The sequence below is a fragment of the Psychrobacter sp. Arc9 genome (assembly GCF_041431295.1).
Taxonomy (GTDB): Bacteria; Pseudomonadota; Gammaproteobacteria; order Pseudomonadales; family Moraxellaceae; genus Psychrobacter.
In genome coordinates this window covers 1-52562 of record NZ_JASMRK010000018.1, presented here as the reverse complement: position 1 = coordinate 52562, position 52562 = coordinate 1, and the positions used below count along the sequence as shown (strand labels likewise).

The following is a 52562-nucleotide window of genomic DNA, read 5'->3' as shown; positions in this document are numbered from 1 at the left end:
GACTTTGAGTTTAAAGTCTAGATTGTAACGCATAAAAATACCCCAAAAGTTGTGTCCAACTTATGGGGTTCAGTTCAGATTGGGGCTTTTTTGTTTGATTACTTACGCAAAAACAGACGTTTTTACTGCTCTATACGTTGCAAAAATGCCTGCGTACGAGGATGTTTTGAGTCCTCAAACAGCTGCTTGGCACTGCCTTCTTCAACCACATGACCATCTTCAATCAGTACAACATGATCGGCAACGTCGCGGGCAAAGTTGATTTCGTGAGTCACTACGACCATCGTCCAACCTTCGGAGGCGAGCTGCTTCATTGTCTCTAGCACATCTTGTACCAACTCTGGATCAAGCGCAGAGGTTGGCTCATCAAACAGTAATAGCGACGGCTCAATAGCAAGCGCACGAGCAATACCAATACGCTGCTGTTGACCACCAGATAGCTGAAACGGATAGAGATCTGCTTTGTCCGACAGTCCAACTTTCTCCAGTAGTACCAATGCCTGCTCACGGGCTTGCGCTTTGCTCTGCCCTTGTACCACTGTAGGCCCAAGCATCAAGTTTTCAATGGCTGTCTTATGTGGAAACAAATTATAAGACTGAAACACCATACCTGATTTACGCTGTAAAGCTAGTAGCGTCTTTTTGCTTGGCTTAGTCGCAAAGTCGACGCTCAAGCTATCATCATCAAAAGCAATCACACCTTGATCAGGAATCTCTAGCGCATTTAAACAACGCAAAAAGGTGGTTTTACCCGATCCTGAAGGTCCTAATATTACGACTACTTTGCCTTTATTAATGGTCAAGTCGATGCCTTTTAGCACCTGATTGCCACCGAAGGCTTTATGAATATTAGTGACTTTGATCATAAAAATTCCTGTTGGGCTAGTCTATATTTGCGAGTGTCTATTGAGCCATAACTTATTTTACTACGTAGCTTATTTTGCCACATAACGATCTAGCCTAGTTTCAAGCTTGCCTTGGATAAAGGTCAAGAACAGACAGATACCCCAGTAGATAATTGCGGCTTCGGTATAGACCAGCATAAACTCATAGTTACGAGCTGTGATAATCTGCGCTTGTTTGAACAGCTCAGTGACCAGTACCAATGAAGCAAGTGAGGTATCTTTTACCAGACTGATAAAGGTATTAGACAACGGCGGCACCGACACTCTAAGCGCCTGCGGTAAAATCACATGACGAAACGTCTGTAGATACGTCAAACCAACCGTCGAGCCTGCTTCCCACTGCCCTTTTGGTATCGACAAAATCGAAGCACGCACTGTCTCAGATGCATAAGCACCGATGTTCAGTGAAAACGCGATAATCGCTGAGGGAAAGGGATCGAGCTTCACCCCGACACTTGGCAGACCATAGAAAATAATAAACAGCTGAACCAGCATCGGTGTACCGCGAATGGCGGACACATAGACACGAGCGAGCCGATAAATGATTTCATGGAACCAAGTGGCACGCGGAATGATACGAATCAATGCCACTGTCAGTGCAATGGCCATACCGATCGCAAATGAGATCAACGCCAGCGGTATCGAATAATAGATACCGCCTTTGAGCATTGGCCAAAACGACGAGATGACAATCTGCGCTCGATCAGGACTCATAAATGGCAATACTGCCAATAAGTCCGCGAACCATGATGTAGACATTACAGAAGCTGACATGATAGAAACTGACATTATTTTTGTTGACTTATATCAGCACCAAAGAACTGTTCACTAAGCTTAGTTAGCGTGCCTTCAGCCGCCAATTCAGCCATCGCTTCATCCAGTTTCGCTACAACTTCATCATCACCTTTGATAAGCACTAGGCCTGAACCACGTAACTCACTAGCAGGTGCAGTCAGTTTAATCTCAAGATCAGAATCTGGGAATTTCTTTAGATAATCCAATACCGCCAGATTGTCATTCATCGTAAAGTCAGCACGATCTTGCTTTACTAATTGAATCGCTTGCGCCATACCATCGACAGGAACGATCTCTGCACCGTAACGCTCTGCAAGCTCACCGTAGTTACTGCTAAGTGATTGCGCAGTACGTAGACCTTTTAGACCTTCCCACGAGCTATAACGGTTGTCATCAGTAGGTGCCAATACAACCGCACCTGACCAGCTATAAGCCATTGCTTTGTCATACTTTGCTTTACGCTCAGGCGTGGTCAAACTAACTTGGTTGGCGACCATATCAAAACGTTTTGAGTCTAGACCTGCCAGCATCGCATCCCACTGAGTTTCTTTAAACTCAACATCAACGCCTAGTTTATCAGCAACGGCACGCGTCACTTCGACGTCATAACCCGTCAACTGACCGCTCTCATTATGATAAGTGAATGGCGGATAGGTGCCTTCGGTACCGACGTTAATCGTGCCGCCATTATTGATACGTTGTAGCAAATCTGAACCACCAGTCGCAGCACTATCTGTCGCATTGGTGTCGGCTTCATTGGTGCTAGACTGACCACAAGCGGCAAGCAATACAGTACTGGCGGCAAGGGCTAAAAGGTTACGACGTTTCATAAGACGTCCTTATAAGAGTGAATGAATAAAGTAAAAATGCATAATGTTAATAAGACACACAGCACTAATAAAATATACGGTGCTAATAAATAGAGCAAGCCGACACAGAAGAACAATATAAGCTCCTCTATGATATTCGGCTTTGGTTGCCCGATTTGAGGCTATTTGGGCTATTTTTCAATACTGTTTCTATATTATATTTTAATTTTTAACGATTGTTCAAATATTCTGACGAGTTTAATTAGCGCCAATTGCCATCTTATTAAATAGCAGCTTATGGATATAGTATCTCACTTTAGACAGAAACACGTACACAATCAGTGAGCATACGTAAGCTATAGTCAGTTCAATATAATTTCGATACAAGGAAACCGAGTGCAAGTTATACATTAGTATGCTTAGCGAGGATGACGATGTAGCGGATTTATATAGGCTTGACTATATCTGCTACAACTCGCCTGAGAACTGATAGCGATCTCCTGCATGCCACATTTTTACAAAGGTAACGACTTGGCCAGCCGAATAGGTCTGCCGACGCAATACAAGCGTTGGTGACTGCGGCGCAATTTGCAAAAACTTAGCAATCTCATCAGGGGCTGCCAATGCTCGGATGGTATAGCTGCCACTCTCTAGAGGGCTTTTGGCAATTAAGTAATCACTGGTATTGACCACACTAAAATCCTGATCGATGAATTTCGGCACTTTTTTAGCATCGACCCAACGCTCTTCAAACTGTATAGGCTGACCATCGGCAAAGTGAATAATTTTTACTTCATATAGGACAGCTTCATCACTAGCGTTTGTATCCACGCTTGCGTTAACAGATACAGACTCCTCATCGATCACTGCCCCTTCATTAATACCAAACTTACGACGCAGCTCATTATCGAGCATAGCAGCAGTAACAGCACGCTTGCTGACGACCTTTGCCTCATAATCACGATTGGCAGACTTTAAATCCTCAGCGATGTTGCGTACCTCAACAAACGTATGATTGAACTGCTGCTGTGCGACAAACGTGCCCGACCCTTGCCGACGCTCTAACACCCGCTCCTCGCTCAGCTCTTTTAGCGCACGGTTGACTGTCATCCTTGACACACCAAACTCTTCAGCCAGTGCCATTTCTGTCGAAATTGCGTTGCCCGCTTGCCACTTACCAGAATGGATGTTGTCTAGTATGGCGTTTTTTATGCGTTGATACGCCGGAATCGTCTTTGTCATATCCGCCTTTGACCGTCAGTTTTGCTAATAGGAATGACCACATAATATCACGAGACCACCGTGCAAGCCTTAGTCAAAATGTCTGAGCGTTCAGTGTTGACTAGGGCGTTTTTCAACTCACTCGGTGTTATCTAAATCGACTGAGTAAATAACAAAAATAATCAGCTCATGAAAAAAAACCTTGCATGAAAAAAGTATCTTTGATAATTTGTATATACAAATATACAGCAGTGCTAGAAAATTTGCTTTATCGATTCGATATTTTTATGAATTTAGATGAATACTTAGTCAATGAATATCTAGGCTGACTGTAAGACACTTACTTTGATGACTTTATCGCCCTATTCGCTATCACAAGGATATGATCATGACTACTGACAATGGAACCAACAAAGAGACTAAGCTGACTCGCCGTGATGAGAGCCGTAATATTGCTGCGCCTACTGGTAGCACGCTACATTGCAAAAGCTGGCTGACCGAAGCACCTTATCGTATGCTGCAAAACAACCTGCATCCTGATGTGGCAGAAAACCCAAAAAGCCTGGTCGTCTACGGTGGTATCGGACGCGCAGCCCGTAACTGGGAAAGCTATGATCAAATCTTAGAATCACTAAAAGAATTAGAAGATGATGAGACGTTGCTAGTGCAATCTGGTAAACCAGTCGGCGTATTTCAAACACATGAGAATGCACCGCGTGTCTTAATTGCTAACTCCAACCTTGTACCGCGTTGGGCAACGTGGGAGCACTTCAACGAGCTCGATCGCAAAGACCTGTTTATGTACGGTCAGATGACTGCTGGTAGCTGGATTTATATCGGCACGCAAGGCATCGTCCAAGGGACGTATGAGACTTTTGTGGAAGCAGGTCGTCAGCATTATGATGGTAGCTGGGCGGGTCGTTGGATTTTAACCGCTGGTCTGGGCGGTATGGGCGGCGCGCAGCCACTAGCTGCAACTTTTGCGGGTGCAACGTCATTGAACATCGAATGTCAGCAGTCTAGTATCGATTTCCGTTTGCGCACGGGTTATGTCGACAAGCAAGCAGACGATCTTGACCATGCTTATGAGTTAATCAAACAACATACGGACGCGGGCGAAGCCGTCTCTATTGCTCTACTTGGTAATGCCGCAGATATCTTGCCTGAGATGGTCAAGCGTGCTAATGCTGGCGGTATGAAGCCTGACTTGGTCACCGATCAAACCTCAGCGCATGACTTGATCAATGGCTATCTACCAAGCGGCTGGACGGTAGAGGAATGGAAAGCCGCCCAAGAAGATTCAGAGCAACATGCAGCACTGATCAAAGCCGCTGCTCAATCTTGTGCGGTACATGTACAAGCGATTTTAGACTTGCAAGCGATGGACATTCCAGCGACTGATTACGGTAATAATATCCGTCAGGTCGCTTTCGATGAAGGGGTCAAAGATGCCTTCAACTTCCCAGGTTTTGTCCCTGCGTATATTCGTCCGCTATTTTGCCAAGGTAAAGGCCCTTTCCGCTGGGTAGCGCTATCGGGTGATCCAGAAGATATCTATAAGACTGATCAAAAAATCAAAGAGCTATTCCCTGAAAATAAACATATTCATCGCTGGTTAGATATGGCAAAAGAGCGTATTCAATTCCAAGGCTTGCCTGCTCGTATCTGCTGGTTAGGGCTTGGTGAGCGAGATAAAGCGGGCTTAGCATTTAATGAAATGGTCAAAAACGGCGAGCTAAAGGGCCCAATCGTCATTGGTCGTGATCACTTAGACACGGGTTCTGTCGCTAGTCCAAACCGCGAAACAGAGAGTATGAAAGACGGCTCAGATGCGGTATCTGATTGGGCGCTATTGAACGGTATGCTAAATGTGGCTGGCGGCGCAACTTGGGTATCACTACATCATGGCGGCGGTGTCGGCATGGGCTATTCGCAGCATTCAGGTATGGTCATCGTAGCGGATGGCACGGACGCCGCGGCCAAACGCTTATCGCGAGTACTTGTCAATGATTGCGGCTCAGGCGTTATGCGTCACGCCGATGCAGGTTATGAGTTGGCGATTAAGACAGCGAAAGATTATGGTCTAAATCTGCCAATGATCAAATAGTTTGTCCCTTGTCTTTATACGCCGTAGCTGGGTATAAGGACATAATCGGCGTTTTATCAAGGAGGATAATATGATTGAACAAAATACAGCATCTGATCTGAACGATGAAAATGCAACGACATCGTCAAAAAAACTGCTATCAACCCCTATTGCTTTAATACAGCTGATCGTATTCAGTACGATCGGTTTAGTGATGTTTTTTGTGCCATTTACCATTGGTGAAAAAAGCACGATTTTGTTCGATCATGGCGCAACCTATCTAGTCACTCAGCAGCATACCTTGTCCGTGACGCTATTATTTTTACTCATCCTCTATGGAGTGAGTAAGCCATTTATCGATGGCTCATGGCGCAAAAATATCACCCATATGATTATGACGACTTTCAAGATCATCGGTCTGATGTTGGCAGTGATGTATGTGGCTGACATAGCGCCTACCTTTATGATGGAAAAGGACATGCTGCCGTTTCTGTTTGAAAAACTGGCCTTACCAGTCGGCATGATTGTACCGCTTGGGGCACTAATATTGGCCTTCTTGGTTGGCTTTGGCTTATTAGAAATGGTTGGTGTGCTCATGCAGCCGATTATGAAACCTATTTGGAAAACCCCAGGTTCATCAGCGATTGATGCTGTAGCTTCCTTTGTCGGTAGCTACTCCATTGGCTTACTCATCACCAATCGTGTGTACTTGCAAAAGCAATATTCAGCGCGTGAAGCCATTATCATTGCGACCGGGTTTTCGACTGTATCAGCGGCGTTTATGGTTATTGTTGCCAAAACGCTTGATCTGATGGAATTTTGGAATATGTTCTTTTGGTCTACGCTAGTGATTACCTTTATTGTTACTGCGATTACTGCTCGTATTCCGCCTATCAGGCTCTTTGATGATAGCGTTGAACGTCCCGCTTTAGACCATAAAGGTGGTACACGGCTAGCAGCTGCGTTTGATTTAGGTTTATCCACTTCGCGCCGTGCCACTGACCTCAAACAAATCTTGTGGTCTAACTTTCATGACGGTCTAACGATGGCAGCCGCTATTGTGCCTTCTATCATAGCTGTTGGCTTAACAGGATTACTGTTAGCAAAATATACACCCGTTTTCGATGCCTTGGGCTTGCTTCTCTATCCATTTACATGGCTTGGCGGCCTACCAGAACCACTTGTCGCTGCCAAAGGAATGTCGGCAGGATTGGCTGAAATGTTCTTACCAGCATTATTACTGAGCAATGCTGACATATTGACGCGCTATGTGGCAGGTGTCATCTCCATTAGCAGTGTGCTGTTCTTCTCAGCCATGATTCCATGCGTGCTTGCGACCGAGATTCCAATCTCTGTTGGTAAAATGGTCATCATTTGGTTCGAGCGCGTGGTACTCAGTATTTTATTGGCTGCAGCTTTCGGACATCTGGCTATGTACCTCAATTGGATTGGCTAAAAAACTCAAACTCAATAATAAATATTGCGTTGATTAAAAACCTTTCAACAACTTCATTTTAATAAAGATACTAGGGCGTGTCCTCAATTCAAACGAGTGTCCTCTAAATGGGCTAAAAACAGCTAAATTTTGCCAAACATCGTCAAACAGTTGGTCAATATCTCGATATTATCTGCACTATTTTTCTTGTTTAACGGCAATTTATCTCATTTTTATCACCATTTTTAAAATGAGGACACGCCCTAAACAAAAATAATATAACCCATATAGTCGATGCAATTTAAAAGTAGTACAAGGCAACCGAGTGCAGATGTATGTGTGATACTTCAAGCGAGGTTAACGCTGTAATATTTTTATAGTGGAATGACTATATGACTTACAACACTAGGATGACCCCTATGAACAATATCAAACAACTAACCCTACATCCTCGCCAGCTTAGCTTTGAGATGCTACGTGATATCTACGAGCAGCCTGTCGTATTGACACTGCCTGAGAGTGCTTATGAAGCGATAGATGCATCGCACGAAGATGTACGTACCATCATTGCACGAGACAAAAGCGCTTATGGTATCAATACTGGTTTTGGCCTACTTGCTAAGACACGTATCAGTGATGATCAGCTTGAGCTACTTCAGCGTAACCTAATCGTTTCTCACTCAGTGGGCACTGGTGAAGCGTTGCCAGACGGTGTAGTTCGATTAATTATGGTCATGAAAGTCGCCAGTCTGGCGCAAGGTGTCTCTGGTGTACGCCGCGAGGTAGTTGATAGTTTACTTGCCTTAATCAACAATCAAATCACACCCAATATCCCAGCCAAAGGTTCAGTTGGCGCATCTGGTGACTTAGCGCCATTATCACATATGACGCTGGCGATGATGGGTGAAGGTGATGTCTATGTTGACGGTAAAAAAGTACCTGCGGCTGACGCTCTAGCACAGCATGGACTTGAGCCTATTACTCTTGCAGCTAAAGAAGGCCTTGCACTGATCAACGGTACGCAAGTCTCAACCGCGCTAGCATTACGTGGTTATTTCTTGGCGCGTGATTTACTTGAGACTGCGACCATCGTCGGCTCGATGTCGATTGATGCGGCAAAAGGCTCGGACTCACCATTTGATGCTCGTATTCATGAAGTACGTGGTCATCATGGTCAAATAGAAATCGCCAAAGCACATCGTCAGCTAATCAAAGGAAGTGCTATTCGTGCCTCACACGATGGCGAGCAAGACGATAGAGTGCAAGACCCTTACTGCCTACGCTGTCAGCCTCAGGTCATGGGTGCCTGCCTTGATATCATCAACCAAGCAGGGAAAACTCTGCTAATAGAATCTAATGCAGTAACTGACAACCCACTTATTTTCAATAACGAAGATGGGCCAGTTGCTATATCAGGTGGTAACTTCCATGCTGAGCCTGTCGCCTTTGCCGCCGATATTTTGGCCTTGGCTATCGCTGAGATTGGCTCGATGTCTGAGCGCCGTGTGGCCTTGCTAATCGATGCGACGCTATCAGGTGGCTTACCGCCATTCTTGGTTGATAACGCTGGGGTAAACTCAGGATTTATGATTGCTCATGTGACCGCCGCAGCACTGGCTTCAGAAAACAAATCTATCGCCCACCCTGGTAGCGTCGATAGTATCCCGACCTCTGCCAACCAAGAAGACCATGTCTCAATGGCAACTTATTGCGCACGTCGCCTATACGAGATGGCGCAAAACACTGCCACCATTATTGGTATTGAACTTCTGGCTGCTGGTCAAGGCATCGACTTCCATCGCGGACTAGATACGTCAGAGCCGCTGACTGTGGCACATCAGAAACTACGTGAAAAAGTGACTTTCTATGACAAAGATCGCTATCTAGCCCCTGATATCGAAGCAGCTAAGCAGTTGGTATTAGATGGTACGCTTGCTGAACATTGGCAGTCACTACGCAGCGATTGGTATGAGTCTAAATAAATATTGATGTGCGGAGAGCAGCGATGACAATAGTGAGAACAGCAGCAACGACTACAAGCATCAGCCATACACCTGCTGATATAACCCAGTGGACAGGACGTGCAGAGCCATTTGAGACTGCACGTGCCCGCTATTGGTATCAGCTTGCTCAGCCTTACGAGGATCAAAGTATTGGGCTAATTGGCTTTGCCTGTGATCAAGGCGTCAGACGCAATCAAGGCCGCGTAGGTGCTAGAGCTGCCCCGCCATTGATTCGTCGAGCTTTTGCTACGTTGCCAGTCATCGCTGATTTACAACAACGCTTTGATGGTCAATTATCAACCTTATTGGGTGATGCTGGTGACATTCATTGTGATGATAATGACGGCTTTGCCGAGAGCACCCTTGAGCAAGCTCAGCTCAAATATGCTGATGCAGTGAGTACTATTGTCAAGCAAGGTGGTTTGCCCATCGGACTTGGTGGCGGTCATGCCATCGCTTATGGTAGCTTTTTAGGATTATGGCAGGCTCTAGAAAGTCAAAAAAATGCAGATGTCACGCCTACTATCGGGATTATTAATTTTGATGCTCATCTTGATATTCGTCAGTCTGATGTAGCGACTTCTGGGACACCATTTCGCCAGATTGCCGAGCATCTTGACTCATACGATCAGCCTTTTCACTATTGCTGTATTGGCGTCAGTCGATTCTCTAATACGGCGGCGCTTTTCGATCGTGCCGAGCAATTGGGCGTACAGGTCATCAGTGATGAAGAGTGTCATTATCAGCCTTGGGATACACTTGCTGAGCGGGTCAAAAGCTTTATCAATCAGGTTGATATCATATATTTAACCATCGATATGGACTGCTTGCCATCTAGTGTCGTGCCGGGTGTAAGCGCACCTGCCGCTTACGGCATTGAACTAGGTTTTGTTGAGCGCATGGTCAAAACCATCATGGCATCAGGCAAAGTAAAAATGGCAGACATTGCTGAGATTAACCCTACCTTTGATATTGACAGTCGTAGCTGCAAAGTCGCTGCTCGCTTACTAGCGACTATTGTAGAGCAGTACTTACTTAGCGCTTAGATCTTTAATAAAGGTCTCTGACTCCACAATAATTAGGAGCATATTATGAATGAATTAAAGAACTCCGTATCGAAAAATCCTATAGAACAAACGCTAGATGCATCTACTATGACATCATTTGATCATATTATTATCAATGCCAATATTGCTACTTTTTCAGAGCAGCATGGTTTTGGCATTGAGACAAGTGATAATGTCGATAATCAAGCTGATAGTAACCCATATGGTCAGCTACTTCACGCGGCTATCGGTATCAAAAATGGCAAAATCGCTTGGGTTGGCACACAGGATCAAATCACTGCTCATTTGCCTAAATATCAAGCTAGCCAAATCACAGACGTGGATGGTAAATGGATAACCCCAGGGCTTATCGATTGTCACACGCATATCGTCTATGGTGGCAACCGCAGCAATGAGTTCGAAGCGCGATTGCAGGGCGTTAGTTATCAAGATATTGCAGCACAAGGCGGCGGTATTGTCGCGACGGTCAGTGCTACCCGCGCTGCCAGTATTGAATCGCTATTTGCCCAAAGTGAAAAACGTTTAGTCGCGCTCATGAAAGAAGGCGTTACCAGTATCGAAATCAAGTCAGGTTATGGTCTCGACTTAGACACGGAGCGCAAAATGCTCACGGTCGCTCGTCAACTGGGAGAAAAATACGACATTCATGTAAGTACCACGTATTTGGCGGCTCATGCCTTGTCACCTGAGTATAAAAATCGTGCAGATGACTATATTGAGCAAGTCTGCGAGTGGCTGCTAATTCTGCATTCAGAAGGCTTGGTTGATGCAGTAGATGGATTTTGTGAAAATATCGCCTTTAGTACAGAGCAAATCAGACGTGTCTTTGAGGTCGCGCGCTCATTAGATCTACCAGTCAAACTGCACTCTGAGCAGCTGTCCGATATAGGTGGTAGTGCCTTAGTTGCTGAATATAAAGGACTATCGAGCGATCATCTAGAGCATTTGTCAGAAGAAGACATCAAAAAAATGGCCGCTAGCAATACGGTTGCCGTGATATTGCCAGGGGCGTTTTATACGTTACGTGACACTAAGTTGCCACCGATTGAGGCATTACGCAAACATCAAGTTCCTATAGCAATTTCAACTGACTGTAACCCTGGCACCTCACCGTTAACGTCGCTGTTATTGACGATGAATATGGGTTGTACGTTGTTTTACCTCACACCTGAAGAAGTGCTGGCAGGCTCGACAGTATATGCAGCACAGGCGTTAGGACTATCTAACAAAGGCAGAATAGAAGTGGGCTGCGATGCTGATTTAGCGCTATGGGATATTGCTCGTCCTGCTGACTTGGCCTATCAAATGGGGTTAAACCCTATCCAAGGTATCATGGTTCAAGGAAAATGGCGCGACACAATATAATCAACCTACCTTTGTTTATCTCAATTAAAAAGCCCCAACCATTCAATGATTGGGGCTTTGCTATTTGTCCATATTAACCAACCACTAAGGCTTGTTTACCACTTATAAGTAAGACTAGTTCAAAATACCAAAAGCGACCAACGCATCAGCCACACGTTTGAAGCCAACCATATTGGCACCAGCCATATAATCGATATACCCATTGTCAGTTTGACCATATTGTTCTGAAGCATTCGCAGCACTGTCGTGGATATCTTTCATAATACCTTTTAGACGCTCATCGACTTGCTCAAAGGTTTGATATTGACGGACAGAGTTTTGCGACATTTCAAGCGCAGATACTGCTACCCCGCCCGCATTAGCAGCTTTACCAGGTGCATAATGAACACGGTGCAAACGGATATAATCAATTGCTTCCGCAGTGAGCGGCATATTAGCGCCTTCCACCACATACTTCACGCCATTTTCGACCAATAATTTGGCATCAGCTTCATTGACTTCATTTTGAGTAGCGCATGGAATCGCAATATCAGCTTCAAACTGCCATGGTTTTTGTTTAGCAAGCCACTCGCCACCATAAACATCAATATACTCTGCTAAAGGCTTGTTTTGCTGCTTTTGTTTTTTGAGCCAATCAATTTTTTCTTGATTGAGACCCTTTTCATCATGCAACGTCCCTTGTGAATCAGAGACAGTTATTGCCATACCACCTAGCGCATTCACTTTTTCGGCAGCATGTAATGAGACATTACCTGCCCCTGATATCAGCACCCTTTTGCCTTGAAGCGTATCGTTCTGAGCGATGAGCATGTTTTCTAAGAAGTAGACTGCACCATAGCCAGTCGCCTCTGTACGCATCAAGCTGCCACCGAAGCCCACACCTTTGCCAGTGATAACCCCTGTTGATTCACGCGTTAAATTCTTATACATCGCAAACATATAGCTAACTTCTCGACCACCGACGCCGATGTCACCAGCAGGCACATCCATGTCTTTGCTCACGTAATGATGTAGCTCACGCATAAAGGCATAGCAAAAACGACGAATCTCGCTGTCCGTTTTGCCTTTAGGATCAAAATCTGACCCACCTTTACCGCCGCCAATCGGTAAGCCAGTTAAGGCATTTTTAAAAATCTGCTCGAAGCCTAAGAACTTCAATACGGATTGATTGACGGTAGGATGGAATCTAAGACCGCCTTTGTAAGGGCCTAGAGCATTGCAAAACTGCACACGCCAACCACGATTGACTTGTACCACGCCTTGATCATCTTCCCAATTGATACGAAAGCCAAATACCCGATCAGGCTCTACCAAACGCTCGAATACCTTTAACGTACTATATTCAGGATGCGCATCATATAAAGGTTGAATCGTAATTGCCACCTCTTTTACTGCTTGAATAAATTCGGGCTGATGGGCATAACGTGCTTCGACTTTTTGGATGGCTTCACTGATGCTCATGTATTTCTTCCTTAGGATAAAACTGGTGATAGTAATTATTTACATCGACGCTACAACATATTGAGTAAACGAAAGGGCTATAAACGTTGATGTAAGACTGAAATCGCCCCTATACAAGATTATGTATAGAGACTGATAGGATCAAAAAAGCTGACTCAATTTGTATCTTTATAACGCATTTAGAAGTGTCAACATTTATCCCCTCATGACTGTATATCATTTTTGAGACTTATAAGTCTAGTAAATATCTTCATCATAAGAATCTATAAGTGATTTTTATTAGCTAAATTTCAGCGGCTCCGTTTGATAGCAATGGTGGACATTAATCTATAGTTACAAAAAATATCTCTATTGAAAAAAATACCAAGGATCTTGCTAGGTCTTCAACCGCTCATCGATTAGACATAATAAAAAACCATCATTTTCCTCGAAAAAATAAAGATAAAGGGTAATGATTTGATGACAAAAGGCATAAAAGTCCAAAAAATTTACTTTTAATTGGGCAAATGTATATCAATATTATTAGTAAGGATTTATAACACCTTTCTTTAAACAAGGATATTTTTGACTAACTTCATTAGTTCATAAATAAAAAACCAATCACCAGTACAGAGAAAGCGATATGCGTACAGATTCATTTCAGCAGATATTGGAAGACTTAAACAGTTCATCAGCAGATGTTGAAGCATCTGCCCTAATCTCTAACGATGGTCTTATGATTGCTTCAGCTCTACCAACCGGCGTGGATGAAGATCGTGTGGGTGCTATGTCAGCAGCATTATTATCATTGGGTGATCGAGCAGGTCGCGAGTTGGCACGCGGTAGTATCGATCGCATTATGATTCAAGGCGAGAAAGGCTATGTCATCATGACCTCATCAGGCGATGAAGCCGTACTTACCATCATGGCAAAACCCAATGCCAAGCTTGGCTTGATATTCCTAGATATTAAGCGTGCCTCAGAAGCGTTGGCAAAGCTCATTTGATTGGCGACTGCTTATCGAATTTATTAGCTTTTAATTACTATAAACATAGTCGGTTCAATATAATTTGAATATAAGAAAACCGAGTGAAAGTACTACAAGTAGTAGGCTAAGCAAGGCTGACACCGTATCCAATTTATAGAGGATTGACGACATAACGATCAACGAAGGAGATGACCATGGGTTCTCCAATCCCTGATGCACACAAACCCGATATGCCTGCTGAGCAAATCACGATGACTTATCATGATGGCACGTCACGGACTGTCTATGATACTGGTATAGAGCGCCCCTACCCAGATGGCAAACTGATTGTCTCGCGTACCAATCTCGACGGTATCATCACTCACGTCAACGACGCCTTTGTCGAAATCAGTGGCTATCATGTAGATGAATTGATTGGCCAACAGCACTATATTTTGCGTCATCCTGATATGCCAAAAGCTGCCTATAAAGACTTATGGAGTACTGCCGAGTCTGGACAAAAATGGCATGGCTATGTCAAAAACTTATGCAAAGACGGCAGTCATTATTGGGTCTATGCCACTGTGGTGCCTAACGTGCGTCGCGGTGAAACCGTCGGCTACACCTCGGTACGACGCAAACCATCACGCAGCAAAATTGAAGCGGCGATGACTCAATATGCCCAAATGAAACAAGATGAGGAAGGCTAACTCATGACGACACACAATATGTTAATCGCCCCTGATTTTTCGCCTGATCGCTTTGCAGGCTGGCACATGTTCAACACCTTGATTCAAAAACGTGCCAACTTAAATATGCATCTCAATATTCCTGCCTCTCACGCTGAGCAAGAGCAGGTCATTGATGCTGGTGACATTCAAATCATTTATGCCAACCCTTTTGATGCAGCCACTCTCATCCGCGAGCAAGGCTATCGAGCCATTGCCCGACCTATCGGTAAATCTGACGAGATGATCATTGCAGCCGCTGCCAATAGCACTATCAGCCGTTTGGAAGACATTCAAGCAGGGGCTACTGTCGCGATGGCCGACAACCGAGATGTCAAACTGATTGGCTTGCGATTGCTAGAAGCCGTCGATATAGAAGCCTCTGATCTCAACTGGGATGTGACCGAGACCTATCAAGCGGCTGCCCGAAAAGTCATCAAAGGTGAAGCCCAAGTCGCGTTTTTCTTGGCAGAGATATTTCATAGCTTTTCACGCTTGACCAAAACTCAGCTATCGGTACTTATCGAAAGTGACTTGGCTGATATCAGTCATGTACTCCTTGTTAAAGAAGACTTTCCTGACGCGCAAATCTTCCTAGAAGCCATCCTCAATTTACACAACGATGCAGATGGTAAAGAAGCCTTGGCTGAGCTCGGCATGCCTCAAGGGTTTGAGCCAATGAGCGAAGAAGATGCCGAGTTTATGATTGATTTAATGCAGACGTTATTGGATTAGTCGCTCAACCATTGTATTGATATCAAGCGCTATTTCTCTGGATTACATCATCGCTTGTTATATGGAGTCATCACCACTGAAGCAAGCACCGTCGTAATAATAGCGATGACAGGAGGGTATTATTATGTCTGATTCAGACCTGATCAAAGAAAATGAAAGAGTCGCGCACCGAGTATTTCGGTTTTACTCTCGTAAAGTATTTTTAGCTCCTAACAACCGTCACTTTCATGAGCAGCGTATCAATGCAGCGTTACTGTTGACGGAGAAAGAGCCGTTACAAGGCGCTGTAGCGGACTTTTTTTATGGGTGCTGGTTTGATATCCCATATGATGTAAACAACCTATTTACTCGTATCAAAGATCGTTTGTATCCTCATGTCCAGCAAGGCTTTCGCGATTGCATTGATAAGAAAAGATACATCCAGCGCAATAGTATGTTGGCCACTCGTTGGAGTGTGCTGATATCCCCTTCTCTCAATGAGCAAAAGCAACGGCTGCGTATCAGCAGCGACGATGCCCGAGAAATCGCTAAAGATATCACCACTGAGCTGATGCAAGCGCGTGAGGACGAAGACTGGGGTACGATTGAGCAAATCGAAAATGAGTTTTTTGCCCATTGTACTGCGCGCAATGATCGTCTCGCATTTTCGCTGGTATGGTTTCGCTTGGGTAGAAGTGATTGGCAGTTCGATGCACGTTGGGACAACTGCCAACAACATCTCGATCAAACTACAGTCAAATCCATATAAATCCGCTACATCGTCATCCTCGCTAAGCATACTAATGTATAACTTACGCTCGGTTTCCTTGTATCGAAATTATTTGAACTCAACGATATGAAAGCCTAATTTGTCACCTATTAATCACTTTTATCATAATGGTAGTTACTATGTCCTCTTACTTAAATGCTGATAAAACCTATCTTACCCTGACGCCAGCTGGTATTTTTGAGGCGTTTTCACAGAACGAACCAACTGATGAGCAGTTGGCATTACAGGATTTGCTGTCTTATGATCAGACACTGCTCGCTGCTGACTGGCTTCAGCGTTATTCTGAACAATGGCTACAAGGCTTTATCGAACAAGGTTGGATTGAAAAGCTGTCGCTGTTTTTACCAGCGCCTAACTTGCCATTGGACCAGTTTTTGCCTTATGTCGTGGCGAGCTTATCTGGTAAACGCCGTGCCGCGATCGGCTCTGATGAAGGGTTTTGTTTGGCACGAGTTGGCTATAGTCAAGAAGAAGCGGACATGCTCAGTGTCGCCGCCGCTGATTTTTCAGGCTTTATGCTCCGCCAAAAGCAACGTGGGTGGGCAGTAGAGAGTCAGGCAATCTCGTTTTTTCAACAGGTCGACCTACTCATTCCTGAGACCAGCTTTGTATTTTTATGGATAGATAATGCAGGCTACGTTCTCATCATCGATGGCGAACCTCTGACCAACAGTCGTGCCTTTGTAGAGTTAGTATGGGCCCTTAAAACGTCTGGATTGAGATTTCTTAACTGATTTAACTCGCTTAATTCATTCCACTATATCGACTGATTTGATGCTCAAGCTCAATCTTTTACGCGAGCATAAGCAGTGCGCTTAGCTAAAATCAAACGCACTGCTTATGCTCATGCAAATCTTTTCGTACCATTCTTATCTATATCACTCTTTGATATCAGCCAATTCTACGCAGCAATAACAATAGTCTCAGAATTAACAATAACTTGTCAGAATTTAGGTCATACTCTCATCACACATTTAAGTATTTTCTTGCCACGACTTAAGTTGCCACAAATCTCTAATCATTCAAACATCTATACAGCTTCCAACATTTTAATTATCTTTTTCAACGTTGTACCCTACCGAAATCGGCAACCCCTGCCAAAACTTGCATTCTTGCTTATTTTTTAGGACAGTTTATGACTTCGCTGACCACTGTGCGCGTGCGTTATCAAACGATTGAAATTGGCAACACCGACATTCATATTTGCACTTTGCGTGACAATCAACAATTTAGCGACCCTGACGATGAAGCGTTAAATCTGGGCATCTGCTCCGCTTCTTGGCCGATGTTTGGGGTGATATGGCCGTCAAGCTTGGTGCTGGCCAATCATATGCTCGATTATGATATTACAGGTAAACGTATTTTGGAAGTTGGCTGCGGTATGGCGCTCTCTAGTTTGCTACTTAACCATAGACATGCGGACATCACAGCGACTGACTATCATCCAACGGTTGAGTATTTCCTTGATAGAAATACCACGCTGAATAATAATAAAGAGATTAATTTTGAGCGTTTAGACTGGGCAGAGGACAATAGCCATTTGGGTAAGTTTGATATGATTATCGGCAGTGACTTGCTCTATGCAGACCAACACATTGATATATTAGCCGAGTTCATTGACCGTCATGCTATGCCGACTTGCGAAGTCATCGTGGTCGATCCTGGTCGCGGTCGCAAAAACAAGCTAACCAACAAGATGACTGAGTTTGGCTTTAGTAGTAAGCATGTAAAACCTGAAAATACGACTTATCTAGACTTGCCATTTAAAGGGCATATTCTGACGTTTTCGCGAGATAATAGTAGCCAAACAGAGTAAAAGCCAGCTGTCAATGCAATTAAGTGAGCACAGTATCCTGCCATTGCTGCCGAGTGATTTTGTACAGCACATGCTTAGCGAGCCGATGATTAGACTCAAGCATAGGGTGAAAAAAATCCTCCTGTGTATTTGTCATACCAAGGCGCTCCATAACTAGTTGTGAGCGCTTATTGATAACGGCAGTAAAGGCAACGACTTCCTCAGTCTCTAGCTCAACAAAGGCAAAATCCAGAGATGCTCGGGCAGCTTCAGTTGCATAACCTTGTCCCCAATAGTCATTATGTAAGCGCCAAGCAATCTCGACAGCAGGAGAAAACGGCATATCGGCATGCGCATGATTTAACCCAACCATACCGATAAAAGTATCTGTTTCTTTTAGACTCACCGCCCAAAAACCCCACCCATTATCATCAATCAGCGACTGGCATTTTTTGGCGATAGCATTACTCATCGAAGTAGTTAATAACTTAGGAAAGTATTCCATTACTTTAGAATCAGCATTCATCTCAGCGAATGGCGCAAAGTCGCTCGCTTGCCACTGTCTGAGATACAGTCGTTCGGTTTCTATCATATTTATAATTTTATTCTCTCGCATTTCGTTGTTCAAAATGAATACTGTTCAAAATCAATTAAATTAATCAAGTTAGCTATCAAGCCAGCCTTGTTGTTTGGCAAATGCTAGCTGCTCGGGCGTATCAATATCGTAGCTAAGTTGGTCATTATCGACCTCACCTATTTGATCAGCGGGCAACCCTCTAATGAGGTGACGAAGCCCTTTATCTCCTATCAATTCTGACTGCCACTGTCTAAGCAATTTATAGTTAACTGCTAAAGGCAGACCTATAATATCAGACACCGTTTGATCTCGATTTTGATGTTTCGCTAAATCTTGCCAACTGTGATAGCGACTGGCCACTACCGTCTGCTTGCCCGCTAGCAAAGCTGTTAAATGTGGCTCATCTAATAATACTTGATCTACTCCCATGATGAGCACTCGATCGATTGAAGTTGATTCAAGAGCAACAATTGCCTCAACACCCAGACTCAAACTATGCGCCATACCAGTATCAGCTTGTGAGTTCACCACTATTTGAACCGTTGGATATTGATTAGCCAACTCTGTAATCGTACTAGCAATCAAACGATGGTTATCAGGAATGACAACGACGATGGCTTTCGGATTGGTAGTTGTTGTCAGTCGAGTCATATAAGTAATTAACGGATCGCCATGTTTAACAAGTAGCTGCTTGGGTTGGCCAAGGCGCTGACTGAGGCCACTTGCCAAGATGATGACCGCATGGTTTTGGCTCTGCTGTTCAGTACTTTTTGTATGTTCAGCACCTTCTGTAAATGCACGCTTGCTCATACGCCACTCTGGACAGTATTGGCATCTGTATTACTACTCACCGCTGGGATATCTGAAACATTGTTATGCGAACCACTTACTGGAGCATCTTGATTGTGCATGACTGCATTAATCTCTGCCATGATGCCAAGCGCGAGTGCCTCAGGGCCATCTCCGCCCAGCTTATAACCAATCGGATAATGCAATTTATGAATGCCAGCTTCTAACATAGTAGGATTGCTAAGATTCATGCTAATCTCATTAATCAAGCGTTCAGTACGATAGCGCGGCCCCAATTGCCCTAAGTATCTATAATTGTCTGGATGTTCGAGCAGTATTGCTAGGCGAGCACGATCTTGACTCAAACTGTGTGACATCAGAGCGACGGCTGCGTTATTACTGAGCTTAAGCAAAGTCTCACGGTCATCTAAGGGTATCGACATCACAACATCTGCTTGAGGAAACCGCATACGCGTCGCATATTGCGAGCGACTGTCTACGACCGTCACATGCCAATCTTGTAGCTTGGCCATGGTCACTAGTGGCATCACGTCGTTACCTGCACCGCAAATCAATAGACGCAATTGTGGTTGCAGGCGTTGTACAAGCCACTCTGTTGTTACCTTGCCGTTTTCCACCGTCACATATTCGGCATTTTTATCAGATAGCTTATATTCTGCTAACTCTTCTACGGTATTGGCAAGTATGCTTGAAAACGCTGTCTTCCCTAGTGCAGAAACGCTTCCCAAACTGCGGTATTCATCTAAATTAATCCGCATCCCGATTTGCAAGTTATCCCTGTTTTGCGATACAGAACCTTGATGCTGATAGTCGTTAGCACGAATCAAAGTCGCTACAGTAATCGGCTGCTGAGTACGTCGAACATTACGGATTGTCTCTAGCAATGGCGTTGCTGTCGTTAGTCGCTCAAACAATACATGCACTCGCCCATTACAGCCCAATCCAAAATTAAGCTCATCAAAATCCGCTTCATCTAAGCCGCTATTTAAGTCGTTATCTAAATCGCTATCTGGCCCATCATATATATCAGACTTAGTTTCTTTAGCACCTGCTTGCGCTTGGCCATCGTCAGCATATTGAATGTCATCACCCGTCTGATAAACTTGCACATTGGCACCGTTACGAGTAAGCCAGAAGGCACGTTTGATAATGTGCGGCTCCAAGCAGCCACCACTAATCATCCCAACTGAGCGACCATCCTCACAGATGAGCATCATCGCGCCAGCACGGCGATATGCTGAGCCTTCAGTACGTACAACCGTTGCCAATACAGCATCAATACCTTGTTGCTTAGCTTTGATTGCCAGCTTAAGAATGTCAGCGACCTGATTCATAACGCCTCTTATTTGGTAGTTATTTTCTTGATAATAACGAAATATACTGCTGATTGAGTTATAAAAACCCGCTCATTAAGCGGGTTGCTGTCGTACATATGGCTTAAAAATTTACTCTGGCATCTCGTAAAGCAATTTATCAAGCGTAATCGGAAAATCATAAACGCGTACGCCGACGGCATTATAGACAGCGTTAGCAATCGCGGCGGCAGCACCAGCAATAGCAGTCTCCCCAATGCCCTTGATATGCATTGGGTTGGTATAAGGATCATCCTCTTCTACCAATATCACATCTAACTGTGGTACATCGGCATTGACTGGCACATGATATTCAGCGAGATCATGGTTACACAGGCGTCCGTCACGTTTATCGTGGATGACCTCTTCCATCAACGCTGAGCCAATACCGAATACCATGCCACCATAGCATTGCGAAGTCGCTGTTTTATGGTTAAGAATACGACCAGCGGCAAATGCACCTGTCATACGTTTCACCCGAATCTCACCAGTGACTTTATGAACCGCCACTTCAGCGAAGTTCGCACCAAAAGAGGCTTGGCGATGGCTCTTACCGTTCTTACCCGGTTTTATCTGGCCTTTGGCAGTGATTTTTTGCTCATCATAGTCAGCGACCACATCCGCAAGCGCATAAGACTCTGTATTATCAAAATCATACTCTTGTGATGCTGACTGTCCTGATAGCGAAAGCCCTGTGGTTTGCGATAGCTTATCAATAGTGCTGTCAGCAAATGATTGGCCGCTCTTTTTGGCAGCTTCCATTGCCGTTAAAGCATGCTCGCCTGTTTTCTTGATTTGACCATTGTCTAACTGAATGTTGTCAGGATACAGACCAACTTTTTCTGCTAGCATTTCACGCAGCTGCTCACAAGCAAGATAGACACCACTACCCGCACTCGCAGCACCCCAACTGCCACCTGAGCCTGATGCTGGTGGCAATGCACTGTCACCTAGTTTCATCTCAACATGGTCGATAGGCAGTCCTAACAGGTCTGCCGCTACCTGAGAAAACACCGTATAAGACCCTGTACCGATGTCTGTCATGTCTGTCTCGATAACTGCTTTGATACCAAGTGCTTTTGACTCATCTACCTGTAAGGTTGCACGTGCTTCAGATGGCTGTAATTGGTTACCACGGGCAGCCGCCGCCATGCCTGTACCTATCCACCAGTCACCTTCTAATTGACTGGCAGGCTTGGGATTATGCTTATCCCAACCAAACTGTTCAGCGCCCTTCTCCATACAAGCGACTAGCTGACGGGTGGAGAAAGGAATCTCTTCGGTAGGGTCCTCTTCAGGCTCATTACGGCGGCGCAGCTCGATTGGATCAATGTCCAGCTGTGAGGCTAGCTCGTCCATGGCACATTCAACCGCAATCAAACCCACCGCCTCACCCGGCGCACGCATCGAGCCTGATAATACTTGATTCATATCTACCATCTGATAATGTACACGGCGGTTTTCACCACGGTATAGATAATGGGTAGATAATGCCGTCGGCTCAAAAAAAGCTTCTCCTGGCAAATTACTGGTCGTAGTATCATGAATAAATGTGTTGATAATACCTTCTTTATTACAACCAATAGCGATACGCTGACGCGTGTTTGAGCGTCTGACCGTTGCTTCCATCACTTGTGAACGCGTCATCGTGATTAGCACAGGACGACCCAGATCTTTCGCAGCAATCGCCGCTGCAATAGATTCAGGAGCAATACCGAGCTTACTACCGAATCCACCACCCACATAGTGTGCGATCAGTTGTACTTGATCTTTATTTAGGTCCAGAGCATCCATGACTTGCTGTTTGCAAGAAGCGATCATCTGATTGGAAGTATACAGAACGAGCTTATCGCCTTCCCAATGAGCCAACGTTGTATGGGGCTCCATCGGAGAGTTGCTTTGACTTGGGGTATGATAAAAGCGATCAACGGTCACTGCCGCATCAGCTAAGCCTTGGTCTGGATCGCCTTGGACATTATTTTTATCAGAGCCTTTTTCTTCATCTACCGCATGTGCGTTAGAGAGCTCTTGGGTAAAGTTCAGTGCCGCTTGGTCAGTCTCATCCTTATAAGTCACTTTCAGCGCTTTAGCGCCTTCTCTTGCCGCCTCAAAAGTCTCAGCAACCACGACAGCAATAGGCTGACCATGATAAAAAATCTCGCTAACCCCTTGCTTGGGTGCTTTAGTTTTTGTCCCTTGTTGAGAGTTACGCAAAAAGTGCTCAGGATCGGTCACGACTTTAATAATATTAGGAATGCCTTTTAGAGAGTCACTATCGATACTCTCAACTTGACCTTTAGCAATGGTCGCGCCTACCAATACACCATAGGCTTGATTGTCCAAGTATATTTCGGCACTGTATTTCGCTTGACCGCTAACCTTTAGGGAACCATCAACACGGTTAATTGGCTTACCAACCAGTTTGCTCGCTGTTGTGCTAAACAAAGACTCAACAGGCTCATCCATGGTCATTTTTTTGGTCGGTTCTGACTGAGTGATTGATTCAAATAATGACATGATTATGCTCCCTCGCCCGCTAGTGCGCGCTGAATGACTTGTTTTAGTAGGCGACGCGTCAACGGTATTTTAAAGTCGTTTTGACCATTACCTTTGGCATCATTCAATAACAGATTGGCAGCTTGCGCGATAACATCATTATTGCCATCAGTACCCATTAACAACGTTTCAACTTCCTCGTTACGCCATGGCTCCGTACCGATACCACCAAATGCCAATCGTACCGTTTTTAGATTACCGTTATCATCAGCGTCTATCACTGCGGCACAGGACACGAGCGCAAACGCATATGAGGCGCGATCTCGCACTTTGTCATAAGTATGCATACCTTTGACAGGTGCAGGTAATACAACGTGAGTAATCAGCTCACCTGCTTCCAATACGTTTTCGATATGCGGCGTGTCTTTTGGTAAGCAATAAAAATCCTTCACATTGATAGAACGAGTCGATCCATCCGCTTTAACTGTCTCGATAGTGGCATCAAGCAAGCGCATTGCTACCGCCATATCAGATGGATGCTGAGCAATACAGTCATCGCTCGTGCCCAAAATAGCTAGCGTACGGTTCTCGCCATTAATAGCTGGACAACCGGTTCCCGGTTCACGCTTATTACAGGCGCTGTCCGTCTGATAAAAATAATAACAACGGGTGCGCTGTAAGAAGTTACCGCCAGTCGTTGCTTTATTACGCAGCTGACCAGTCGCTCCTGCCAAAATCGCTCGGGATAATACTGGATAATTTGCAATAACCTCAGGATGCGCTGCCAAATCGCTGTTGGTCACAAGCGTACCGATACGCAAACCACCGTCAGCAGTGGTTTCGACTTGCTCTAATTCTAAACGGGTAATATCAACCAATTTAATTGGCGTTTCAATCTCCAATTTCATCAAGTCTAACAAGTTGGTACCACCTGCGATAAAAGACGCATCTTTGGTACTAGCAGATATTGCCGCTTGCTCTGGTGCATCAGCACGACTATATTCAAAGCGTTTCATGAGCGGCCTCCTGTTGTAGCAGTTGCTGTCTTGTTATTCGCTGAGGTCCTACCAAGTTGCGCCTCGCTCGGTGGCGGTGACCAGATACCTGTCACGCTTGAGTTTTGCACTGCGTTGTCTGTTGTTTGAGTACTAGACTCTGATACTTGACTCTCTGAAACCTGACTCTCAAGCACTTGTGAAATGGCTTTAATGATATTTGGATAAGCTGAGCAACGGCAGATATTACCGCTCATGCGCTCAGCAATTTCTTGTACAAGGAGACCATCAGGATTTTTTAAGTCGGTGCTAACATGGCTTGGCCAATTTTGTTTCACTTCTTCTATCAATGCGGTCGCTGAACAAATCTGACCTGGCGTACAGTACCCACACTGAAAAGCGTCATTGTCTTTAAACGCTTGCTGCAATGCCGATAATGACTCTGGCATCCCGATGCCTTCGATCGTTGTGATGTCATCACCATCATGCATAACGGCGAGTGTCAGACAGGAATTGACCCGTCGTCCATTGATGAGCATGGTACAAGCCCCGCATTGACCATGGTCGCAGCCTTTTTTGGGTCCAGTAATTTGTAGGTGCTGACGACAGACGTCGAGCAGTGTCGTACGAGCGTCAAGATTTTCGAGCTGATAATCTTGCTTATTGATTGTTAAGGTCAAAGTAGACATGCTGGCTTCTCGCTGGCAGGTGAATATAATAGAGTGGTGAAATACGCTTCAAAATGACAATGTCAATAAATTTATTATGACGTATGAAAACAGTTGTTTTGTTTTTACTTTGTAGGGATTCCAGTGTAGTTTCTAATCTGCAAAATTCTCGAAATATTAGCGCTGCTACTCGAAATGTTAGCGCTGCTAATAGGTAGTATATTTTTTATCATCAGTTTTTAACGTTATTTCAAAGGAAGTCCCTAAAAAAAAGCCCCATAAACAGTCAGTTTACGAGGCTCTTAAATAGAATTTTTACGTATAGTATTTAGTAGATCTGTCTATCAAAAATGTTCTTTGCTTAGATAATAACTGGCTATGCCTTCGTGATAATCGTTTCTTCATCAAAACGTGATTTTGGTAATTCAGCGTTAAAGTCATCTTTACTACGATAACCAAGTGATACGACTGCCACAGCGGTGTAGCCTTTACTACGTAAATCAAACTCTTTATCAAGTGCTTTCAAATCCGCCCCTTCCATCGGAACCGCATCAATACCCAAAGCTGCTGCCCCTAGTAGCAAAGCGCCCATATTAAGATACAATTGCTCTATCAACCAATGTGGTTCGTCCTTTTGCTCATAACGACGAATGTCCAAAAACATTTTACGCGTCTCATGCATTTGCTCTTTAAATTTTGGCTCTGCAAAACGACCATCTGCATCTTCTTTTTCTAAGATGTCATCCAAAAACTCATCATCAGCATAGACACGGCTACAGAATACAATGACGTGCGAGGCACCTTTTACTTTGGCATCGTTGAACTCATACATGCCCTCAGTGCCTTTTGCGATTCGGGCTTTACCTGCTTCATCATCAGCAATGACAAAATGCCACGGCTGAATGTTGGTACTCGAAGGACTAAGGCGCAAAATATCCTTTAGACTTTGGAAATCTTCTGCTGAGATTTTCTTATCGGTATCAAATTCTTTTGTGCTGTAGCGCCAGTTCATTGCTTCAGTGATGTTTTTCATCTATGACTCCGTTATTGATATTTGTTCTTCTTAGAATTTTTCTTCTTCGATTGCTATTTAACGAAGTCACTTTAAATAAAAAGCTATTTTATAACTATGCTTGCTTGGTTAAGTATTCGTAGGTTTTGTTATGACTGAGTCAGCGTATTGCAAAAACGCCTACTTTCTTATTAGTAATGGTTACAATTACGCTACCGAATTGGCGACGCCGACTGCGCAGACTACATTGTAATCACTTAGTCATTCTCTTAGTATGAACTGACTTGATACATGGTAACTAGTTATAGTTGTCTGATAACTAGGTATATCTGCTTGATTCCAACTGATATGCCACTATCTATATATCCCAAACAAAACATACATAATAATACCCGTGAGGAAATATGAGCACATCAGAAAAACCACTCCGAATAGATATCGTCTCAGACGTCGTCTGCCCTTGGTGCGTTATCGGCTATCGTCAATTGGCAGCAGCACTTGAGCAAACCAATACCGCTCACACTATCCACTGGCATCCGTTTGAGTTAAACCCAAATATGCCAAGTGAAGGTCAAAACCTACGTGAACACATCATTGAGAAGTACGGCTCTACTAAACAAGAATCAGATGCTAGCCGAGTCAGAATGACTGAAGCTGGACAAGAAGTTGGCTTTGAATTTAATTTCAATGATGATACACGCATGCACAACACCTTTAACTTGCATCAGCTGATACATTTCGCTGATCAACAAGGCCGCATGCATGAATTAAAGCAAGCCTTGTTTGCCGCGCATTTCACCAATAACAGAGATATCTCCGATATCAACGTGCTTGCCGATATTGCAGCAGAGACTGGGCTTGATCGTAGTGAATCATTGGCAGTGTTAGAAGGTCAATTCTTTGCGAAAGAAGTACGAGCAGAAGAGCAGCATTGGCAACAGCAAGGCATCCAAAGTGTACCAGCGATTATCTTTAATGAGCGTCATCTGGTCAGCGGCGCTCAAGGGGTCGAGAACTATGTCAGTATCTTAGAGCAATTGGCCAACATGAACATGACTGAGTAAACCACCTGACGTTATAAAAATGTCATTCTATAAAAGGATACTTTATGTCTTCTGAACGCTTTCCCTCGATTATTGTATTCGACGTCAACGAAACACTGCTCGATATCGATACGCTAACGCCTTTATTCATACGCGTCTTTGGCAAGCAAAGAGTGCTAAGAGAATGGTTCGCTCAGCTAGTACTGTACTCGCAAACTATGACGTTGTCCGGTCTCTATACGCCTTTTGGTGAACTTGGCGTTGGTGCTCTGCAAATGGTTGCTGATATCAGACAAGTGACTTTGACAGATGCTGATATCAATGAGTTCAAAGAAAGAATGAGCTCGTTGCCGGCTCATCCTGATGCAGCGCCAGCACTGACTCGTTTGCGTGATGCAGGGTTTCGACTGGTCACGCTGACTAATTCAGCAAGCAGTGCGTCTCCAACGCCATTAGAAAAAGCAGGACTCAGTCAATTCTTTGAGCAGCACTTTAGTATTGAGACTGTTGGCAAGTTCAAGCCAGCACCTGATACTTATCAATTGGTGGCTGATACGCTAGCCGTTGATACGTCAGACTTATGTCTTGTTGCCTGTCACCTCTGGGATACTATAGGTGCACAAGCGGCAGGTTGTCGCGGTGCATTTTTGACCCGTCCTTATAATGCAATGCTGAACGCGCCCAATGTACCAGTTCCTGATTTGACTGCATCAGATTTATCGACACTAGCGGATCTAATCATTAGCAAAAAGAATGCTTGATACATTTAAACTTTAAGCTATGCGTGAAAATAGTATTAAAAAAAGGCTGCTTCAATATTGAAGCAGCCTTTTTATTTTTAACAAAGCATTTCTAAGACAATAACGTCGTTGCTAACTACTCTGAGAAATGTACAACCGTACGGATACTTTCGCCTTTGTGCATCAAGTCAAACGCTTCGTTGACGTCTTCTATCGGCATCGTATGAGTGATGAAGTCTTGTAAAGGAATCTCACCTGCCAGATAACGCTCGACATAACCTGGTAGTTCTGTGCGACCTTTTACACCGCCAAATGCTGAGCCCTTCCAGACTCGACCAGTCACTAACTGGAATGGACGGGTTGAGATTTCTTGTCCAGCACCAGCGACACCGATGATGACTGACTCGCCCCAACCTTTATGGCAGCACTCTAGCGCTGAACGCATGACATCGACGTTACCGATACATTCAAACGAATAATCCACACCGCCATCGGTTAGATCAACGATGACTTCCTGAATCGGTTTGTCGTAGTCTTTTGGATTGATGCAATCGGTTGCGCCTAGTTTTTTAGCTAACTCAAACTTGCTCTCGTTAATATCAATCACAATGATACGGCTGGCTTTTGCCATCGCCGCACCGATGACTGCGGATAGTCCAATGCCGCCCAGTCCAAAGATAGCAACGGTAGCGCCCTCTTCAACTTTTGCAGTATTCATGACCGCGCCCATGCCAGTAGTTACACCGCAACCAAGCAAGCAGACTTCTTCTAATGGCGCTTCTTTATTGACTTTAGCCAAAGAAATCTCTGGTAAAACCGTGTACTCAGAAAACGTTGAGCAACCCATATAATGGTAGATAGGTTCGCCGTCTTTGTAAAAACGCGTCGTGCCATCTGGCATCAAGCCTTTACCTTGCGTCTCGCGTACTGCCGAGCAAAGATTGGTTTTTCCTGAGCGGCACATTTTACAGACGCCGCATTCTGCCGTGTACAACGGAATGACATGGTCACCGACCTGAACGCTGGTCACGCCTTCGCCAACTTGCTCAACGATACCGCCGCCTTCATGACCCAAAATCGCAGGGAATACGCCTTCTGGGTCTTCACCAGATAAGGTAAAAGCATCTGTGTGACAGACACCACTGGCGACGATTTTTACCAATACTTCGCCTTTGCGCGGTAGCATGACGTCCACTTCTTCGATAGATAGTGGCTGTTTTGGACCCCACGCGATGGCGGCTTTTGATTTAATAAACTTATCAGACATAAGAATCTCTCTTTTTAATTGATTGTTATTTATGGGTGACGACATAACAGTTGCGTTATAAGTACAAGCAGTTTTAATAACTTTCTAACGAATTTTATGGATTTTGGCGTTCACTATATCTACAGTTAAAACGAATAAAGATAGACTGAGCTTATCTTGCCTGCCCTCTATAGGCAAGCATCGATGACAGTAAAACACCATCTGTTTACATTGATACTAACCATTATATTTATTTCTGAGCGGATAACAATATGCTATATTTGCAAATATCTTTTACATATTGGTAATAATAATGCGCTGGGAAGGAATTAGTGAGTTTGTCTATGTTGCAGAATTCGAGAGCTTTACGCGTGGTGCAAAAGAGCTGGGTATCTCGACTGCACAAGTCAGCCGCCAAATCAGCGCGTTAGAGAAACGCTTAAATATAAAGCTGCTATATCGAACCACGCGCAAGGTTTCACTCACCGAAGAAGGCCGTGTATTCTATCAGCACTGCCGCAGTGTACTCGACGGCTTAGATGCCGCTGAGCAAGCCGTAAGCAACTTACAATCAAAGCCTCAAGGCAGGATAAAACTAACAGCACCCGTTACTTATGGTGAGCAGCAGTTATTACCACTCATCAATGATTTTATGATGCAGTATCACGATATCGAAGTGACTGCCTTTTTGAGTAATCAGAAAATCGACTTGATTGAAGAAGGATATGATTTGGCGATTCGTATTGGCAAATTGCATGACTCGACGATGATGGCAAAGAAACTTAGCCTGCGTACTAACTTTGTCTGCGCGGCACCCTCTTATCTAAAAAAACACGGCATACCACACCAACTGAGTGACTTAAGTCAACATAACTGCCTGTTGGGTACTCGTGATTATTGGCATTTTATAGATACCACTAAAACAAAAGAGAACAGCGATGCTCATGGGAAGACGAACAACCAACAAACGAGCGTAGAAAGGAACCTGCGTGTCTCTGGTACGGTGCAATATAACAGCGGCTATAGTCTGGTCGATGCTGCGCTAAAAGGTCTGGGTATCGTACAGCTGCCTGATTACTATGTGCAAAAGTACTTAGCGTCTGGCGAGTTAGTCAGTTTACTCGATGACTATAGAGAACCCGAAGAAAGCATTTGGGCCATTTATCCACATAACCGTCATTTATCACCAAAGATTAGACTGCTCGTAGATTATTTGGCAGAACATTTGGTTTAACGTTCTGTTAAGACGTATTGCAATCACAAACCTGATTACGCACAATGAATATTCGATGTTGCTCATTATAGTTAGGACTGACCATACTACAGATAACTTATAGGTATCATTATGATTAAAATCGTCTCTATCGCTGCACTAGCAGTGGCCGTTTCCTCTTGTGCCAGTATCGATACGCTGCTGGATAAAACCAATAGCACTGGTGCTATGACAGACACCACAACCTCTATCAATGCCGAAAAAGGCTTGGTAACTTTACAGAGCAATCACTCCGTCCAAGATACCGCAGACAAACTGGTCTCAGTTATCGAAAGCAAGGGTATGAAAGTATTTGCACGAGTCGACCATCAGAAAAATGCACAGAGTGCCGACTTATCATTGAGACCAACGCAAGTCGTTATGTTTGGCAACCCTAAAGCAGGTACGCCATTAATGAACTGTGAGCAAACCGTTGCCATTGATTTACCACAAAAAATCTTGATTAGCGAAGATGCTGATAAGAAAGTATGGCTGTCATACAACAACCCTGACTACCTCAAGACACGCCACAATATCAAAGGTTGCGATACTGAGATTGCTAATATCTCAAAAGCACTTAACGTAATCAGTACTGCAGCCACCGCAAAATAATGCGCTCGATATAGTTGAATAAATAAGTGAACAGGCAATTGAAACATTACTTATTTACTTAAAAATCCCTCATATCAAGAATGACTAGATTGCTCCATCTGGTCATTCAACTCTACTTTCAATTTCTTTGCGCACTCGATAATCTTTTTTCTATCGGCAGGAATAGCACCTTGGGCAATAGCGATTTCACGCATTTGAACCGTGATATCATAATGAGGATAGCTAGCGTTGCGATGAAATAGACGCGCATCCACATCAATAAATGCCGCAAAATCATGCAGCTCTTGCAAGCTATCCGCCAGCATATGACACCACTTATGGCCTTTGAATTTTATCTGCACAAAATCTACATATATCGCCATATAACCGCCTCTCTTACTAATTCGCTTATCTAACTTATCGTCAGTTCAAAATACCTCAACAGCACTATCATCAAAGTAACTTAATAGCACTATCACCAAAAACCTCTATAACAATGCGCGCACATCTTTTTTAAGTTGTTTGAGTCGTTCTTGATACTCGCTATGACTGCTATCAAATGTACTCAATCGTCCATAGCGTAACTGACGGTAGTTTTGTCTAATTTCAATAAGCTTTGTTTGAATAACGATTGGGTCGCTACTATCTGTTAGCTGACTCGTAGCAGATTGGGCATTGTCACCCTGACGGCTATCAGTAGCCGATGCCAAACGTTCCAGCCAAGCTAGCTGCCCTTCGTTATCATTGCGAGCTAATAATTTATCATGTTTGGCAACACGTTTTGAGAGCTGAGCAAGAGGTAAGTCTGCTGGATGCCAACGTTTGCGGCGGCGATACCAAATGACAAATACTAAGATAGCCATAACGGAAACCGCACTGGTGGCTAACCAAACGACTTGCTGCATGATTGAGCTAATATTGAACCATTTGAGTAATGAGTCTGCCTGTTTGTCTTGGTCATAGCCGACTACGTCTTTTTGCCAGTAGTAGCTCGCTTGGTCTGATAGGCGGCGTAGCGTTTGTAGCATCTGATACTGCTGATAGCTGATTTGTGCACTGGCACCATTGCCAAACATGGCTGCCCCTTGCTGCTCGGTCATCGTATTCATGCCTCGCTCTACTCGCTCAGGTGCCACAAAGGCTGTCGGATCCACACGTACCCAGCCTTGGCCCTCAAGCCAAACCTCAGTCCATGCGTGCGCATCCATTTGCCGCACTTCCCATACGTTACCATTGCGACTCGGCTCACCGCCTTGATAGCCGGCTACTACTCGTGCAGGAATGCCAGCGGCGCGGAGCATAAAGGTAAAGCTTGACGAATAATGCTCACAAAACCCTGCTTTGGTTTCAAATAAAAATTCGTCAATGCGATTGGTATTGAGCCGTGGTGGCGACAGCGTATAGCGAAAATCTGTTCGATTAATCCATTGCTCGATAGCCGCTATGTAGCGCACAGGGTCTGAACCTGACTGCTCAAATAATTGCTTAGCCAGCGCGCGTGCTTGTGGATTACCTTCATTAGGCAAGGCAAGGTTCTCACGTCTTGATGCCTCTGTTAGAACTGGATCAATACGCATCTGTGCAAACTGCAACACATCATAGCGAAGCTGCTGCGTAACAGGTTGATCCTTTGATAAGGTAAATTCAGAGGTAGTATTGATATCTGGCTGTTCAGAAAACGGATAATCAAGACCAAATAGCCAGTTTTGCTGAGTGGGTTCTAAGATAACCTTGTAATTGACAGGTGCCGCCCTTGATTCATCAGGTACAGTAGCGAAGGCGTTCTGAATCCATGCAGGTGCTTGCAATCTCGACGACCATTGATCCTTTTGAGGGGCTGGGCGCCATGTGACACCATCAAAATCACTAAATACCAAACCGCGCCAATACAACTGCTGTTGCGGTGGGCGCTCACCATCAAACTCTACGCGAAAAGCCAGCTCAGTTGACTGCCCCAAATTGGCAAAATCACCAGGAGACATGCTATCAGAGACACCTGTAGTAGCTTGCTGACCTGAGAGCTGTACGGACCACAGTGGGGGCAGTCTTGGAAAAAACAAAAATAGCACCACTAATAATGGCAATGCACCAACCCCTAACACGCCCAATGTACGCAAGCGTCCATCACCGCTAGCATTGCTATCATCATTAAGCGCAATAAATGCTAGCAATACAATGATTGCGCCAACGATCACTTCTAAAGTAGTCAGTAAACCTTGGTCCATCAAAAATAATGCCGCAAGCACGAACAATGATAAATTCAACACCACATAGGCATCGCGGCGCTTATATAGCTCCCACAGTTTGCTAACTAGGCATAACACCAAAAACGCCACACCCATATCGAGCCCAAATGCTGTATTGTAGGTTAGCCACAGACCTAATAGCCCCAGCAGAAAGCCTAGCATTTGTACACTTTGATAAATACGCTTTAGATGCGATAGTTTTTTGAATTTAGCTTTGATATAAGGCAATTGAGCGGCGATACTGACGGCGGCAAATCCTATCAACCATAATGGTAAATGTGCGGCATGCGGTAACACAACGACGACTTGAGCAATTAATACCCAATAATAAGCTGGCAGTGCTAATAACTTACGATACCATTTAGCGTCATTTCGCTCAGGTCGAAACGAGACTTTTTGACCTAAAGCCAACTGCTCAAAGCTGGCCGTTTTTGTAGCATCGACCGTAGAATATTCTGTGGACCGTGTATCAACATCAGCAGAAGATGAGCGTTTAGAATTGGTCATGGTGCTTTCGCAAGCCTTAGCAAGCATACTTGCGCAAAGGATTCTCCGTTACCCATCTCCGTAGTAGCAGGAGTATCACTAGGTAAACGCATTTGAAACGGTACACCTAGCTGACCCAGCGTCCATGCCCCATAAGCCAATTGTGCAAGTTTTTGCTCGTGATGTGCAGCTGGCATATCTGCATAATCAAGCGTTTGCTCATGACCGACCGGATCAGCGAAGTGCTTGGTCAGCATACCTTGTCCCCGCGCTACATGCCCCCAAGAGACTCGGGCCAATGATTCACCCTCGATATAGTTGTCTAATCGCTCAAAGTCGTCCTGACCCTGTCTATACTGCCCACCTGTTGGTAAATCCTCTAAGCTTGCGATTGCATATTTTTCTTGCCAATCAAATACTTCAGGTTTTGGATATACCCACGCTGTACGCGCAAAGTAGACATAAGACCATGCACGCATGATACCTAATGGATAAACTGTTTTTATTTTTAACCGTGGTAGTTCAAGTTGGCCACGGTTGTAGGTCTGGACAGGCAGTCGAATGACTTGCTCGCCTTGTAGCCGTGTGATAAGCACTGAACTTTGCGTGTTTGTGCCATTTTTGGTTTTCTTATTGGCTAACTGCTCAAATTCAAATAGCAACTGACGCCTTGGTTGGCGACTATCACTATTCAACTGTAGTGTAACCCAAACAGGCAAGCTAGCTTCTGTCATAGTGACTTCTAGTAAACGCACTTGCAGACCAGATATATGAGCAAAAGTAACATGAAAACTAATTAGCCAAATACTGACCAGATAAAAGCACAAACCAAGCACCAAATTGTTGCCATAGTTGATACCTGCGATAAAGGTAATTACTAATAATACGGCGAATAGCATTCCTTCACGACTAAAGAAAATATAGACATTGCGCAAATTAAGCGTAGCACTGTCACTCTTAGGTGCGCGCGCGGCAAACCAGCGGCTCAGAGCTGATTTTATTGGTGCGGTTAAGGCCTTTGGTAACAAGCTCATGACTACCCTATTATTACCATCTGATTGAAGATGCTGTCGGTATGTGACTGACAGATTCGGGAATAGAACGAAATAGTCGATTCTAGATAATTTAGATACAGACAAAGCGAGTAAACGCACCACGCATAGTAGGCTGAGTAAGCCTGATATCGTGTCTGAGTTATATGCCTTTGACTATGTATCAAACCACTGCTAAATGGCGGACATCCGCTGCTAAGCGATAACCGACACTTCTGCTAGAATACGTTGGGCGATGGTTTTTGTCGCTTGCCCGCCAGTCACATGCGCGGGTACGAAACGCTGACCGAGGCGATGATCAGTGACCGCAGCAAACACCGCTTGGATATCTTCAGGGGTCACTTCCATATATCCCGATACATAGGCATGCGCTTGGGCAGCACGTTGTAGTGACAATATGCCGCGAGGCGATAAGCCATGATACTCTTGGCTTGCACGAGTTTTTGCAACCAACCTTTGCAGATAATCCAATACTGTATCTGCTACATAAACTTGCCTGACACCCTGCTGAGCCAATAGTACAGCTTCAGTATCAAGCACCGTATCCAAATCTTTGAGTAGCTCGCGACGATCTTTACCTTTTAGCAGCTCACGCTCTGCGGCAGGCGATGGATAACCCAATGATAAGCATAATAAAAATCTGTCTAACTGCGACTCTGGGAGCGGATAGACACCTGCTTGTTGCAATGGATTTTGGGTGGCAATCACAAAGAACGGCTGCGGCAAAGGATAAGTCTGGCCATCTTGCGTGACTTGTCGCTCTTCCATCGCTTCAAGTAACGCACTCTGCGTTTTGGGACTGGAACGGTTGATTTCATCAGCAAGTAATAACTGAGTGAAGACAGGGCCCGGACGAAACTCAAATTGCTGTTTACTTTGGTCGTAGATGCTCATACCTAAAATATCAGCAGGCAACATATCATTGGTAAATTGCACTCGGCTAAAGCTTAAACCTAATAACTGTGCCAAGCCCTGTGCCAAAGTCGTCTTACCCATACCAGGCAAGTCCTGCAATAACAAATGACCACCTGCTAAGATACAACTGAGTGCTAGCCTAACTGCTTGCGGCTTGTCCAATACAATCTGATTTAATTGCGCTAACAGCTGTGCAATTTGCTGCTGATTGCGTTGAAAATCAGCCGTACTAGGGATGGACTGGCTAAGCGGATTCGCTGTTATATGAGAGGTAGATAATGATCTATCGTTAGCTGCATGGGTCATAGTAGGTTATTGGCTCATTTTTTAGGTCATAACGATGATAAGTCAGTTCACATCATCTGTAACGGTTGGTGCAGCGGCACGGAGCGTAGATAAATAAGCAATGATATCGGCACGCTCTTTCGCATCTGGCATCGGGTCAGACAGCATTTTGGAGTCTGGCATGGCTTTTTGGGCATCTGCAATGTATGGATCGAGTGTCTCTGCATCCCATACCCAACCTGAATCTTCTAGCCCTTTGCTGTAGGTATAGTCTTTTAACTCGGCAGCCGGCGCACCATATATATTCATTAATTGTGGGCCTTTTTTATTCAGACCTGCATTACGTTGATGGCATTGACCGCAAGCATCTTTATAAATTATTGAGCCGTTGTCCGCATCCCCGTCGGTATATAAGGGCAGAATCACAGGAGCGCGGTGGTCAGGTGGTGTTTTCTCACAAGCTGTGAGCAACAGAACAGCAGCCAAAAGGCTGCTCATTTGATATCTACTGATAAGGGACATTTTTAGCAATCTTTGGTTGAGGAATATCATCGCCATAACATAAACGATATGATGTATTGGCCTTTTAACTCGCTACCTTTATCGTGCTACTAGGCTCTTCTAAATAATACCCTTGCAAATAGCGCGCCCCCACACTCCAAGCGACTGACATCGTTGCTGCATCTTCGATATAAGGCATAAGCACATCGACCTTTATGTCATTAGTACGCGTAATAAGAGACTTAACCGTCTCTAGATTTTCTGCTGCACCAATATCTTGGATATAACTGCGCGCCAAGCGTACCATATCAGGCTGGACAAAATTGGCAATTTCAATAGATTTGACGGAAGAGCCAAAATTATTGATGCCTATTTGACAGCTAACATCGTTAAGCGCGGAAAATTGAGATTTTGCGACGGTTAAGTGATCAGAGATATCTATTTCATTGAACTGGAGTGTCAATACACCAGCTGCACCGCCTACTGCTTTTATTAATTGACTGGCAACGATCGGCAGTTTTTTATCAACCAGTGAAGCATTGGTTAATTGTACTAACAATTTGGCTTCAGGATGAACTTTGCGGACATCGTTGATTTTCTTACAGGCATTGATAAGCACCCATCGATCAATCTTTTCTAACAGTTGATGTTTTTTAGCCACCGCCATAAATTGATCAGGGGTTAATACCGTATTGTCAGCATCTGACAAAGGTAACCGTAGATACACTTCAAAGAAGTCGCTACGATCGTTATTGATGTCATATATTGGCTGAAATGATAGCTCAAAGCGGTTATTAGTAATGGCATCCACTAACAATTCAGCAAGTGCATGATCATCGCTATTGGCATGTTCGCTTGGGTCATATATACGATAAGATCCACCACTATTAGAAGTCTCTACCATGATTTGGCTGATAGCGTCCATGGCGCGTTCTAATATGATAACAGGCTCTACCGTATTTTTTTCAATTTTGACAATAGCAATGCTAACTGTTGTATTCGTTGTACGTTTATCAACTTCAATAAACATACCCTTGATTGACGAACCGATATGCGCAGCAAGCTCTTTAAGATCATTCGTCGTCTTGTTTTTTACTAATATCGTGAATGCAGTATCGCTAAAACGGCTCACATGTCCATCAGGTACTAGCTCAGTCAACGTGTGGGCAACTTGTTTGACCGTTGCATCTATTCCTTGTAGACCCAAACTACTTCTTATTTTTCCTACATTATCAACCTGTACATATAGCAGGGCTGCGGTCATTAGTCCTTGCGTCGCCTGCTGATGTATTGATATCATCTGATCTTCAAAACCACGACGATTATCTAAGCCAGTTAAATTATCTTTACGTTCAGCTTCCGCTAAACGCTTGGCAACCTCTGCACTATTACTATTGTTTTGTTGAATAATAATCTGAGTGACTGGCTCACCTTCTAATGTTGCCGATGCCAATTGTAACTTTGCTTCAAAAGTGCTGCCATCTGTTCGCACACTTTCAAAATTAAACTCAACGTCTTGGCGACTGCCTTTGTCAAACTGACGTAAAAACTGTTTAAATCCTTTGACACTATCACCACCCGAAATCAGATCAATAATAGGCACGCCTACCGCTTCATTCATTGATTTGAAACCGAATAATTGGAGATAGGGATCATTAGCAAAGATATGAATCCCTTCATCAATATAAGCAACCGCGCTCTTGGAGTTCTTAATCAGCACATTAGCACGTTGTTCTGCTTCAGAAAGCACTTGACGTAAAGTTTTTAGCTCACGACGACTGCGCAAACTACTATGCTGTAGACAAATGGCCATGACGACTGGCATCTCTTGATCCATTTCAAGCGCTTTGATCATCGTGCCACTAATCACAGTCGGTAGCTCATACTCATTGTAGGCCGTCGACGCTATCTCTTCATTCATTAAACAGATCATTGGCAGATCGATATTTTGCTCTTGTACGATGCTTACCACATCTGTAAAGCTCATATTATAAGCTTTGCCAAATACCAGTACATCCCACGGTTGGCGCAGAAGTTTTAATAGCTCTTCTTTATCGTCCAAAAACCCCAAATTCACACTATCATAATAAGGACTCAATAACTGAACAAGACGTTCAGCATAGAGCTGATCATCATTGATCACCAACAAATTTAAAAGAGATTGAGAGCGCATAAGGAGCCTTTTAGTCGTACGTATTGTTATCTTTTATTTTGTTACTTTACATCTTTGCCTAAAACTAACCTAGCACATAAAACATGCTAGCGTTAATATTCTATTAACCCTATCAGTATAGACTGAGTTTTCACTATGATAATTATTTTATAGTTAGAGATATCATAAAAGTCAGAGTAACCATATTTATCATTATAGACAATAATTAGACCAACTGCAGATTAACTTATGCCCTTTGTCGCCTACTATATTACTGACGAAAATCTGTATAAACTCTCCGTTATGGCCTGAAATACTTGTCGCATCTAAGTACCTCTAAGCGCTATAACTGCGCCACCTCATATTGACTAAACTTATCAGTCATCATTAGCCTGCGTCCTAATCGTAGAGTGGTTTGTTTATTACCAATACGCATGACGACTCTATCATCAGCTTGAAAGTAAGAAGGTGGCACTATCAACGTGCCAGTAGTGTTCAGCTTTTCATCTTTTCCAAGGATAAATGCTGGTACAAAATGTCGACTTCGTTTTTGATTACCTTCCAAACGCAGTCCACATGCCACAATTTTGTGCCCAAGTACTTGCCATTCTACTTCTGGATTTTTGGTATCTACATTGAACCAGCGTACCATCCCTATTGACCAATTAGGTTGTTCTGTGGTTTCAGAGCCATAGACCAAAATCAGGCTCATAATGTGTAAAGGTTGAGGTGCTGTTATAGAAAGATCAGGGACAGTTTTTTCTACAATAAGCTCTTCTTTATTGAGAATGATTTCGTCGGCAACATTCTTATTGTGTTCACCAGCTTTTGGCAATAAATGCAGTGTACGATATGCTGAAGAACTGTCATAGTCGTCAAATGTCTCAATGTTTATAACGCTACTGCGGCCACGCTCGCTATCAAATGTATCGTATAAAGGCCTGTCTTCTTCTCGTAGATGTTTGATAGCGATCAAATTGGCAAAAGTTTTTGAATGACCTACATGGTAGTGTATATCATTAAAATTGGTGATTAATTTTGCCTGCTGCTTGCTAGTATATTTGGTTGGTAAGATAAGTGGCGGCTGCAAATAGCGGTAGCTGATGGTCATCGAAATAGCATTAAGCAAACTATATTCTGCTGTGCCACCTTCTTCGATAAAGGCTTTTTTACGTGACTCAAAATATTCAACTATTGGTGTCAGTTCTATAAATAGACAGTCATGATGATCTTCATAGGGGTTGATATGAGAGTTGACAGTCAGATAGCTTGGTGGATTACTGCTATGAAGATCAACAAAAACCTTTGTCTCGGTAGCAGGCTCCATTGTCGCGACCATGTGCTTAGCCCATTCAGGTAGTAGACGCTGTACGAGTAAGATATTCGGGCGCCTCATAGCACGCAAATTTAACAAGTGATGCAAACAAATTTGGCAATATAGCTGATGAATACTGTTTGTTTGGTTCGTGACAGTATGTATGCTTAAATCAATATCAGCTACTTTTCTCTGATGAGCCAGATAATATAACTGATTGACTTTAGACCACAGGTAATCTGATGGCTTTCGATAGCACAGTGCTTCTTCTGCTAATAGTTTTTGGTATCTTAATAGTGATTGATAAATCGCAATGGCAAGCGTGCTATCAGGTTTAGTTTCAGCACCAAAAAAACGCTGCCAACCTTTACCAGAAGATTGGTTTAGGGAGGCTTCTGACAACTGCGTCTCACGACGTATGACTTTGTCGTAAACCATGATAATTAAATAATGTAGCGATTGCATTTGAGCGATATAAGACATCTGATCCTGACTAAGCGCGCCTGTCTCATAGATATAGTGCTGCCTAAAAGCTGCAATCAGTCGGTCTGAGGCATCAACGACTGTTGCCATTAATTTAAGACGCTGTTGTTCATCCATATTGGATTCACGTAATACTGTCAGTAGACTCTCTAAATGTTCTGTTTGCTGCTCTTGGCTGAGCGCCGGTAGCGTTGCCAACATTTTTAACAAGTAACGTTCTTGACCATTTACTGAGCGATTAGATAGCGGAGGTAGTGGCTCTGTAGAATCTAAATGCTCTTGAAGCATTGATAACGTTATCATCAGTATCTTTACTCTCTATTAGTCACTCTGAGGCAATCAGTAATATGCAGCAGTACAAATACATGTATGGCATAAAAAATGTTTGTGAAGCTCGACTATAGAAAAGTGATGATATCTATTTATTGTGAGCCTAAATCTAGCAGTACGCTCTGACAATACCTACATACTGGCAAAGTTTTGTATTTAACGTTATATGCTTTTTAGTTAGATTACATACTGACAGTCTATATTCTGTTCCAATCATATATCTATTTATACTTATAAAAAAGCATAAATCCTAGATTTTAGTTTCTAAAGATACTATCCGCATCTTTTTTTAAGAGCCGCTCTTTGTTTACTAATTCTCCTAAATTGATATAGTGCCCTACATTAGCTATTGCTGTAAATATCAATCGGCACTTTAAAAGGTTTATTAGGTAACTCTCTAACCGACTTAGGGACAAGATAGCCTGGCAATGATGCTAGCAATGACCAATAAAGCTCAATCGCTGCTTGCTCACTACTATCGAAATGCGCCGCACCAGCCACCTTGTCCAACACATGTAAATAATATGGTAGTACGCCAGAAGCAAACAAACGCTGACTAAGCTGTACTTGCGCGTTAAGGGTATCGTTGACACCTTTTAACAACACGGCTTGGTTTAATAGCGTAACTCCAGCTGCTCTAGCACGTTGCAAATACTCAGCAGTTGGTGCATCTAGCTCATTGGCATGATTACAGTGAATGACCATGACAATATGGCAGCGGCTTTGAGATAACCTCTCTAACAATGCAGCGTCCAAGCGTGCAGGTATCACCAATGGCAAACGCGTATGCAATCGAATGGTAGTAATCTGCGGAAGAGACTCCAAAGTATCTAACCATGAAAACAAACGTCGATTGGTCACATTTAGTGGATCACCACCACTCAAAATTACCTCATTGACCTCAGGATTTGCATTAATATAGTTGATGATATTTTCTTTTGCATCGGCAGTTGGCATGTTGGCACTATAGTCAAAATGCTGGCGAAAGCAGTAACGGCAGTGAATAGCGCACGCACCCGTAATCGTTAACAATACTCTTGACTGATATTTATGCAGCAAGCCTTTTACAGGATTTTGAGTGTTTTCGCTTAGCGGATCTGCTACGTAGCCTGTGACGTTGATTTGCTCTTGCTGGTCTGGCAACACTTGTTTAAGCAGGGGATCATTACGGTCGCCAATAGCCATTTTTGCCACAAAGCCACGCGGCACACGCAGTTCAAAATGCTTAGGTACGTAAACTTCTGCACGCATTGATTCAAGCTGTAGGATACTCAATAGCTCATCAACAGATGTAATAGCTTCCGATAATTGCGTTTGCCAGTTTTTTTGTGTGATTAAATGGTTTATCATGACAGCCTATTACCTGTGCCCAAAATCCGATATTATACGCCCTTAGTGTCTAGCCTATCAAAGTATCCTCGTTAATCCGTAAATACTTGGCATAACAGAAAATTTTGGTACAGTCAGCCCTATGTCTTACTATTATATTTACAACCCCTAGGAGTTTCTTGTGGCAAGTTTTTCTACTAATGAATTTAAAGCTGGTCTAAAAGTGATGCTTGATGGCAACCCTTGTGCCATTCTTGAAAACGAGTTTGTCAAGCCTGGTAAAGGTCAAGCCTTTAACCGTGTTAAGTTGCGCAATCTTCGTAGTGGCAAAGTACTGGAACAAACTTTCAAGTCAGGTGACAGCTTAGAAGCTGCTGATGTGATGGATACTGAAATGAACTATCTATATAACGATGGCGAGTTTTGGCATTTTATGCATCCTGAGAGCTTTGAGCAGATTCAAGCGGACAAAAACGCAATGAGTGATTCAATCAAGTGGTTAAAAGAAAACAGTAATGCTCTATGTACCATTACGTTATTTAATGGTGCTCCTCTGTCAGTCACGCCGCCTAACTTCGTTGAGTTAGAAATCACAGAAACAGATCCTGGCGTACGCGGCGATACTTCAGGCGGTGGTGGCAAACCTGCTAAATTAGAGACAGGTGCCGTTGTACGTGTACCATTATTTGTGCAACAAGGTGAAGTGGTACGTGTTGATACGCGTACTGGCGACTACCAAACTCGCGTGAACTAATATCGCTCTAAACATGACTGGTAGTTGATATTTACTGATATCTTTATCATCAATAAAAAAGCTTAACCACCATATAGGCGGTTAAGCTTTTTTTATATTTATCGATCATAGTTACATTAAAATACTAATCACTACCACTAATATCTAGCAAATCACTCTTCTTCCAATGATTGCTTTTGTATCAGCCAATACTGTACCAAGGCATTTAACTGCTCTTGCTTAAAAGGTTTGGTGCAGTAGTCCTGCATACCAACTTTCAGATATTTCTCACGCTCGCCGTCCATTGCATTGGCAGTCAAAGCGATAATGGGCGGTAGTACTTGGGGGTCATATAATTCATGCAATTTAATAGTCGCCTGTACTCCATCCATAATCGGCATATGATGATCCATCAATATCACATCATAACGATCAGGGAATAAAGCAAAAGCCTCAATTGCTTGCTGACCATCTGTAACATGGGTGACGGTATGTCCGCTGCTGGTTAGGGATTTTTTGGCTATAATCGCGTTGACAGCATCATCCTCGACCAACAAGATATGCCCAGACCGCTCATGCGTAGGTTCAATTATGGTCGTATCGTTAGAGTCTTGCCATGTCTCATACTTGTCTTCATCAATAGTAGTTAACGGTAATAAAACACTAAATGTCGTACCGACTCCTACTTCACTATTTACATGAATGTAACCACCCATCAAATCGACTAGAGACTTACAAACAGATAGTCCAAGTCCAGTACCACCATAAATACGATGAGTAAATTTATTCGCTTGGTCATAAGCGTCAAATATCGCCTCTAACGACTCTTCTTTGATACCAACACCCGTATCTTTCACTTCTATACACAAAGTTATATTCTGACCAGTTTCATCGCATTCTATTTTGCTTGCTTCTTTTTCTTGACTCGTACTCACGAATTTTTTATCGATGTTATCTGGACAATAGCAATTGTCCATATGTTTGACATCGATGCTTACCTGACCACTTTCACGCGTGAACTTAATCGCATTATTGACCAAGTTTGCAATAATCTGCTTTAGACGTACAGGGTCGCCGTTTACATAAGGTGAGAGCGTTTCAGTATAATGGTAATCTAAAATTACACCTCTTTGACGTGCCTTAATCGCAAATAAACTGACGACCTCATTGCATAAGCTAGATAAATTCAATGGAATAGAATCAATTGTCATTTTTCCAGACTCGACTTTCGATAAGTCTAAAATACCATTAATAATGACCATCAAATGCTCATTGGAGACTTTGATGTTATCAACATAGTCACGTTGTTCGCTACTGAGTTCGGTATCGCCTAACATCTCTACCATACCGATAATACCGTTCATCGGTGTGCGAATTTCATGACTCATATTAGCCAAAAAGCTCGATTTCATCTCATTAGCACGCTTAGCATCACGTTGTTTATCCTGTAATTGCAAAGCATCAGCTGCCATTTTGGCAAACTCTGCCAAGATCTCTGATTGTTGTTCATTAAAACTATGATTAGGCTTTGTATCCATAAGGCATAAAGTACCTAGACGATACCTTTTATTGTCTTCATATAAGATAATAGGAGCACCAACATAAAATCGTAAATATGGAGATCCTGTGACCATAGGATTCTGACTAAAACGATCGTCTTTCCAAGTATCTGACACTACGAAAACGTCATCAGACAGTATCGTATAGTTACAAAAAGCAATATCACGTGATGTCGTGCATATACTGTCAGATTCATTGTCAAATTTACAAGCTGGTTTTAGATATTGGGTTTCCTCGTCCATAAAAGTAATGGTGACTACAGGCACATCAAAGAACAGTTTTGCAAGTGCAACTAGTCGATCGAACGCAGGCTCATCATCTTCGTTGAGTACCTGGTACTTCTTTAGCTTGTTGACACGTTCTAATTCATCTACCGCGACAGGGTAGCTCTGCTTGGACGAGTTAGATATAGACAAGGTAAACTCCATTAAATAATATCAGACACATTAGTTACGACTCGTCTGTCTTATTAATAATTGTAATGCTTCACTCACCATAATCATCGCCACCACTGACGTAACGACCACTGCTGAGCCATAACCACCGCACTGTAAACCGCCTGTTTGACAGCTTTTATCTACAATCGGTGGCTCTGTCGAATAGACACATTTGATACCAAATTTTTCTTTTAAAGCACTATTAATGCCTTTTTCGTGGCGTAACTTGTTGCGTAACTTTGCAAGTAGTGGGTCTTGATAACAGTCACGCAAATCACTTACTCTAATCTGACTTGGATCTATCTTACCACCTGCACCGCCCGCACAGACCAACTTTAGTTTATTAAATCGACAGTGTAAAGCAATTGCTAATTTCGCATTCATATCGTCTACACAGTCTAAAATAACAATCGGTTTCCCCTGAGCATTGGCAGATTTAACTGCTTCACGACTTGGTAAGAGTGTAGCGACATTATCTACTGTCAAAAAGTCATCGACTAAATTCAAGGTTACTGTGGGATTAATTTCTCTAATACGAGCTGCCATTGCTTCAATTTTACTTTGTCCAAACGTGCTGTCTAGTGCAGGCAGTTGGCGATTGACATTAGACGCAACCAATACATCCAAATCAATCAGCGTAATCGTTCCCACTGCTGTCCGAGCCAGCGCCTCTGCTGCCCAAGAGCCCACTCCTCCTACACCAATAATGTAGACATGAGCTGCCGAAAAAGTATCAACCGCTGAGGTACCATAGAGTGTCCGTGTACCTTGAAAACGACGATCGTACTGCTCATCTTGTTGGCTCGATTCGTCTTGTGCAAGACTGTCTTCGACGGATTCTGGTTGTTCAAATTGTCGCGTGTCACTCATAACAGATCAAATTCTCTTTTCAAATATTTTGGTTGTCATTTATACGGCTCATACTTTTTAGCTTCTAATTACCGCTATGCTTTTCTTATCAATAGCATAGTTACATTGAATAAGCCCAGTCTACTTTCAGAGCATCACAGCTATTTTGCCACAATTGCTTAGCAAGTTTATCATGTGGTATTTCTAATAGCTCACTCAAGCTTGCTAATACCCATGGCAGATTGGCTGGTACATTTCTATTATGTGAATCAGTATCATCCGCTGTCTGACACATAATAGGTGTCATATCTGGACAATCCGTCTCAATGACCAAGCATTCGATGCCATGACTCTCAACTGCTACTTGAATAGCACGGCGCAGTTTTTTAGCATTCGGATTGGTTATCTGACCAGTAACGCCAAGCTTAAACCCCAACTTTACAAAAGCCTTCGCCTCTTGTTCGCCACCGCTAAAGCTATGGGCAATACCACCTAATTTACGCGCATCGTATTTATGCGCTTTTAATATTGCGAGCGCTTCAGCATGCGTCTTACGAATATGCAGCATTACTGGCAGACTATGAGCTACTGCTATATCCAACTGCGCCGCAAAGAACCTTTTTTGTTTAGCAAATACATCAGGCTGCTTCATTGCATCGGTAAAGGTGTCTAATCCAATCTCACCAATGGCTAACGGACGACGTTCTATCATCATTTGCTCAAGTTGTATTAGATGACCATCGGTATGCTGCTCAATATAAAATGGGTGTAAACCTAGCGCGATATGGGCTGTAACATAGCATTTATCTTGATGGTTTGCCTTTGTCAAAGACGACTGCGATATTTTATTGATGAAATCTTGAGTATCGTACATTCGATCAAAATACTGATATAAATAACCTACTAGCACTAAGTGACGAATACCTTGACTATAAGCCTGCTCTACCTGTTGTTTGCGATCATTATCGAACACTGGAGCATCAAAATGTGTATGCGTATCTATAAGAGGATAGATATTTTTTAAAGCTTCTCTAGCGTATATTCTCTCAGCCATAGTCGCTGATTCGTTGCCACACATCAATAAACTCCAAAACTGACTTTTCAGAACATAGAATTGAGTAATAAACACTGAACAATTTTTTCTATATTAGTATTTTTATATAAGAATATTGCTATAGACGCATTATTGAGCTTCTATTTTTTAATTACTAGCTTCTATTTTTTAGCTGCATTTTCATAAGCATCATTGATATCATTACCTTTAGATACGGTCTCATGGTTGTTTACTGTCTTCGTATTGTCCTTTCGACTACTGCGTCTAGGGATGAGCAATAGCGCAGTTGCAGCCACACTCAGTAAAAACAACTTCTTTGTATTCTTATAATTTGTCATCTTAGCTTCTGTTTTACTATGGTGGAAAACATAATACGTAACTCATTATTCTATTAGTAACCAATATACCTAAATATGAAAGCGTCTATGTTTATCTGTGTTATGAATACGCAAGCTAATGTACGATGTAACTAGTATCTATCACATCGTACATTAATTTATGTCAGTTAAATCATATTAACCGTTATATATACGGCCAATATTTTAACGATTAAGAGGATAGGTCGTGATACCGCTATTAGGGCTATCTACTCTCGTAAAGCCTTGCGAAGTAGATTTTGGCGCTTGATTGCGTTTAGGGATAAGGGGATTAAGCGGCATGAGTTCGTAATCCGCACTGACATTACCATTCCAACCTTCAGTGCCGCTCAATGGTAATTGCTTAATCGTGCCGTTTTTATCAATGACCAGCTGCAACACTCGCATTTGATTTAATTTGCGTTCAGTCACACTCGCTACAGCGCCACCATCACGTAAGATAGTCGGCTGTAAAAAGATAATCAAATTGCTCTTTTGGGTGCTGTCGTTGTCAGAACGAAAGAGTCTACCGATAACTGGAACATTACCCAGTCCAGGAACTTTCTGTTGACGTGTGGTGGTGTTGTCACGCATCAGGCCGCCCAAGGCAATCGTCTGCTGATCATCCGCTAGAATAGTCGTATTAATAAGGCTTTTATTGGTGATTAGCCCACTGGCATTACCCGTACTGCCTGGCACGACTGACGAGACTTCTTGCGACACTTCTAATCGTACTGTGCCATTGTCACCAATATGAGGAATGACATTCAGATTAATACCAATGTCTTGACGATCAATTGTCTGAAATGGGTTGTTTGAATTATTGCCACTGGTGGTAAAAGAACCCGTGACAAAAGGTACGTTTTGACCAACCAAGATACTGGCTTTTTCATTATCCAATGTCAAAATCGATGGCATGGATAGCAAATTGGCGCTGGTAGATGAGTCAAGCGCCTGCAAAATAGCACCATAAAACTCTGTATTGCCCTGACTGTCTTTACGACTGTCTCCAATGCCTATCAATGCACCTGCGATAGAACTGGCAGCAGCGCTGATACCTGCCGTACTCGTCCCTGCTAAAGCGGCCGCCGCAAGCGTCGTCGCGCTGGCTCCCACATTATTGAAATTGACCACTCCATACCCACTATTAGCGTTACCTAGCGCCCATTGAACGCCTAGCTGGGTGGCATCATCGCCTGACACCTCAACAATAGCGGCTTGAATCAATACTTGTGCGCGGCGACTGTCTAATTGGTTGACCGCGTCTTCAATCTCAAACATGAGCTCAGGTGCGGCATTGACGATAACGGCATTTTGAGTTTCGTCAGCGATAATACTAAACGGACGACCGCCCACCCCTGTGCTTGTTCCGCTTGTGCTGCTAGTCGACACAGCAGCTGCACTGCTACTACCTAGGCTATCGCTAGCTGCATTATTAATTGCGGCGCCTGTGCTAGTTGCATCATTTAGTGACGCTGATTCTAGTGTCGAGGTCGCGCCAGCACTATTGATAGATTGATTAGCAAGTAAGCCGCGTAACATATCGGCGATATGACCAGCACTAGCATACTTTAATCGAAAAACACGGAGACCACTTAAACGTCTGGTCGGCGTAGTATCCAATTGATTGACCATTTCTTGGACTTTAGCAATCATTTCAGGACTGCCTTTGACTAGCAGTCTATCGCTCGACGTATCAGCAATCACCTTTAACTGATTGTTGCCACCTTGTGCTTGTCCACTACCCGCACTTGAGACTAAGGCGCTAATCAACTCCATCATACGTTCGGCATCGACGTGACGTAGTGGTATCACTTGCAAACTGTCATTCACATTGCTGTCTAAATCACGAATAAGGGCTGTCAGCTGATTAAGACTGTCTGCTCGATCGGACAATACTAGCGCATTGACACCAGGTACAGCTGCTGCGTGAGCCGACTGCGGCATCAATGGGCGAATAACCCCTAATACTTCTGCAGCTTGGGTATTAGTCAAATAAATAACTCGAGTGGCGAGCGACTCGCCAACACTATCACCGCGTAAATCAACCGCCACACCAGATTGCTTAGCAATATTATCTGGCACCAGTTTTGTCGTCGTTCCTGATTCAATCGCGGCAATACCATTCACTTGCATCACGCTCAGAAATAACTGATAAATCTCATCACGGGACAGGGCTTTATTGGAGATGACTGTGACATTGCCATTGATACGTGGATCAAGCACAAAGTTTTGATCTGTGATGGTCGCGACTTCATTAATAAAGGCTTTGATATCAGCGTCTTGTAAATTGACTTTCCAGCTCTCAGCATTGGCAAGACCAACACCAGCAGCCCATAATGGCACTGCCAGACAAAGTGGACGACACAGGCGCATCAAACGCTGCAGGCTACGGTACAAAGGCGTGGCTGAAAAATTCTGAAAACTTACCATATTGATGATTACCTACAGTGATATTGCTTACTATGTGCTGAGTTTTTAAGGAACAATTTTGCTAAAAACCTACCTTGCTAGAACTGCTGGCGAATCGTAATAACTTGCTCACCACGTTGAACCTCTATCTGCGCTTCACCTGCTTGCTGTACTTGCTGAAGTACACCAGCATCTTGCGCTGGGTTATTACCCACGCTCTGTCCGTTGACGGTCAGTACCTTATCGCCTGGCTCAAGCCCTAAACGATTACGTAGGCCAGCAGGCATCGCCGCTGTGACTTGGTAACTTTCACCTGATGCCATCACCCCCATTCTACTTAGATAACTGGCAGGGTTTTCTTGCAAGGCCGTAACCGCTTCTTCGATAGCCGACTGTGGACTTTTTGAAGTGTCTGCGCCAGTTGTCCCTTCTGTCTCAGGAATAGCGTTTTGTACTGGCTGGGGCGCTGTAGGCAACATGCTATTATTTGGCAAACGCTGATTACTTATTCCGCTTGCTAGCATATCACTTTGGTCTAATGGCATCGCCTCTGGCATTTTAATAACGGTTTCTTTATCGTTAGCATCAGCGATAATGACTGAATTCCAGTCAACAGCCACGAGCATATAATCACTGTCTTTTAGCCCATCACCGATGCGGTAATTTTTGACTTCGCCATTGACATTCAATAAGGCGGAAGACATGCTCTCAGGTATGGCTAGTAGTACGCCTTTTAGCTCAATGTTGGGAGGTGGTTGCACGGCTGCGGTAATAGGATCGGGGTCAGCGAAGATTGCAAATAAGCTGCTATAATCTTTGGTGGATTTGGCACTATTCTGTAGAGGCGCTAAAGGCAATGCAGGCGCTAGAGGTGCTGCTAGTAATAACCATAAAAGACGGGCGGCTGTCCAGCATAGCCAAGCAATGGCTAACAATAATAGCCAAGCTGAAAAGCGATTGAGAGTATTGATAACAGGTTTTAGGCTTGCGGCGATATTAAGCATTTAGTTCGCCCCCAAACCAGCTAGCAATGGCTGGCGCACACTGACAACTGGTGTATCTTGAGGGGCTTGTCCTTTATACTCAGGCATGTTCTCTAGCAAGCGCTGCGTTAGACTGACATCGAGCATATTATCGCTATCGAGATACAGATCTCCCAAACGCTTATCTTGATTGTTTAATAAATTAATATGCAGCAAATCTCTATTGTTTTTTTGCTCTGTACTAAGCTCGGCTCTTAGAGCCGGCATCGTAATATAAAAAACTTTGCCACCACTAGGATAGCCTACCTCGCCGCCAACCCAAGTCAATTGACCATCCGCTGCACTAAATCCGCCAACGTCTTTAGCAGGCTCACTATTAGATGCGTCACTTTTATCAGACTGGCGCGTTAGCGATACATTATTTACCTGAATAGGGGTATTTGGCAGCTGCCAGTTGACCATACTCGCTAGCGTCTCAGGTGCAATTTTCCCACTCATGTTGTCAACTTGCCATGAGTTTAACCCAAGTTTAGCTTGCCCATTCAGACGTGTCTGTGCTGAGTGGATATTAACATCCGCACCTAGCTTACCTATGAGTAAATGCCAAGGCTGCCACGACCATTCTGCCATACCTGTAAGCGACGTCGTTGACATAGGCAACTGCCAAATGGCAGCACCTTGCCATACATTGCCAGATACATGCTGGACATAAGGCGTATCTGGCGCGTATTTCTCAAGTAACCATGCTGCTGGCATTTGCAACACTGCAAATAGCGCAAACAACACAAACCCCACTAGCCACCAGAGCTTACGAGGACGTTTATGAGAAAACTCAGATACTTGGGTCACAGTCGTACAACTCTTATATAAGACAAAAACGTCATTATCATAACAAACAATGGCATATAGATGACAGAAAAAAAGCCAGTATCTTTTTGCCAAAATACTGGCAGTAAAGATACTGGCTTTTATTTTCTCGAAAGCAGCTATATCTATCGCTAAATGGTTGTAAATACACCATTATAAATAGCAACTTCAAGCTGGCTCACAGAAATTAACTTTATAGGAAAACAGCTAATTAAATAGCAAAATCTTCGATATCACGACCTGCTGCTAGCGCTTCAACTAACCACGTTGGCTTACGGCCACGGCCAGTCCAAGTTTCACTATGATCATCAGTATTGCGATATTTAATACTGCGTTTTTTCTCTAACTTTTCACCAGCTTTCAGTATCTCTTCGATCGTTGCATTGCTATCTTCTGCAATCTGCTCGAACTGCATATAGGCATCATACAAACGTTGATGTTGTTTTTTGGCGATAAGTTGTTGAGCGTTTTCAGTGATAGCACGTAACTCATCTACGTTCAAATTTTCTAAATCAATTGCGTTATTTTTGCTCATAATAAATCCAACTATAAAATAAGAGTGTGGCCTCTATTGAGGTATTGTTTTTCGTGAAAACATGCGGAGAACAAATCGTTCATTGGCCATTAAATCTATGTATAAAATATCATTAACTCTAAAGAGTATATAATTTCTAATAACAGCCCGAACAATCCATTATAAATAGAAAATATATAGCGATAGATGCTCATTGTATCCATTTTGAATAAAATTAGTTTTAGATAAATCTAAACACATAAGTCACCATGCTTTATATATTGCTATTATAGCTTTGAAAGCATCTTCTAATAATAAAACAAAATTCTAGTACTTTGACTACTGCTAGAATTTCGCAATGATATTTCGACAAAAATCTACTGTTAAAATAATAGAGTAGTAAGTCAATGCACTATACTCTCAAATACTGCTAATCTTGGAGATAGTTTTGCATTAGCTCTGTAACTTGCTATGTCGTTCCTACGGTACTTTCTGAATAAGTTAACCATTTCATATAAAGATCTATTATCCAAATAGCTTTCGATTTATTAATAAGAAACAAGTAAAACTTTGGCTATTATCATCGAAATTTATTTTATTTAAAAACGATCAATATATATTAACTATACGCCATATAAAGTTAGTATAGCAATTTTTAAAACTAAACGTCACTAATCATAATTATTTTTTGGTACAAACGGTCAATATAGAGTATAGAAGGTAGTATAGTCAGTCCAAAATAGAAAAGGTACAATGCTTTTAAACCAAGCAAAGAGAAATATAAAAGATGACCTACTCAGC

The 52562-nt window shown here is 43.3% G+C and carries 45 protein-coding genes; 16 read left to right on the top strand and 29 right to left on the bottom strand.

Features of this window, described 5'->3' with window-relative positions; genetic code table 11:
• Nucleotides 1-122: 122 nt before the first annotated feature.
• From QO187_RS10110 to QO187_RS10095, 4 genes are all read right to left on the bottom strand, one after another.
• A complete protein-coding gene (locus tag QO187_RS10110; protein ID WP_057761251.1) occupies nucleotides 123-866 on the bottom strand; it encodes an amino acid ABC transporter ATP-binding protein in 744 nt (247 codons plus the stop codon).
• A gap of 69 nt (nucleotides 867-935) precedes the next feature.
• Complete coding sequence (locus QO187_RS10105; RefSeq protein WP_179797881.1) at nucleotides 936-1619, bottom strand: amino acid ABC transporter permease; 684 nt, start codon at nucleotides 1617-1619, stop codon at nucleotides 936-938.
• A 74-nt stretch (nucleotides 1620-1693) separates the two neighbouring features.
• A complete protein-coding gene (locus QO187_RS10100; protein ID WP_102093882.1) occupies nucleotides 1694-2530 on the bottom strand; it encodes an amino acid ABC transporter substrate-binding protein in 837 nt (278 codons plus the stop codon).
• A 447-nt stretch (nucleotides 2531-2977) separates the two neighbouring features.
• A complete protein-coding gene (locus QO187_RS10095) occupies nucleotides 2978-3751 on the bottom strand; it encodes a UTRA domain-containing protein (protein WP_102093881.1) in 774 nt (257 codons plus the stop codon).
• 367 nt (nucleotides 3752-4118) lie between these two features.
• On the opposite strand from QO187_RS10095, the gene hutU reads away from it, so the two are divergent.
• The 5 genes from hutU to hutI all read left to right on the top strand — a co-directional run bounded on the left by hutU (nucleotide 4119) and on the right by hutI (nucleotide 11686).
• Nucleotides 4119-5837: a urocanate hydratase gene (hutU, locus tag QO187_RS10090; protein WP_102093879.1), complete on the top strand. Its 1719-nt coding sequence runs from the start codon at nucleotides 4119-4121 to the stop codon at nucleotides 5835-5837.
• A 70-nt stretch (nucleotides 5838-5907) separates the two neighbouring features.
• The gene (locus QO187_RS10085; protein WP_371548259.1) at nucleotides 5908-7272 is read left to right on the top strand and encodes a YjiH family protein; all 1365 of its coding nucleotides are present in this window, start codon (nucleotides 5908-5910) and stop codon (nucleotides 7270-7272) included.
• Between the two features lie 398 nt (nucleotides 7273-7670).
• Complete coding sequence (gene hutH, locus QO187_RS10080; RefSeq protein WP_371548257.1) at nucleotides 7671-9233, top strand: histidine ammonia-lyase; 1563 nt, start codon at nucleotides 7671-7673, stop codon at nucleotides 9231-9233.
• A 23-nt stretch (nucleotides 9234-9256) separates the two neighbouring features.
• Nucleotides 9257-10300, top strand: a complete 1044-nt coding sequence (gene hutG, locus QO187_RS10075) for a formimidoylglutamase (protein ID WP_371548256.1) — start codon at nucleotides 9257-9259, stop codon at nucleotides 10298-10300.
• Between the two features lie 108 nt (nucleotides 10301-10408).
• The gene (hutI, locus tag QO187_RS10070) at nucleotides 10409-11686 is read left to right on the top strand and encodes an imidazolonepropionase (RefSeq protein ID WP_228153205.1); all 1278 of its coding nucleotides are present in this window, start codon (nucleotides 10409-10411) and stop codon (nucleotides 11684-11686) included.
• A 114-nt stretch (nucleotides 11687-11800) separates the two neighbouring features.
• Here the strand turns inward: hutI and gdhA are convergent, their stop codons facing one another.
• A complete protein-coding gene (gene gdhA, locus QO187_RS10065) occupies nucleotides 11801-13147 on the bottom strand; it encodes an NADP-specific glutamate dehydrogenase (RefSeq protein WP_371548254.1) in 1347 nt (448 codons plus the stop codon).
• A gap of 622 nt (nucleotides 13148-13769) precedes the next feature.
• Between gdhA and QO187_RS10060 the strand changes: the two genes are divergently transcribed.
• The 6 genes from QO187_RS10060 (at nucleotide 13770) to QO187_RS10035 (ending at nucleotide 18141) form a co-directional block, all read left to right on the top strand.
• On the top strand, nucleotides 13770-14132 hold the full coding sequence (locus QO187_RS10060) for a roadblock/LC7 domain-containing protein (RefSeq protein WP_010201036.1): 363 nt from the start codon (nucleotides 13770-13772) through the stop codon (nucleotides 14130-14132).
• Between the two features lie 176 nt (nucleotides 14133-14308).
• Nucleotides 14309-14803: a PAS domain-containing protein gene (locus QO187_RS10055; protein WP_101205202.1), complete on the top strand. Its 495-nt coding sequence runs from the start codon at nucleotides 14309-14311 to the stop codon at nucleotides 14801-14803.
• A 3-nt stretch (nucleotides 14804-14806) separates the two neighbouring features.
• Nucleotides 14807-15556 carry a PhnD/SsuA/transferrin family substrate-binding protein gene (locus QO187_RS10050; protein ID WP_160022000.1) on the top strand — a complete coding sequence of 250 codons (750 nt, stop codon included), beginning with the start codon at nucleotides 14807-14809 and terminating at the stop codon, nucleotides 15554-15556.
• Nucleotides 15557-15680: 124 nt separating this feature from the next.
• Nucleotides 15681-16304, top strand: coding sequence for a hypothetical protein (locus tag QO187_RS10045; RefSeq protein WP_371548251.1), 624 nt, complete (start codon nucleotides 15681-15683; stop codon nucleotides 16302-16304).
• A gap of 140 nt (nucleotides 16305-16444) precedes the next feature.
• Nucleotides 16445-17059 (top strand): hypothetical protein, encoded by a 615-nt coding sequence (locus QO187_RS10040; protein WP_102090409.1) that lies wholly within the window; start codon nucleotides 16445-16447, stop codon nucleotides 17057-17059.
• A gap of 401 nt (nucleotides 17060-17460) precedes the next feature.
• Nucleotides 17461-18141 (top strand): methyltransferase, encoded by a 681-nt coding sequence (locus tag QO187_RS10035; RefSeq protein ID WP_371548249.1) that lies wholly within the window; start codon nucleotides 17461-17463, stop codon nucleotides 18139-18141.
• Between the two features lie 19 nt (nucleotides 18142-18160).
• Here the strand turns inward: QO187_RS10035 and QO187_RS10030 are convergent, their stop codons facing one another.
• From QO187_RS10030 to nfsB, 7 genes are all read right to left on the bottom strand, one after another.
• Nucleotides 18161-18712, bottom strand: a complete 552-nt coding sequence (locus tag QO187_RS10030) for a GNAT family N-acetyltransferase (protein WP_371548247.1) — start codon at nucleotides 18710-18712, stop codon at nucleotides 18161-18163.
• A gap of 72 nt (nucleotides 18713-18784) precedes the next feature.
• Nucleotides 18785-19507 (bottom strand): nucleotidyltransferase family protein, encoded by a 723-nt coding sequence (locus QO187_RS10025; RefSeq protein WP_102093865.1) that lies wholly within the window; start codon nucleotides 19505-19507, stop codon nucleotides 18785-18787.
• Nucleotides 19504-20841 (bottom strand): XdhC family protein, encoded by a 1338-nt coding sequence (locus tag QO187_RS10020; RefSeq protein ID WP_102093864.1) that lies wholly within the window; start codon nucleotides 20839-20841, stop codon nucleotides 19504-19506. The genes QO187_RS10025 and QO187_RS10020 overlap by 4 nt, the downstream gene beginning before the upstream one ends.
• Before the next feature lie 111 nt (nucleotides 20842-20952).
• On the bottom strand, nucleotides 20953-23376 hold the full coding sequence (locus QO187_RS10015; RefSeq protein ID WP_102093862.1) for a xanthine dehydrogenase family protein molybdopterin-binding subunit: 2424 nt from the start codon (nucleotides 23374-23376) through the stop codon (nucleotides 20953-20955).
• A gap of 2 nt (nucleotides 23377-23378) precedes the next feature.
• On the bottom strand, nucleotides 23379-24371 hold the full coding sequence (locus QO187_RS10010; RefSeq protein ID WP_102093861.1) for a xanthine dehydrogenase family protein subunit M: 993 nt from the start codon (nucleotides 24369-24371) through the stop codon (nucleotides 23379-23381).
• Nucleotides 24368-25039, bottom strand: a complete 672-nt coding sequence (locus QO187_RS10005; RefSeq protein WP_102093859.1) for a 2Fe-2S iron-sulfur cluster-binding protein — start codon at nucleotides 25037-25039, stop codon at nucleotides 24368-24370. Before QO187_RS10005 ends, QO187_RS10010 begins: the two co-directional genes overlap by 4 nt.
• 355 nt (nucleotides 25040-25394) lie before the next feature.
• Entirely contained in the window at nucleotides 25395-26051 is a 657-nt protein-coding gene (gene nfsB / locus QO187_RS10000; RefSeq protein ID WP_102093857.1) for an oxygen-insensitive NAD(P)H nitroreductase, read from the bottom strand.
• Between the two features lie 383 nt (nucleotides 26052-26434).
• Here nfsB and QO187_RS09995 point away from each other — a divergent pair, with 383 nt between their 5' ends.
• Nucleotides 26435-27094, top strand: a complete 660-nt coding sequence (locus QO187_RS09995; protein WP_102093856.1) for a DsbA family protein — start codon at nucleotides 26435-26437, stop codon at nucleotides 27092-27094.
• Between the two features lie 44 nt (nucleotides 27095-27138).
• Nucleotides 27139-27834, top strand: a complete 696-nt coding sequence (locus QO187_RS09990; protein WP_102093854.1) for a haloacid dehalogenase type II — start codon at nucleotides 27139-27141, stop codon at nucleotides 27832-27834.
• A gap of 115 nt (nucleotides 27835-27949) precedes the next feature.
• Here QO187_RS09990 and QO187_RS09985 read toward each other — a convergent pair whose 3' ends face one another.
• Nucleotides 27950-29080, bottom strand: coding sequence for an S-(hydroxymethyl)glutathione dehydrogenase/class III alcohol dehydrogenase (locus QO187_RS09985; RefSeq protein ID WP_102090419.1), 1131 nt, complete (start codon nucleotides 29078-29080; stop codon nucleotides 27950-27952).
• Between the two features lie 292 nt (nucleotides 29081-29372).
• Between QO187_RS09985 and QO187_RS09980 the strand changes: the two genes are divergently transcribed.
• Together QO187_RS09980 and QO187_RS09975 are read left to right on the top strand one after the other, a co-directional pair.
• Nucleotides 29373-30293, top strand: a complete 921-nt coding sequence (locus QO187_RS09980) for a LysR family transcriptional regulator (protein ID WP_371548242.1) — start codon at nucleotides 29373-29375, stop codon at nucleotides 30291-30293.
• Nucleotides 30294-30404: 111 nt separating this feature from the next.
• Nucleotides 30405-30923, top strand: a complete 519-nt coding sequence (locus tag QO187_RS09975; protein WP_371548241.1) for a DUF302 domain-containing protein — start codon at nucleotides 30405-30407, stop codon at nucleotides 30921-30923.
• A 74-nt stretch (nucleotides 30924-30997) separates the two neighbouring features.
• Here QO187_RS09975 and QO187_RS09970 read toward each other — a convergent pair whose 3' ends face one another.
• The 8 genes from QO187_RS09970 to epmB form a co-directional block, all read right to left on the bottom strand.
• Nucleotides 30998-31285 (bottom strand): DUF4031 domain-containing protein, encoded by a 288-nt coding sequence (locus tag QO187_RS09970; RefSeq protein ID WP_102093848.1) that lies wholly within the window; start codon nucleotides 31283-31285, stop codon nucleotides 30998-31000.
• Between the two features lie 105 nt (nucleotides 31286-31390).
• Nucleotides 31391-33655, bottom strand: a complete 2265-nt coding sequence (locus QO187_RS09965) for a transglutaminaseTgpA domain-containing protein (RefSeq protein WP_371548238.1) — start codon at nucleotides 33653-33655, stop codon at nucleotides 31391-31393.
• Nucleotides 33652-34668 (bottom strand): hypothetical protein, encoded by a 1017-nt coding sequence (locus tag QO187_RS09960; RefSeq protein ID WP_102093845.1) that lies wholly within the window; start codon nucleotides 34666-34668, stop codon nucleotides 33652-33654. Before QO187_RS09960 ends, QO187_RS09965 begins: the two co-directional genes overlap by 4 nt.
• 213 nt (nucleotides 34669-34881) lie before the next feature.
• Complete coding sequence (locus tag QO187_RS09955; RefSeq protein WP_102093844.1) at nucleotides 34882-35907, bottom strand: MoxR family ATPase; 1026 nt, start codon at nucleotides 35905-35907, stop codon at nucleotides 34882-34884.
• Between the two features lie 42 nt (nucleotides 35908-35949).
• Nucleotides 35950-36372: a cytochrome c family protein gene (locus tag QO187_RS09950; RefSeq protein ID WP_228153204.1), complete on the bottom strand. Its 423-nt coding sequence runs from the start codon at nucleotides 36370-36372 to the stop codon at nucleotides 35950-35952.
• 100 nt (nucleotides 36373-36472) lie between these two features.
• Nucleotides 36473-38560 (bottom strand): EAL domain-containing protein, encoded by a 2088-nt coding sequence (locus QO187_RS09945; RefSeq protein ID WP_371548236.1) that lies wholly within the window; start codon nucleotides 38558-38560, stop codon nucleotides 36473-36475.
• Nucleotides 38561-38882: 322 nt separating this feature from the next.
• Nucleotides 38883-40640: a hypothetical protein gene (locus tag QO187_RS09940; RefSeq protein WP_371548235.1), complete on the bottom strand. Its 1758-nt coding sequence runs from the start codon at nucleotides 40638-40640 to the stop codon at nucleotides 38883-38885.
• Nucleotides 40641-41009: 369 nt separating this feature from the next.
• Nucleotides 41010-42017: an EF-P beta-lysylation protein EpmB gene (gene epmB / locus QO187_RS09935; RefSeq protein WP_371548233.1), complete on the bottom strand. Its 1008-nt coding sequence runs from the start codon at nucleotides 42015-42017 to the stop codon at nucleotides 41010-41012.
• Nucleotides 42018-42177: 160 nt separating this feature from the next.
• Here epmB and efp point away from each other — a divergent pair, with 160 nt between their 5' ends.
• Nucleotides 42178-42750, top strand: coding sequence for an elongation factor P (gene efp / locus QO187_RS09930; protein WP_057761310.1), 573 nt, complete (start codon nucleotides 42178-42180; stop codon nucleotides 42748-42750).
• Nucleotides 42751-42902: 152 nt separating this feature from the next.
• Here the strand turns inward: efp and QO187_RS09925 are convergent, their stop codons facing one another.
• The 8 genes from QO187_RS09925 to QO187_RS09890 form a co-directional block, all read right to left on the bottom strand.
• A complete protein-coding gene (locus QO187_RS09925) occupies nucleotides 42903-44705 on the bottom strand; it encodes a GAF domain-containing hybrid sensor histidine kinase/response regulator (protein ID WP_228153203.1) in 1803 nt (600 codons plus the stop codon).
• Nucleotides 44706-44735: 30 nt separating this feature from the next.
• Complete coding sequence (locus QO187_RS09920; protein ID WP_102093835.1) at nucleotides 44736-45596, bottom strand: ThiF family adenylyltransferase; 861 nt, start codon at nucleotides 45594-45596, stop codon at nucleotides 44736-44738.
• A 100-nt stretch (nucleotides 45597-45696) separates the two neighbouring features.
• Nucleotides 45697-46629 carry a TatD family hydrolase gene (locus QO187_RS09915; RefSeq protein ID WP_371548260.1) on the bottom strand — a complete coding sequence of 311 codons (933 nt, stop codon included), beginning with the start codon at nucleotides 46627-46629 and terminating at the stop codon, nucleotides 45697-45699.
• Between the two features lie 161 nt (nucleotides 46630-46790).
• The gene (locus tag QO187_RS09910; RefSeq protein WP_371548230.1) at nucleotides 46791-46967 is read right to left on the bottom strand and encodes a hypothetical protein; all 177 of its coding nucleotides are present in this window, start codon (nucleotides 46965-46967) and stop codon (nucleotides 46791-46793) included.
• 204 nt (nucleotides 46968-47171) lie between these two features.
• Entirely contained in the window at nucleotides 47172-49418 is a 2247-nt protein-coding gene (gspD, locus tag QO187_RS09905; protein ID WP_371548229.1) for a type II secretion system secretin GspD, read from the bottom strand.
• A gap of 77 nt (nucleotides 49419-49495) precedes the next feature.
• Complete coding sequence (locus QO187_RS09900; protein ID WP_371548227.1) at nucleotides 49496-50401, bottom strand: type II secretion system protein N; 906 nt, start codon at nucleotides 50399-50401, stop codon at nucleotides 49496-49498.
• On the bottom strand, nucleotides 50402-51229 hold the full coding sequence (gspN, locus tag QO187_RS09895; protein WP_371548225.1) for a type II secretion system protein N: 828 nt from the start codon (nucleotides 51227-51229) through the stop codon (nucleotides 50402-50404). It lies immediately after the preceding gene.
• Nucleotides 51230-51458: 229 nt separating this feature from the next.
• A complete protein-coding gene (locus QO187_RS09890) occupies nucleotides 51459-51782 on the bottom strand; it encodes an H-NS family nucleoid-associated regulatory protein (RefSeq protein ID WP_101204384.1) in 324 nt (107 codons plus the stop codon).
• Nucleotides 51783-52562: the final 780 nt, after the last annotated feature.

Excerpts from the sequence above, each read along its gene's own strand:
- QO187_RS10110 (WP_057761251.1), bottom strand. The coding sequence starts at position 866 with ATGATCAAAGTCACTAATATTCATAAAGCCTTCGGTGGCAATCAGGTG.
- QO187_RS10105 (WP_179797881.1), bottom strand. The coding sequence starts at position 1,619 with ATGAGTCCTGATCGAGCGCAGATTGTCATCTCGTCGTTTTGGCCAATG.
- QO187_RS10100 (WP_102093882.1), bottom strand. The coding sequence starts at position 2,530 with ATGAAACGTCGTAACCTTTTAGCCCTTGCCGCCAGTACTGTATTGCTT.
- QO187_RS10095 (WP_102093881.1), bottom strand. The coding sequence starts at position 3,751 with ATGACAAAGACGATTCCGGCGTATCAACGCATAAAAAACGCCATACTA.
- hutU (WP_102093879.1), top strand. The coding sequence starts at position 4,119 with ATGACTACTGACAATGGAACCAACAAAGAGACTAAGCTGACTCGCCGT.
- QO187_RS10085 (WP_371548259.1), top strand. The coding sequence starts at position 5,908 with ATGATTGAACAAAATACAGCATCTGATCTGAACGATGAAAATGCAACG.
- hutH (WP_371548257.1), top strand. The coding sequence starts at position 7,671 with ATGAACAATATCAAACAACTAACCCTACATCCTCGCCAGCTTAGCTTT.
- hutG (WP_371548256.1), top strand. The coding sequence starts at position 9,257 with ATGACAATAGTGAGAACAGCAGCAACGACTACAAGCATCAGCCATACA.
- hutI (WP_228153205.1), top strand. The coding sequence starts at position 10,409 with ATGACATCATTTGATCATATTATTATCAATGCCAATATTGCTACTTTT.
- gdhA (WP_371548254.1), bottom strand. The coding sequence starts at position 13,147 with ATGAGCATCAGTGAAGCCATCCAAAAAGTCGAAGCACGTTATGCCCAT.
- QO187_RS10060 (WP_010201036.1), top strand. The coding sequence starts at position 13,770 with ATGCGTACAGATTCATTTCAGCAGATATTGGAAGACTTAAACAGTTCA.
- QO187_RS10055 (WP_101205202.1), top strand. The coding sequence starts at position 14,309 with ATGGGTTCTCCAATCCCTGATGCACACAAACCCGATATGCCTGCTGAG.
- QO187_RS10050 (WP_160022000.1), top strand. The coding sequence starts at position 14,807 with ATGACGACACACAATATGTTAATCGCCCCTGATTTTTCGCCTGATCGC.
- QO187_RS10045 (WP_371548251.1), top strand. The coding sequence starts at position 15,681 with ATGTCTGATTCAGACCTGATCAAAGAAAATGAAAGAGTCGCGCACCGA.
- QO187_RS10040 (WP_102090409.1), top strand. The coding sequence starts at position 16,445 with ATGTCCTCTTACTTAAATGCTGATAAAACCTATCTTACCCTGACGCCA.
- QO187_RS10035 (WP_371548249.1), top strand. The coding sequence starts at position 17,461 with ATGACTTCGCTGACCACTGTGCGCGTGCGTTATCAAACGATTGAAATT.
- QO187_RS10030 (WP_371548247.1), bottom strand. The coding sequence starts at position 18,712 with ATGATAGAAACCGAACGACTGTATCTCAGACAGTGGCAAGCGAGCGAC.
- QO187_RS10025 (WP_102093865.1), bottom strand. The coding sequence starts at position 19,507 with ATGAGCAAGCGTGCATTTACAGAAGGTGCTGAACATACAAAAAGTACT.
- QO187_RS10020 (WP_102093864.1), bottom strand. The coding sequence starts at position 20,841 with ATGAATCAGGTCGCTGACATTCTTAAGCTGGCAATCAAAGCTAAGCAA.
- QO187_RS10015 (WP_102093862.1), bottom strand. The coding sequence starts at position 23,376 with ATGTCATTATTTGAATCAATCACTCAGTCAGAACCGACCAAAAAAATG.
- QO187_RS10010 (WP_102093861.1), bottom strand. The coding sequence starts at position 24,371 with ATGAAACGCTTTGAATATAGTCGTGCTGATGCACCAGAGCAAGCGGCA.
- QO187_RS10005 (WP_102093859.1), bottom strand. The coding sequence starts at position 25,039 with ATGTCTACTTTGACCTTAACAATCAATAAGCAAGATTATCAGCTCGAA.
- nfsB (WP_102093857.1), bottom strand. The coding sequence starts at position 26,051 with ATGAAAAACATCACTGAAGCAATGAACTGGCGCTACAGCACAAAAGAA.
- QO187_RS09995 (WP_102093856.1), top strand. The coding sequence starts at position 26,435 with ATGAGCACATCAGAAAAACCACTCCGAATAGATATCGTCTCAGACGTC.
- QO187_RS09990 (WP_102093854.1), top strand. The coding sequence starts at position 27,139 with ATGTCTTCTGAACGCTTTCCCTCGATTATTGTATTCGACGTCAACGAA.
- QO187_RS09985 (WP_102090419.1), bottom strand. The coding sequence starts at position 29,080 with ATGTCTGATAAGTTTATTAAATCAAAAGCCGCCATCGCGTGGGGTCCA.
- QO187_RS09980 (WP_371548242.1), top strand. The coding sequence starts at position 29,373 with ATGCGCTGGGAAGGAATTAGTGAGTTTGTCTATGTTGCAGAATTCGAG.
- QO187_RS09975 (WP_371548241.1), top strand. The coding sequence starts at position 30,405 with ATGATTAAAATCGTCTCTATCGCTGCACTAGCAGTGGCCGTTTCCTCT.
- QO187_RS09970 (WP_102093848.1), bottom strand. The coding sequence starts at position 31,285 with ATGGCGATATATGTAGATTTTGTGCAGATAAAATTCAAAGGCCATAAG.
- QO187_RS09965 (WP_371548238.1), bottom strand. The coding sequence starts at position 33,655 with ATGACCAATTCTAAACGCTCATCTTCTGCTGATGTTGATACACGGTCC.
- QO187_RS09960 (WP_102093845.1), bottom strand. The coding sequence starts at position 34,668 with ATGAGCTTGTTACCAAAGGCCTTAACCGCACCAATAAAATCAGCTCTG.
- QO187_RS09955 (WP_102093844.1), bottom strand. The coding sequence starts at position 35,907 with ATGACCCATGCAGCTAACGATAGATCATTATCTACCTCTCATATAACA.
- QO187_RS09945 (WP_371548236.1), bottom strand. The coding sequence starts at position 38,560 with ATGCGCTCTCAATCTCTTTTAAATTTGTTGGTGATCAATGATGATCAG.
- QO187_RS09940 (WP_371548235.1), bottom strand. The coding sequence starts at position 40,640 with ATGATAACGTTATCAATGCTTCAAGAGCATTTAGATTCTACAGAGCCA.
- epmB (WP_371548233.1), bottom strand. The coding sequence starts at position 42,017 with ATGATAAACCATTTAATCACACAAAAAAACTGGCAAACGCAATTATCG.
- QO187_RS09920 (WP_102093835.1), bottom strand. The coding sequence starts at position 45,596 with ATGAGTGACACGCGACAATTTGAACAACCAGAATCCGTCGAAGACAGT.
- QO187_RS09915 (WP_371548260.1), bottom strand. The coding sequence starts at position 46,629 with ATGGCTGAGAGAATATACGCTAGAGAAGCTTTAAAAAATATCTATCCT.
- QO187_RS09910 (WP_371548230.1), bottom strand. The coding sequence starts at position 46,967 with ATGACAAATTATAAGAATACAAAGAAGTTGTTTTTACTGAGTGTGGCT.
- gspD (WP_371548229.1), bottom strand. The coding sequence starts at position 49,418 with ATGGTAAGTTTTCAGAATTTTTCAGCCACGCCTTTGTACCGTAGCCTG.
- QO187_RS09900 (WP_371548227.1), bottom strand. The coding sequence starts at position 50,401 with ATGCTTAATATCGCCGCAAGCCTAAAACCTGTTATCAATACTCTCAAT.
- QO187_RS09890 (WP_101204384.1), bottom strand. The coding sequence starts at position 51,782 with ATGAGCAAAAATAACGCAATTGATTTAGAAAATTTGAACGTAGATGAG.